This window comes from Enterococcus sp. DIV0901a (assembly GCF_051711525.1).
Classification (GTDB): domain Bacteria; phylum Bacillota; class Bacilli; order Lactobacillales; family Enterococcaceae; genus Enterococcus_B; species Enterococcus_B faecium.
Window position 1 is genome coordinate 2,181,200 of record NZ_JBIOMW010000001.1, and the last position, 57,671, is coordinate 2,238,870.

Sequence of the window (57,671 nt, forward strand, 5' to 3'; positions counted from 1 at the left end):
ACTTCATTAATACGGTCAGCTGAAGCTTGTGCACGAGGCACCATGATAAAAATAGCGGAAAGCATCATAAAGCTGATCAAGATCTGCATCGCATAAGTCATAAATGCAATCAGATTACCGACTTCCAAAGTCATATCTGCTATGTAGTGTCCACCAAACCAAGTGATTGCTACGTTTGTACCGCTCATGATCAATGTCATCATTGGCATCATCAATGCGACGATCGTATTAACTTTGATTGCCGTATTTGTATAATCTTTATTCGCTAAATCAAAACGATTTTCTTCAAAGCGTGTCTTATCGAATGCTCGAATCACTCTGACCCCTGTCAATCCTTCTCGAAATACCAGGTTTAAACGGTCAGTTTTCTTTTGCATACTTTTGAATAATGGAACAGCAAAGTACATGATTCCGCCGATCAAAATAATCATTACTGGGATGACAACTAAGAAGATTTTTGTCAACTGATGATCTTTTTGATAAGCAAGTATGCTCGCGCCAATCAACGTGATTGGTGCATTGATCATCATACGTAAAAACATTTGTGTAACCATTTGGATTTGAGTCACATCATTGGTCGTTCTTGTGATCAAAGAGGCCGTTCCATATTTATCAAACGCATCTTTTGTCAGACTCTCTGATTTTTTATAGACATCCGTACGCAATTGCTTACCCAGTTTCTGTGATTCACGAGTAGCAAAAAATGTATTTGCGATAGCAGCTAAGATACTGATCAAAGAAAAGCCGATCATCACAAAACCTGTATGCCAAATATAATCGACATCTCCTTGCGCTACCCCTTTATCAATAATATTGGAGGTAAGTGTCGGCAAATATAAATCTGCCAGTACTTGGATCACCATGAAAACTGCAGCTGCAATTGCTGAAGTCAAGGAGATCCGTTTTACGATTTTTAGCATCTAGTTCCCTTCTTTCTATTTATATACTCCGTTTTTCAGCCAAGAAAGTTTCAAATTGAATTCACTGATTGCTTGCTCTACTGAGTAATCTTCAGATGTTGAAAATAAGCGATACGAATGCGCAATTGTTGTAAATACAGTATTCATCACTAATTGGATCAGTAATTCCAATTCATGATCATTTTTTACTTTCAGCTTCGTCCGATCGATCAATTCAAGCAACTCTTTTGCATCTTGTTTGTGTTCTTTATGTGGATCGTGAGGCGTTTTTTGGCGACTCGTATGAGGAGCGACTTTTCTTGAGGCACGGTAATCCATATTCATAAACAAGTTACGATAAAAAGAAGCATTCTCGCCTTCCAAAATCTCATAAATCATTTTAGAAAAATAGGATTCGAATCCTTTGAATAGATCACCATCGGATTCTTTCATTAGTTGTAACATATCTTTAGAGCTGTCACGTCTCATTGTCTCAAAGTAATAAAAATAAAGATCCTCTTTATCTTCAAAATACTGATAGAAACTGCCTCTAGGGATATCCGCTAATTTGACGATATTAGCAATCGAAGCTTCTTTTAAGGGTACTCTAGAAAACTCGATTCTCGCAGCCTCGATTAGTCTTTTTTGTTTTTCTTTAGGCAAATGGAAAAATGTCTGTGTCGGCATATGGATCCTCCTTTCTTTCAAGATGACACATTGTCATATGACGCTATGTCATTATAACACCTCCTACCTGTTTTGCAAGACATTTGCATAGTTTTTTTTCATTATCATCCGATACATTAAAAAAGTGATAAGAGGAATCCTTCCATTTGAATTAATGAGAGTTGCCCATTAAAATAGCCACATACTAAACAAAGGATGAGATAAATGGCCCAATCAATTAGTGTCCAAGACTTCAATAAATTGCCTCTCGATGCTGACAGCATCGTTTTAGATACAAGAAATACCTTAGATTACACAAAAAACCACTTAAGCCACTCGCTTTCTATCCCCGCTGCTATCTTGCCAAGACAATTAAAAAATCTAGATCCAAAGAAACTTTATTATATTCTAAGCTATACAGGCAGGCGATCAGAAGCATTAGCCGATCAACTTACTGCTAATGGTTTTCGTGCTGTTTATATCATTGGTGGGATGGAAGCTCTTCAGTCGAGTGTTGCTTGAATATTGCTTGTTAGATTCAAAAGAGGCTGTGACAAAAAATCGTGTCACAGCCTCTTTTATACCCTGTCTTTTTTTAGTTATTTATTCTTCAACCTTATCAATATGACTTGATAGCCTTTTCTTTTTCGAGTAAACTGATTTTGTTAGTCATAGTTATAACAATCATAGCAATAAAAGGAGAAGGTAAGCATATGGCATCTGTTTTAGTAGTCAAAGGTCATCCCCTAACTGCAGAAGAATCGCGCACAGTTAAGGCATTGACGTCTTTTTTAACAAGTTATAAAGAAAATCATCCAGATGATGAAGTGACTGTTTTGGAACTTTATCGCGATGATATTCCGGAAATCGATGAAGAATTATTATCAGGTTGGGAAGCATTACGTGCTGGTGCAGAATTCACTTCCTTATCAGAAAGTCAACAACAAAAAATTGCTCGTTTCAATGAATTGACTGATCAGTTCCTTGCTGCTGATAAAATCGTTATCGCAAACGCCTTATGGAATCTAAATATCCCAACAAAATTAAAAGCTTGGTTCGATACCGTCAATGTAGCTGGAAAAACGTTCCGCTATACAGAAAACGGGCCAGAAGGATTAGTGACAGGTAAAAAAGCACTGCACATCCAATCTAATGGCGGTGTATACAACGGACAAGACTTTGCCTCTCAATATGTAAAAGGTATTTTAAACTTTGTAGGCATCGATCAAGTAGATCAGCTATTCATCGAAGGAATCGATTATGACCCTGACCGTGCAGATGAGTTGATGCAAAATGCATTAGATAAAGCTGCTGCTTTAGGTAAATCATTTTAAAAATTGAGATAAATGCATACAAAAGAGACAGAGGAAAAAATCTTCAAAGCAGCATTTGTGCCTTGGATATTTTCCCATCTGTCTCTTTTTGTTATTCTTTCTGCTTTTTCAACGGATTTTCTTCATAAAGAGAGGAGATTGTTGTGTACCATTCAAAAACATGAGTAATCACTACTTTAGCTGCTGCATAAACAGGAATCCCCAAGATCACACCGATGATTCCGAACAATTTCCCAGAAGTCAGCAGAACTAATAAAATCGTTACTGGATGGATTGCTAACTGATTCCCTAGTACTAATGGAGAGATCAAGCGTCCTTCTATTGTCTGCTCTACTGCAAAAACGATCAGTACTTTGATGATCATGAATGGACCTGCTACAATGGCTAAAAAGATAGCCGGAATCATCGCTAAAAATGATCCTAAGTAAGGGATCAGGTTCAAAAAACCCGCAATAATCCCCAACGTGACAGCATACTCTAAACCAATGACCGCAAAACCAATCATAAACATGATTGCCACAGCAAAAGCCACAGTTAGTTGTCCTCTTATATAAGAAGAAACTTGACTATTCATTTCACTCAGCACATTCAACGTCGGTTTTTGCATGCGTGTCGGTAAAAATTTGACAAAATAAGGTGCTAATTGTTTACCGTCTTTCAATAGATAAAATAAGATAAACGGCATCGTCAGCAGAGCCACTAAAATAGTCGCTACCGCGCCGACAAAACTTCCAAGACTCTGAACTGTACTCTTAGATATATCTTGGATCATATCGCCTGCCGAATTCATGAACTTATCACCTGCTGTTTCCAACTGTTCGCGAAATTGGTTGAACAGCGGGTCCCGCAAAATCTCGGTTAATTTATTATCAATCGTATCTACATATTGAGGGAAGTTACTGATGAAGCTCACTGTTTGTTCCTGAATCTTAGGGATGATCACTACGCTCCCCCATGCGATTAGTGCAACAACCAAAACAAACAGCCCAATGATACTGTAAAGCCTTGGTACTTTTCGCTTTTCAAAGTAATCAACTACCGGATTCATCAAGTAATACAAGATTCCTGCTAAAATGATAGGCAGACCTACGATTGCTAAAAATTGCCAGATTGGTGCAAACAAATATGAAACTTTTGTAAATAAAAAGACGATCAGCAATATTAACAATACAACAAGTAAGGCTGTGACTACTTGATTATTTAAAAACCAGCGCCAAAACCACGATACCGGTCTGTTCTTCTTATTTTTTCCTTCCATAATTCCTCCTGTTAGTTATAAAAAATTTGGCTTCCCAAACCAATAGCAGGCAGTCTATGCGGATGAAGATAGATTCCATTTGCAATTTGTCCTTCTTCTGGACAAGCATCAAAAATCAATGATACGTGAGCTACTGTCTCTAAATTCCCATTGGCCATAGGACCGACATAATCGATCGTATATACCTGATCATCAAAAGCAATTGTTCCGCCTGCTTTCAAAGAAAAAGGTTCGTCTTTTGATACTTCTTGAATCACCGAATATTTTCGTAAGGCAGCTGTTGCTGTTTTATCGAACAAAATCAGCATGGGTTCTTCCTTGTTTATTGCTTCTGTCCCAATTTCTGTAATCTTTGCCTGAATCATTGCACTCTCTCCTTTAATTGCTTTCAAAAACAGTATAACACATTCTCATTCTTTAGCCGTGTGGAATAATTATGTGATAGAATAAAAACGAAAACTATTTCATTACAATTAGGAGGAATCAGCTCATATGATCGAAAAGATAATTTTAGGAACCTATACGCGTCGCGAAAGTAAAGGAATCTATACGATCGACCTTGATACAGAAAAAGAAGAATTAGCCAACCTTTCATTAGCTGTTGAAGAAAATAGCCCTACCTATGTAGCAAAAAGTAAAGCTGGCAATCTTTACACAGTTACTAGTGTGGATGGATTAGGTGGTGCCGGTGCGTACGATAAGGATTTTCATTTTTTGAATGCGGTAACAGAGTCTGGCGCTCCTTTGTGTTATGTAGCGGTTGATGAAGCACGTCAATTACTATACGGGGCGAACTATCATAAAGGTGAAGTAAATGTCTACCATATATTAGGAGATGGCGAACTGAAAGCAGCAGATTCAATATTCCATCAAGAAGCGACAGGTCCTCATAAAAACCAAGATCATGCGCATGTCCACTATACGGATCTGACTCCTGACCAACGATTAGTCGTATGTGATCTTGGTACAGATCGTGTGTATACTTATGATGTGTCCGAAAACGGCAAATTGAATCTTGTAACTACCTTCACTGCAGAGCCAGGAACAGGCCCTCGCCATCTTGTCTTTCATCCAAATGGACAATTCGCTTATTTATTTGGTGAATTAGACAGCACAGTCCGCGTGCTTTCTTATAATAAAGAAACAGGTGCTTTTGAAGAATTACAGAAAATATCGACCTTGCCAGAAGAATTCGACGGTGAAAATGGAGGGGCAGCTATCCGCATTTCAAATGATGGCAAGTTCCTTTATGCTTCTAACCGAGGACATAACTCGATTGCTGTATTCGCAGTTTTTGAAGATGGTTCCCACATTCAAAACAAGCAAATCATCTCAACAGAAGGGGATTTTCCCCGCGATTTCGCACTAGATCCAAGCAATAATTTTGTCGTGTGTGCCAATCAGAACACCGATAATCTGACATTATATCGCCGTCATCCTGAAACAGGATTACTGGAATTACTGAAAAAAGATGTCTATGCACCAGAATGTGTCTGTGTTTATTTTGATCGTTAGTAAGAAAAGGAGAATGAAATGAATCAGCAAGACGTATTAGACAGACTACGGGAAGAACTAAATATTCCTTTCTTTGATGGGAAAATCGAAGATAAAGAGTATAGCGAAGAGGAATATCAGAAACTCAAAGCCGATTTACAGAACTACTTTGAACAATATGTACAGAATGTAGAAAACTAATCAGCTTTCCATACTATCTGAAAAGAACATCAGGACAAGACTTTTCCGTCTATCCTGATGTTCTTTTCTACAAATAAAAAACCGCCGAGATGGTTAGACTCGACGGAAAAGGAGTATTTACTCGATTTTGAGTAAGTACAAGGTTGTTGTTGGTTATAGGTATGTCATTATCATAAAGGATTTTGATCACTCTATCATAAAGGTAATATTACATTTATATTAGATAACTCTAGTTTTTATTGTTATCAAAGATTTCTTTTATTTTTTCAACAACAAATTAGTCATTTTTTGGATGGCAGCTGTCAATTGGTCTGTCGCTTGGTCTTGTTTTGCTTCAGATGTATTGAATAGATCTTCATCTACCCCTGATTCAAGATCGATACTTTGGATCATTTCTTCACAGCCTGCTACATATGAAAGATAAGCTTTTTCAAAATTTTTATGAATGCCCATTGCTTTTGCTGGTGGACGCAAAGTACTGACTTTCTTAAGCATTGCCCGATATTTTTTTGTTCCTTCTTCAAATAACAGGATGATCTCTTCAAGAGTCGATTTGTCCAGTTCACTTGTTTTTCCTTCATCAATTGCGTTTCTGATCACTTCATATTTCGGATGCATTCCTTCTCCGATTGCTTCTGTTTCCTTGACGATTTGATCGATGGACTGCACATAATAGCCAATATTCGGTAACATGTTCGTTTTCCTACTTTCTCCATTGTTGTTATTATTTATTCTACTTGTTTTTATCCTCAAATGACAAGTACTTGAAAAAATTTAATGGTTTCTATACAGCTCGCCATTCTTATTCGTGCTCAAAGAAACCATCTGCTAAACTATATTGTTTCCCTGCGACAATGTCATATTGGATCAATTGATATTCGTCGTAAATCTCTTGTTGCGAGCGATTGAATTGCGCTTCTTTATACCACTGTCCGTTTTGATAGTACAGTTCTCGTTCAAACGCCGGAAGTTCCTGTTCTAATGATAAAAGCAGCTGATAAAAGCCATTTGTTGTCTGATTCGTCTGTTCCATTAGATTCGCTGCAAAATAAAACGGACTGGTGATTGCATCGTGAGTCGTTTGCTTTTCTAATTCTCCTTTACTGTCGAACATAAGAAATTGTGTTTCATGCAATGTTTGTTTGTCATTTTTTGCTTGGATCGTATCTGAATAGATCCCTGGAAGATGATCCCCCCAAAAAACAACTAAAGTCCTTCTAGAAAGATTCTTCAATTCTTCCGTGAACTGCTTCAGTGCCGTGCTGCTATAGGAAATATCTTGCAGATAATTCTCTAAGTCAAGTGTCCCACTTCCATCTGAAGTTTTTGCAGGATAGTCTAGATTATCATACTTTCCATCGTAGGGCATATGTGTCTGCATCGTGACTAAATGAATGAACTGAGGTGTTTTTTCTTCCTTGAGAAGTGTCATTATTTCTTTGTAAGCTGACTCATCAGAAATATATGGATTATTCTCTATCGTATCCGTATAGGTCATCGTACGCTCGCTGATGAACTGGTCAAATCCTAATGTCTGATAAACATCCTCTCTTTTATACATCGAAGTATTGTATGGATGGATCGCTGTCGTCTGGTATGATTGTGCGTTTAACGCTGAAACGATAGAAGGAAGCTGATCCATTTTTGGTACAAGCATCGTGTAAGGGGTGGTGAGTTGCGCATTAAATAACGCCATAGAAAAACCAGTCAATGCTTCAAATTCGATATTTGCTGTTCCACCGCCATAGTTTTGAGAAAGCATATTGCCACTATATGTTTGATCAGCTACTTCATAATAATCTGCCAATGGCTCACCAGATACTTCTACGCCGTTTAATCGACTAGGATCTGAGAAACTTTCACTCATCACGAACACGATGTTCGGCGACTCTTCCTCTACAGTTTTATTTTTTTCATCGGCTAGCTTCTGGTATTTTTCAGTGATTTCTTTGATCTTTTCTTTCGAATATCCTTCAGGTTCATCCATTGGTTCTACCTTCAGATTGTACAAAAACCCACCGATAAAACCAGTGTTATAGTAGTTCATTTTCTGGCTGTAAGGTATCCATAGTGCCGTTTTATTATATGCTTTTCGCAACAAATTATCGGGATTGTTGAAATTACTGATATACCCTAGCAGTCCAATTGCCACAAGCAGTGTCGTTAATCGGATCAATTGGAATCGCCTTCCTTTTTTCAGGCTTCGAAACATGTACCAGCAAAACAATCCTATCACGGTTCCTGCGGCAGCTAAGATCACTGTAAACAGCATAGTGCCGGTCATATCTTTCAGCAATCCGATTTCAGTGATCATCTTCAAATCGTCTGGATAAATCGGTTCTTGCCGATAACTCATTTTCATATAATTTGCAAAACCTAATACACCGATGGCTACGACATACGTAAGGGAACCTAAAGGGACAGATCCTGCTAGTGCAATCAGAAAAATAAGAATAATCAGCAAGACGAGACAGGCTAAGAAGAATTTTTCCGTATGCCAAGAAAAAGCAAATTTCAACGCAAGGTCTACGGATAGATCATTTTGACACCACTGCAAAAATAAATTACTAAAAACAACAAGAAAAAAGATACTGATGATTGCTGCTGTTCCTTTTAAAATCTTTTTCTGTTTGGTCGAAAGTCTGCTTATATATCTTTTCAAATGCTTGCTCCTTCATTTCTATCAATAAAAGAATGTTGCTTCTCTTATTTTAGTTGTACGAAATTCGAAAGTAAAGAACGGAAAGAAGAATTAATGAAATCCAAATATTCTCTTTCTTTATGGCCTTTCTGGTTTCTTTAATAAGCGGACCTTTCGTACTCCAGAAATTTTTTCTAGCTGTTGTTTCACTTGATTGAGCTGTTCAAAATCAGTACTGTCTATGTCAATCAATATGTAGACATGCTCATTCTTATGGTTACGCGATATATCTGCGATCGCTAGCTCGTTCTCATTCAGCAGAGAAAATATCTCTGCTAATATATTGGTTTTCTTTTGATAAAATATAGTGAATCGAAACGGCGCTTGGAAAAACATTCGTGCGGATGGATAATTGACCGCTTCTCTAACCGTACCGAACAAAAGATAATCTTTTAAGGCTTCAACTGCCAAACGTCCGCTGTCTGCCAAAGCTTCCTGAGTCGATCCCCCTAGATGAGGCAACATAAGTATACGGTCATTTTCTAAGAACTCTTCTTCTGGAAAATCAGTCAAGTATTTAGCCAGATGTTGTTTTTCCAATGCTTGCATAACAGCATATTTATCAACAATTTCACTTCTTCCTACATTGATAAGTACAGCATCTTTTTTCATTTTTTCTATATTCGCCTGATCGATCAATCCTTTTGTATCTTCTGTCAACGGCAGCATGACTACGATGTAATCCGAGGTAGAAAGAACTGTTTCTAAATCTGCTTGCCGAACATAATCCAACTGGGCATCGCGGATAGAATAACCCAAGACATCCATCCCTAAGCTATAGCAACTTAGCGCTACTTTTGTGCCTATCGCTCCAAGACCAAGAAGACCGATGGTTTTGCCTTGCAATTCTCGTCCCACATAAGCACTTCTTTTGTTTTCTGCCTGTTCTAAAATATTAGGACCTGTTAGTGTTTGTACCATACGACTTGCTTCGATTATCGGACGGGAAGATAAGAGCAAACAGCACAAAACAAGCTCTTTTACTGCATTAGCATTTACACCTGGTGTATTCATGACGATCGTCCCGTTTTCAGAAGCTTTTTCAACGTTGATCGTGTTCACCCCAACACCAGCTCTTGAAATTGCTAGCAAATCTGGTGTAAGCCATTCATCTTTCACTTTCGTACTACGAATAACTATTCCTTCGGCTGGCAAATCATCTATTATTTTGAAATATTCCCCTTGTAACTTTTCTATCTCTTGTTCTGGAATAGCATCAATCAAATGAACGTGATACATAAAACCCCCTCCTTACTAACAAGTATCTCGAAATTTCTGCAATTAGACAACTGTTTACCATTTGACTTCCTAGAATCAAAAAGAGCAGTTAGAGCAGAGTAGGCTTAGTGATAAAAATAAGGCTATGACAAGTTACTGCCATAAGCCTTATTTTCGAGAGCAAAATATTGAGGGTGAGATATCTTGATAAATGGTGTTCCGTTAGCTGACATTGATAATAAGACTAAATTTCAAAAAAGTTGAAAAGCAAATTTCGTCAATCTCTTCTTATTTCTTAAAACTAAGCGGCTTTTTCACAACCTCTTTTTATCTAATAACCACTGTTTCCAACTCAACTAATTTTGCCCACGTTTCAATTTGATCTGTTTTTAGATTTAGCGAGACAACGGTATGATGACCGCCACCTGCCTGAATCCATGAATGGACACCTTCATGGAAATTCGGTTTAGTTTTCCATAACACACGTGCAACAGGTAAATTAGGTGCTTCAGTCGTTGGTTCAAAGGCTTCTACTTCATTGATCAGCAGTTTATAATGCGTACCGAAATCTGCCATCGATACGACTACCCCTTCTCCTGCTTTCCCATCAAATACAAGACGCGCCGGATCTTCTCTATCTCCCATTGATAAAGGAGAAACAACGATTCTTGGTTTCGTCGCAGCAAGCGTCGGATCTACTTCCATCATATGGGATTCCAAGATTGCTTCTTGGCCACTAGCTAGCTCGTAAGTATAATCTTCCATGAATCCTGTATCTTTCCCTCGAGCCATGATTTTCAGCAACCGATCAATCGCTGCAGTTTTCCAGTCGCCTTCCCCGGCAAAACCGTATCCTTCTGCCATCAAACGTTGTACAGCTAGTCCAGGTAGTTGTTTCATTCCATACAGGTCTTCAAAATTAGTCGTAAAAGCGTTATAGCCTCCTTCTTCTAAGAAACGGCGAATACCGATTTCCTGCTGAGCTTGTACTTTTACATGTTCCTCCCATGTCTTTTCTTCATAATCACCATAGTCGAAGGTATACAATTCCTTGTATTCTTCAAATAATTGATCGACTTCTTCGTCTGATACGCGATCGATTACTTGTACAAGATCTCCGATACCAAAATAATCAACAGTCCAACCAAATTGAATCTGTGCTTCCACTTTGTCTCCTTCTGTGACACCCACGTTTCTCATGTTGTCACCAAAACGAGCCACTTTTATTCCAAAACTTTCATTATAGGCTACTGCAACATCCATCCAATCAGCAATCTCTTTTTGGATCTCAGGTCGTTTCCAGTAGCCAACGACGATTTTATTTTGTTTATTTAATCGAGCATTGATGAACCCATATTCGCGGTCACCATGAGCGGATTGATTTAAATTCATGAAATCCATATCGATCGTTTTCCAAGGAATGCTTTCGTTATATTGCGTAGCTAAATGAAGCAATGGTTTTTGTAGAAGCTTTGTCCCGCGGATCCACATTTTTGCTGGTGAGAAAGTATGCATCCAAGTGATCACACCTGCTACTTCTTCTCGATAATTGACCTCTTTCATGATTTTTGTGATCGTATCAGCAGTAACTGCTAATTCTTGAAGGCGGATTGGATAAGGCAATTGGCCATTTTCATTCAGTTCATCGACCATTTCTTGTGCATGTTTCTTTACTTCTCGCAGTGCTTCTTCCCCATATAAATGCTGTGATCCTACAACAAACCAAAATTCTTTTTCTCCAATATTCAACATAATTAGCCACTCCTTTTATTTGTTTTGTCCGTAATACGCATTTTTTCCGTGTTTTCGTAAATAATGTTTATCTAAAATCCGTTGAGGCAGCTCTTCTGAAAATGAATTGAGCTGTCTGGTAAATAAATTCATCTTGCATACTTCATCTAGTACGACTGCGTTCATTACCGCACTTTGCGCATCTTTCCCCCAAGTAAATGGACCGTGTCCGTGTAAAAGTACCCCTGGAATTGCTAAGGGATCAATTTTGCGTTCTTTGAATGTTTCTATGATAACTTTTCCTGTTTCATATTCGTACCCGCTGTCGATTTCCTGTTGTGTCAAAAATCGAGCACAAGGTACCGATCCATAAAAAGTATCTGCATGCGTCGTCCCCATCGCAGGAACATCCAATCCTGCTTGTGCCCAGATCGTCGCCCATGTCGAGTGAGTATGGACGATTCCTCCGATTTGAGGAAATGAACGATATAAAACAGCATGAGTAGGCGTATCCGAAGAGGGATTGAGTTTACCTTCAATGATATGATTGTCCAAGTCCACAACGACCATGTCGTCTGCTGTCATCTCTTCATAACTGACTCCGCTAGGTTTGATAACGAAATATCGTGTTTCAGGATCAAAAGCGCTCACATTTCCCCATGTATATTTGACGAGTCCGTGTTTAGGCAAGTCAAGATTTGCTTGGTATACTTCTTCTTTCAGTTGTTCCAGCATTTTCTATCACTCCTTTTTCTTGCAATTGATGAATCGCTGTTTTTTCAATGTCGATCCCCTCACGGTAACGTCTCATAAATATCTGATAGCCTGCTATTTCTTCTGCTGAAGGTGTGATGGTGATTCCTTGGTCTTGTCCAAACACGTCTTCTGCCAAGAAGTTTTCTAAAGACTTCCCATGTCGATCCATCATATAGGCTGCTAATAACGCGATTCCCCACGCTCCACCTTCTCCGGCTGTGTCCATCACTGTAACTGGTGCCTCCATAGCAGATGCTAGAATCCGCTGTCCAACTTCTGGTGTTTTAAAAATCCCCCCATGCCCCACTAAACGATCAATTTGGACATTCTCAGATTTCAATATATCCATTCCGATTCTCATTGCACCAAAAGCACTGGCTAAATGGATCCGCATGAAATTCGCTAAATCAAAACGGCTACCTGGTGTACGTACAAATAATGGCCTTCCTTCATTTACTCCTGTAATGTTTTCACCGGAAAAATAACCATAAGAAAGTAATCCCCCGCAATCCGTATCGCCTTCTAGCGCTTTGTTGAATAATACCGTGAATAATTTATCTCTGCTTATCTCCATACCCAAAGAATTGGTAAATTCTTCAAAAATACTGACCCAAGCATTGATATCCGAAGAGCAGTTATTCGTATGAACCATGCCTACTAGTTCTCCTGAAGGTGTAGTGACCATGTCGATTTCCGGATGGACATTTTCTAGTTCTTTTTCTAATACGATCATAGCGAAGGCGGAAGTACCAGCCGAAATGTTCCCTGTCCGTTTGGCTACACTGTTCGTAGCGACCATACCGGTTCCTGCATCCCCTTCTGGCGGACAAACCGGGATTCCTGGTCTCAAATTTCCCGTAGGGTCGATCAGATAAGCCCCTGATTCGCTTAACTTGCCAGCTTCTTCTCCTGCTACTAGAACTTTAGGCAAAATGTGATCCAAGTCAATCGCTACGTGCGCTTTTTCGATTAACTGACCAAAAATATTTTTCATTTCTTGATGGTAGGTTTTCGTTGAAGGATCGATAGGAAACATGCCTGATGCATCTCCTACGCCTAGTACTTTCTCACCAGTAAGCTGCCAATGGACATAACCTGCAAGCGTTGTCAAAAAATTAATTTCTTTCACATGTTCTTCTTTATTCAAAATAGATTGATACAAATGAGCGATACTCCATCTCTGCGGAATATTGTATTGAAATTTTTCCGTTAATATTCGTTCTGCTTCTTCAGTGATTGTATTTCGCCAAGTACGAAATGGTACTAGTAACTGTTCCTTGCTATCAAATGCTAGATAACCGTGCATCATTGCACTGAACCCAATCGACCCGATTGTCGTAAGATTCTCGCCATAGATTTCGAATACTTCTGCTGCCATTTTTCGGTAACTGACGCGCAGTCCTTTCCAAATATCTTCTAATGAATAGGTCCAGATACCATTTTCTAGTTTGTTTTCCCACTCATAACTACCAGCGGCAATAGGAGTAAAAGATGAATCAATCAATACAGCTTTGATCCTAGTTGATCCAAACTCAATCCCTAAAGATGTACGACCATCTATGACATCTAACATACTTTGCGCATTTACTTCCTTCATAATGATTTAACTCCCTCCTTCTCGTCAAACCTGATCAAACCGTCTTTTTAGTAGCGCTTACAATGATTATTGTATACTTTTGTACGTACATGTCAAGCGGTTATTTACAAGAATACAATAAAAAACACTTGTTTTGTACGTACATAAGTTATAAAATGAAATTGCTTACAAAATCTGATCAACCGCCTTCTCGAAATTCTAGAAGGAGAGAATACTTATGAAAAAAGAAAAAAAAGTTTCCTCATCGTTTATTTATTTTTTTGGCGCATTTGGCGGCATTCTATTTGGATATGATATTGGTGTTATGACCGGCGCCTTACCTTTTTTACAGCATGATTGGGGTTTGGCAGGTAAAGCTTCTTTGATAGGATGGATCACGTCTTCGGTCATGTTAGGTGCGATCCTTGGCGGCTCTTTATCTGGTCTTCTTTCTGATAAGCTTGGACGACGAAAAATGATTCTTCTTTCTGCACTTATTTTTATGGCTGGTTCTGTCCTTTCTGCATCTGCCCCTCACAATGGTTCTTATTTTCTGATTGCAGCAAGGATTCTTCTAGGTTTAGCTGTTGGCGCTGCATCTGCCCTAGTTCCTGCTTATATGTCTGAAATGGCTCCTGCTAGACTAAGGGGAAGATTGTCAGGGATCAATCAAGTGATGATTGCTTCTGGCATGCTCCTTTCCTATGTTGCAGATTATTTGCTAAAAGGGTTGCCTGAAACGATGGCTTGGCGCGTGATGTTAGGGCTCGCTGCTGTCCCCGCGCTGATTTTATTTTTCGGTGTTTTAGCTCTACCAGAGTCACCGCGTTTTCTTATGCAATCTGGCCGCTTGGAAGAGGCAAAAAGAGTATTGAACTATATTCGGACACCAAAAGAAGCTGAACAGGAATTCGAACAAATCCAGCTGAATGTCAAACAAGAAAAGACAACCGGAACTTCTTGGCATACTTTGTTTTTAGAAAAATATCGTTCCTTAGTCATTGCCGGTATTGGTGTAGCAGTATTCCAGCAATTTCAAGGAGCTAATGCTATTTTTTACTATATTCCGCTGATCGTAGAAAAAGCGACTGGGCATGCAGCGAGCGATGCATTGATGTGGCCGATCATCCAAGGAATCATTTTAGTTGCTGGTTCTTTGCTCTTTTTGGTTATTGCAGACAAGTTCAATCGGCGAACTTTATTGAAAATAGGCGGTAGCGTGATGGGACTTTCTTTCATCCTACCAGCTGTTTTAGGAACTGTACTGGATGCTCATACAAATTCGTTGTTGATTCTCTTGTTTTTATGTATTTATGTCGCATTTTATTCTTGCACATGGGCTCCACTGACATGGGTAATCGTAGGCGAAATATTCCCACTAGCTGTCCGCGGGCGAGCATCTGGCCTAGCCTCTTCTTTTAATTGGATTGGTTCTTTCCTAGTTGGCTTGCTTTTTCCTGTGATGACTGCTTCTATGTCTCAAGAAATCGTTTTCGGCATTTTTGGGATCATCTGCTTTTTAGGGGTTTTATTTATTCAAGAGATCGTACCAGAAACTCGTGGGAAATCTTTAGAGGAAATCGAACAAAGTGCATCTAAAAAAACTTATCCTAAACGTATTTCTATCCATCATTCTTAAAGAGGTTGTGACAGAAGTGGTCAGCTTCAAGAAATAAGAAGGAACCGCTTAGTTTCGAGTCACAAGGAACAATTTCAAAAAACAGCTTCTCATGTTTGATGAATATTGTGACTTGTGACCAGTTGGTAGGAGAACACCGTTTAGTGGAGAGGTGGTGAAAGAAACGTTCAGCCTTGAGCGATCAAAAGCTCTCACAAACATTGCGACGAGTAACCGTAGGAGCAATAAGAGGCGGTAAAAACCCGTCTCTTATTTTTCGTTTTCTTTCACTGTTTCCCGTTCAACTAGTACAGGTTCATAAAGAATATTCGGCTGTGCCTGTCCTTTTTCAATCGTTGTGACGATCCACCGTGCGGCATCTTGTCCCAACTTTTCTTTTGGATGTGTCAATGTTGTCAATTTTTTATTTCCTAAATGGCTTAAAGAAGAATCGTCTGTTCCTACGATGGATAGATCATCTGGAATTTGATAGCCATTTTCTGTCAGCTTATCTAGCAATAAACTAGCTATTTGGTCGTTATAGCAAATGATGCCATCTAAAGCTTGTTCTTCTTTCAACCGTTGTACTGTTTTTTCAGCGATTGTTTCTCGTGTTTCCGTGGTGAAAGTAATGATATCTTCCGTCAAAAAACGCACATTATACTGTTCACACGCGCTGATAAAACCTTTCATCCTGTATTTTCCTTGAAGATCGTCGATTTTTGTGATGAACAACAGACGCTGATGTCCTTTTTTTATCAAATATTCTGCTGCCATAAAACCGACTTTCACATCATCTAAACAAATATAAGAGGCATTTAACTCTTCATAAGCAGCATTGATCATCACCATCGGAATGCCTTGTTCTCTCAAAGCAACATAAAGTGCTAAGTTTGGGTTATACTGATTACTTTTCGTAGGCTCAACGATCAAACCATCTACCCCATAAGCAATCATTTTCTTCAAACACTCTTTTTCCAATTCGTGATCGTTATTCGTACTGGCTAAAAGCAATGAATACCCAGACTCTCGTAATTCATTTTCGATTCCTCGGATAATCGACGGAAAAATATAATCAGAGAGATATGTGGTGATGACACCGATCGTTTTTGTTCTGTTCAATGGTGTTTTTTCTATCTTATAGCTGTCATCTACATATGTGCCCGATCCTTTTTCTTTACGCAGATAGCCCTCATTTACCAACACAGCGATTGCTTGCCGAATCGTATGTCTGCTGACGTCATATATTTCTTGCAGCTTGAATTCTGAGGGAATGGTTGTATTTACTTCGTATTCCTCACGAAGGATCTTTTGTTTTATCTCTTCTGCAATGTCTTGATATTTTGCCATTTGCCTTGCCCCTTTTTATTTGTACGTACATATATCATAACGAGTCTGCAAGGTTTATTCAAGCAAAAATCAAGGTTTCTTGTGCTCATAAGGCATACGGAACAGGTTCACCAAATTCTGGAAATCCTTGCTCATTCCACGTAAAGCATTGCGCGTTCGCGTGCCGATTGGGATTGTCTAACGGATCCCCTTTTTGGTTCTTCTCTGGTCGAGCATGATAGATCAAAATATCAAAGCACCCATCTTCTGAAACCGTAAACGAGTTGTGACCAGGACCAAATTGCTTATTTTTTTCAGAAGAAACGAATACTGGCTCCGATAATTTATGCCATGATTCTTTTAATAAAAGATTCTTGTGCTCATCAGCCCACAGCAGGCCCATGGCATAGTTTTCATCTGTTGCACTACCAGAATACGTAATGAATATTTTCCCATTGCGAGTAAGGACTGCTGGACCTTCATTTACTGAAAAACCCCGTTTTTCCCATTCATACTCAGGTATAGAAAGGAGGATCTGCTTCCCCTTTAACGTCCAAGGATTATCCATTTCGGATAGATAAAGATTAGAATTCCCAGTAATTTCAGGATCTTGTTGGGCCCACACATAATATAGCTTTCCTTGAGAAGAGAAAGTTGTTCCGTCTAAACTGAAAGTTTCCCTTTTCGTTTTTATTTGTCCCTTTTCTATCCAATCTGTATTCATTGGATCTATATGCTGATTTTCAAGTACGAACATGCGGTGATGATGAGATTCATCACGTATAGTTTTATGATTGCTTGCAGCAAAGTAAATATACCATTTTCCATTGATATAATGGACTTCAGGTGCCCAGATCAATTCACTCATCGGTCCTTCTTCATGAGCCTGCCATACAATCAGGCTTTCAGCATGTTCTAATTCATTCAGTGACTTTGCCCTTCTTAATTCAATCACTTGGTAGCCTGGAACCGATCCTGTAAAATAATAATAACCATCTGTATGTTTATATACCCAAGGATCTGCCCGTTGCCGAACGATAGGATTATTATAAAGTGTCTTCATCATAACAAATTTCCTCACATTTTCTTTATTCTAATTACATTCCAAGAATATTTTTCTATCCCTACATTTAATTCGTCATGTTTTTCTATTGAAAAATAGTTTATTTCAGGTTTTATTTTTTCTGGTTCTTCACGTGTATTTTTGTCCAACAGATCGCTACTGGTTAATGTGTAGTGCTCTCCTTGATCTAGCAAATTGAAATCATGTTCAATCGTTATCTTTTGTTGTTCATTTGTGCGATTGATCAAGAAAATAGTCAGCTGATTGCCGTTATCTACGATCACACTGTCCACATAAGGAACATTTTTTATCTTTTCACAATCATAAACAGGGCAAATGATTTGTTGTTCCAATACTTGACCTTTAGCATATTTCGATAAGTGTTGCATCACATAATAAGTTGGATTCCTCCATGCTTGTCCTTTAGCATCTGTCAGTATTAAAGGTATTGTGTTTACTAACAATGATTGACAACTAATCTTTACGCGATCTGCGTGTCGTAAAATAGCCAGCCCTAATGAACCAAATAATAATGTATCTTCCATAGTAAAGTAACACCAATCGATGGGACTACCGACTTCAAAATCCCTATGTCTTTTTTCCGGTTGGGCATGTACATTCCATTCATCAAACGCTAGATACATTGTTTTCTCACTTCTCAAATATCCTTTCACATAATCACAAGTAGCAACGATTTCTTCAATTTGACGATCGAATCGATAAGCTTTTGCAAGGTATGTCGCTGTATCATCACGCTCATTTTTAGGAGGTTTAGTCAAGTCTTCTTCATCATACTTATCAATATAGTTATGCAAAGCTAAATAATCTACATTCTCATAAGCTTCTTCTAATGCGATACGATCCCATTCAGGGTACGATGGTAAACGTGGCGTAGAGCTTCCAACTAAGATTGTTTCAATTGAATCATCCACTAACTTCATGACTTTTGAGGCTTCATTTGCTAACCTACCATATTCATAAGCACTCTTAGCCCCCACTTGCCATGGACCGTCTAGCTCATTCCCTAAACACCATAATTTAACGCCAAAAGGCTTTTTTTGCCCATTTTTTATTCTTAAATCACTCCAGAAGGTTCCTTTTGGAAAATTACAATATTCTACTAAATTTTTTGCTTCATCAATTCCTTTTGTTCCTAAATTCACCGTGAATATCGGTTTCGCTTGTACATGACTGATCCATTTAAAAAATTCGTGGAGTCCAAAAGAATTTGGTTCTATACCTCGCCATGCTAAATCAATTTTTTTTGGTCGTTGTTCTTTCCTACCTACAGTATCCACCCAATCATAACCAGATGTAAAGTTTCCTCCAGGATAGCGAATGACACCTAATTCTAATTCCTTTACATAAGAGAGGACATCTTGTCTAAACCCGTCACCATCAGCTGTTTCATGGCCCGGTTCATAAATCCCTGTATAGACGACACTTCCCATATGCTCAACAAATGAGCCAAACAGCCGAGAACTGATCTCTCCTACCGTAAAATCCTCTCTGATTTTTACTTTCACTTCTTCGTCCAACAGCTTTCCCTACCTTTCATTTCCTATAGTCAAGATAATAGATACAAGTTTCCATACGCCACCAGCAAAGATAAAAATAAAAGGAGGGAAAAGAAATATGAGCAGTACAAATCCTAATAACAATACGCAACAAAGAATATTTCTCAAAAAATCAAAAAATACTTTCCATGCACTTTGTTCAAAAATTTGTAAAAATGTGATATCTTTGTTTTCAGAAATCACATATATCCAGGATAAAAGAAACATGGAATAAATAAGTGAAACTACATATCCACTAATTGAAAGTACGATTGTCTGTTCTTCTAATAATTGATTAACAAGAAAATAAATAATGATCGTTAACAGACTAAGGAACAAGTTCTTACCAAAATGTTGCTTTATTCCTTGAAAGAAAAAATAAATGATATTTCCTGATCCCTCACCTTTCCATTGCGCCATTACATAAAAAACAGCACATGTAGCAGGCACGATAGTAATAACAGGCAAACACACGATTACCCAGAGAATACCTAATAAGATGTAATCAGAAACCACAATCAACTGTCCATAAAATTTAGTCTCAACTATTTTCATCTTCCTCACTCTTTCATTCCAGACATAGCTGTTCCTTGAACAAAATATTTCTGTGCAAAAATATAAACCACTAGTAATGGCAGCATTGAAATAACCGTTCCAGCCATTACAGGTCCATAAAAAGAAATGTTCTGCCCCGTAAATAAAGCTAACCCTGCTGGTAAAGTTCTCATTTTTGAACTACTTGTCAATATCAATGGATAAAGCAAGTCATTCCAACTATTCATCAGCGTGAAAATCCCTAATGATAAAAGAGTAGGTTTGCTCAATGGCAACATGATTTTCAAAAAAATATTAAACTCACTTAATCCATCAATGCGTGCTGCCTCTTCCAAAGAATCTGGTAAAGTAATAAAAAAGGAACGCATCATGAAGATACCAAATGCAGTTGTCATACGAGGAATGATCAAACCTGCATAAGTATCAAGCATGCCAAGCAAATTGACTTCAATAAATAGAGGAATCATGAAGACTTGGAATGGGATCATCATTGTCAGCAAAACGAAATAGAACAAAACTGATTTTCCTTTGAAACGCATACGAGCAAATGCATACCCCGCAAGAGAATCAAAGAATACAGAAGTGATCACTGTCCCTCCAGCAAAAATCACTGTATTTTTGATGTAATCTAATAAAGGGATCGTTGTCCAAACCTTAATATAGTTATCTAGGGTATAGCTATCTGCAAATATTCTAGGCGGAAATGAGATAATGTCTTTTTCGTGTTTAAAAGAAGAAATAATCAGCCACAAAAAAGGAAACGCAATAACCAACAATATAACTAGCATACTAATCGTTCGAATGATTTTTTTACCACTAACTGCTTTTCGACTATTCACAGTAACTGTAATCGAGCTTTCTGGTGCCATACAGGTTTCCCTCCTATTTCATTTGTTTTTCTTTCCGTGACATGTACACATTAGTGGAGATAGCTATAGTTGCAACAATGATAAACAAAACCGAAGACAGTGCTGATGCATAGCCCAATTCATAAGGTGCTGTAAATCCTCGACTGTAAATATATTGAACAGCTGTTTCTGTCTTAAATTGTGGGCCACCAGCGGTTGCAACATATACTTGGTCAAACACTTGCATCGAACCAATCAGATTCGTTAAAATACAAAAACCTAAGGAGGGAACGATCTGAGGTAGTGTAATGTTAAAAAACTGCTGTCGATTTGTTGCACCATCCATTTGAGCAGATTCATACAAAGAGGGAGAGATTCCCTGAATAGCAGTCAAGAGAATCGTCATAGTAACACCAAAATTCTTCCAAACAGTCATGATGGCTACCGTCGGCATAGCAAGGGTTGGATCGCGAAAAAATTGAGGGATCGGCAAGCCGACTTGTGAAAACAAGTAAGGAATCGCCCCTACATTCGGATCAAGCAACATAGAAAAAATAATCGCAATTGACGTCAATGAACAAATAACTGGAATGTAAAATGTCGAACGACAAAAACGATTGAATCTGGTATTTTTAGATAATGCTACTGCTGCTAATAAACCAACGATAATTTGTGTTGGCGTTTCGAGTACGGTGAAATATAAAGAATGAATCAACGAATTAACTGCTCGTTCATCACTAAATATACGTGTGAAATTTTCAAAACTTACAAAATTTCTTGATGTCGCCGATTGTAAAATTAAGCTAGACAACTAAAAAAAGTCATTTGTGCTACACTCAAAATAGTTCCGACGAAAGAATTATAAGGAGTGAGTACAAATGACCTATAACCATCTTACACCAACTGAACTCGTAATGATAGAAGCTTATTTCAATCAATCACAACCTGTTTCAAAAGTAGCCAATCTGTTACAACGTTCTCGACAAACTATTTATAAGGTCTATCGTTTTCTTAAATCTGGTGGAAGCGCAATGAGCTACTATAAACAATATAAGAAAAACAAACGTAACTGCGGAAGACATCCGATTGTTTTACCTGATGAGCAACAGGAATACATTCAAAAAAAGGTTGTTCAAGGGTGGGCTCCTGATGTCCTTATTGGTCGAGCAGAGTTTCCTATTGCTTGTTCGGTACGCACACTGTATCGAATGTTTAAAGATAAAACCTTTGACACTCACGATTTACCAATGAAGGGAAAAAGAAAACCAAACGGTCATAAAGAAAAAAGAGGAAAACAAGGGTTTCGCCGGTCAATCCGAGACAGAAAGACAGACTATACCCAGTTTGATCATGAATTTGGTCACCTGGAAGGTGACACTATCGTGGGTGGAAAACATAAAAGCGCGGTCATCACATTAGTTGAACGGCTATCTAAAGTCATCATTACCTTGAAACCCGAAGGCAGACAGGCTAAAGACATTGAAAATAGGCTGAATCAATGGTTTCGTTGTGTCCCAAAAAACTTATTTAAATCCATCACATTTGATTGTGGAAAAGAATTCTCAAATTGGAAAAAGATTAGTAATACCAACGATATTTCAATTTATTTTGCGGATCCAGGAACACCTTCTCAACGAGGATTGAATGAACATTCAAATGGCTTATTACGTAAAGATGGTTTGTATAAAGCTATGGATTTTAATGGTGTATCTGAAACCTTTATCCAATCGGTGGCATCGAAACGAAATCATATTCCTAGAAAATCATTACACTATCGGACACCAATGGAAGTATTTTTGAGTTACGTCACAAAAGATGATTTGTCTAACTTAATTTGACAAACGAAATGTAAAGAAAATATTCAAATCTGTAAAACTAATAGCAAATGTTCCTAAAAGCGGTATGACAGTAAATAATAATAAAACTAAAAAAGATGGAGTTAAAAACAAATACGCAGCACGATCAGGACGATTCCAATATTTGGTGAATCCGTTCATATAGTCCACCTCATCTTTCATTTTGATAAAATATACAATCTTGGTTTAAACGAATCTGAATAAGATATCCGAACAATCGCTGTGATTTTTGCAATAACACCTATCTGCAAATACTAGGTCGATCATTCAGATATCTGTATCTTGCCAACAGTCTATCCTGTATAAAGTTCTGTACTATTTTTGCAGTAATTGATTGATGGCATCATCTGCATCGTTCATGAGTGTCTCAGGATCTTCTCCTGCTAATAATTTTTCAATCAGTGGATTGATGATATCGTTATTGATCGCAGAGATTTGGGTAAAACCTGGTAAATATGGCTCTGCATAGTCCATTTGTTTCGATAATTCAGATACAATAGGATCATTTTTTACTTCTTCATCTTTTGCTACTGAATCCAAGTAGGCAGGAAAACCATTTTCGATACTCCATTTTTTACCAATTTCAGTTGTATTCCAATATTTCAAAAACTCATAGACAGCTTCTTTTTTATTATTATCTGTACTTGCCGGAATGGCATATCCTACGCCATCTAAAATAGCTGTTTTTTTGTCTGAATCACTCCCTTGTGGTAAGGTAGTCACATTATAATCAATCTCGTTTGCTTTCAATCCGTTATTTAACCATGGCCCATTGATTTCAATGGCTAGTTGACCAGCATTCATTAAATTGTCCATTTCGGCGCCAGAAATCGATTCTGGACCAGTCTTGTCTACATGGATCATTTTTTGGATCGCTTTTAACGTTTTAAGGTTCTCAGGAGACGCAAATTCAGACTTAGTATAATCATCGTTCACTAATTTACCGCCATTTGCTAACATCCAGTTATATAACGGTGCAGTTCCATCCTTATTGAAGACAAAACCTGATACATTTTTACTACTATCAGTTAATTTTGGTGCCATTTCTGTCAATTCTTCCCAAGTAGTAGGTGGTTGTTCAGTATCTAATCCAGCTTGTTTAAACAAATCATTATTCCAATACATATACATTCCTTGTACCTGCATGGGGACAAAATACTGTTTACCTTCTACTTCACCTAATTCAATAGCCGTTTCTTTAAAATCAGATTTATCTACTCCATCATATTCCCAGAAATCGTCTAATGGTTGTACCGCTCCGTTTTCTACATACTGTGCAAAATCTGGATAATTTAATGCAATAAAGTCAGGTGCTTTTTTAGAAGAAATCGCTGTAGGAAGTTTTTCATTCAAATTGGCCCAAGTCATGATATCCATTTCAATTTTGATGTTTTTATCATTTGTTTTATTAAATTCATTAACGATTTCTTGCAATATTTCACCATCAGATGCAGTAAACCCATTCCAAAAAGTCAAAGTCACTTCTTTATCAGAATCAGATTCTGCTGAACTTCCGCCACCGCAAGCTCCTAAAATACCTGTTGCAGCTACCAACAAAGAGCCAATTAACCATTTTTTACCTTTCATTTTTTGTTCCTCCTTCATCTGATAAACGACATCTGACCACATTCCAAGATAGCGGTTTCAACAAACAATTGATTTTCCCATCTTCAGCTTTTACATTTGTTGAATGACTTGGTTTTACTTGTTCACTTTTAGGAAGATTAGTTGCTTTTGTATCAAATCCACTCATTTCAGAAAAATCAATCACTCCCTCTACTGATAATTCAGACAAGTGAACAGTTAGATTCATTTCTTCTTCTCCACGGTTAACTGCAAATATGACAAGTTCTTTGTCATTTATTACGGCTATACTTTCTAAATACGGCACTTCTTCAAAATCTTCCGTCGCATAGTTTGCTGAACGAATTTGTGGGCTTAACACCTCTCCTTGTCCATACACAGCAGCTTGCATAAATGGATAATAGATCGTCTGTCTCCAAGCTTCTCCGTTTGTTTCTGTCCTGATTGGTGCAATAACGTTTACCAATTGAGCAAGACAAGCAATCTTTACTCTATCTGCATGTTTCAATAAAGTGATTAATAGACAGCCTAATAGTAATGCATCTTCAAAATTATAGTTATCTTCTAGTAAAGGAGGAGCAATCTGCCAAGGCGCTGCTTGCTCATCTTGTTCCGCTGAATGATACCAAATATTCCATTCATCAAAGGACAGGTTGATCTGCTTCTTACTATGTTTCTTCGCCTTGACTGTATCGCACATCGCTGTCACTTCAGAAATGAACCGATCCATGTCTAAGGAACGTGCAAGATAATGAGAAAGATCATTTTTTTGGTTGCCATAATATTGATGAAGAGACAAATAATCTATTTGATCGTACGCTTGATCAAGAACTGTTAACTCCCAATCACCAAATGTAGGCATTTGCCGATTCGAACTTCCGCATAAAACCACCTCAATTGAATCATCTACGAGTTTCATCGCCTTAGCCGTTTCCTCTGCTAACCGTCCATATTCTTCCGCTGTTTTATGTCCAATCTGCCAAGGACCGTCCATTTCATTCCCTAAACACCATGTCTTAATTCCAAAAGGGCTCTCTTGACCATTCGAACGCCTTAAATCACTCCAATAAGTTCCTTTAGGAAAATTACAATATTCGACTAAATTACGAGCTGCATCTACTCCACGAGTACCCAGATTGACAGCCATATTGATTTCGGCCCCCACATGCTGACACCAGTTATAAAATTCATGAATCCCAACTTCATTCGTTTCAATTGTCCGCCAAGCTAAATCCAACCTTCTAGGTCTATTTGCTATGGGCCCAATACTGTCTTCCCAACGAAATCCTGACACAAAATTTCCACCAGGATATCTAATCATGGGAATGTTCAATTCTTTTACCAAGTGAATGACGTCTTGGCGAAATCCACTTTTATTAGCTGATGGATGATCTGGCTGATAAATCCCTTCATATACTGCTCGTCCCATATGTTCAATAAATGAACTGTACAACCGCGGATCAACTTTGCCTACACGCTTGACACTACTAATCAACATTGTGGCTTCCATAACTGACCTCCTTTAATTTATACATGAATAATACACCTTGTTGAAAGCGTTGTCAATAATATAAATGTTAAACTTACTTATTTTTTATCGATTTTAATTAACCGAAATATTAATAATGATTAAAACAAATAATTTAATATAACTTTTATTAACAAATATGTTAATATATAAGAAAAACCTTTTAAGAGGTGATATATATGCAACTACAAATAAACGAAGAATCCTTACCGGTATATGAAGCATTAGCTAGTAAAACAAGGATCAGGATCATCCAGCTACTTTCCAAAAAGAAGATGAATGTCAAAGATTTGGCAAAAGAACTTGGGGTAAGCAGTGCTATCACAACAATGCACGTGAAAAAGCTAGAGGAAGCAAACATCATCAAAACAGAAAAAGTAGGACAACAAAAAATTTCGAGCCTTCGTGTCGATAAAATCGATATCAGTTTTCCAGAAAAAATATTCAATGCTTTTGATACGAAAGAAACATCGATACCTATTGGTCACTATACAAATTATGCAATTGAACCAACATGCGGTTTAGCTACGATCCATGATTTTATCGGGAAAGTGGATGAACCACGCTATTTTATGGATCCTCGAAGGATGGATGCCCGCATTCTCTGGTTTACCAGCGGATTTGTCGAGTATCAGGCACCTAATTTTTTAAATACAGAGGATACATTGGAGATGTTGGAAGTTTCTGTGGAAATTTCTTCTGAATTTCCTTTTTCAAATGACAATTGGCCTTCAGATATCACTTTCAGCCTAAATGGTGTGGAGCTAGGAACATGGACGAGCCCTGGAGATTTTGCTGATATCCGCGGTAAATATACGCCTGATTGGTATCCAGATAATCTTAATCAATACGGCTTGCTGAAGACGATCCGAATTACCAAACACTTGACGAATATGAATGGAGAACCCTTGTCAAACATCACGATCAACGACATCCCTAAAGAGCAAGACACTTGGCATTTGCGAATCGAAGTGAAAGACGATGCCAAACATGTGGGGGGCTGTACTTTATTTGGTAAAGGATTCGGTAATTACGATCAGGATATCAAATTAAAAGTTTACTACAGCTGATATTTTTCTTTTCTATTTTATAAAACAAAAACAGCCAATCCCTATGAAGGGACGGCTGTTTTTGCTTTATTGTTATTTCCAGAAATCATCCAAAACGGAAATTGGCAAATGTCGTTTATGTTGTGTCTTGTTCCACCATGCTTCGATTTTTTCTTGTGCTTGAGCGGGAACTTCTTTTCCTTCTAGATAATCATCAATTTCATTATATGTGACACCTAGTGCGACTTCATCTGCAATCATTGGTTTCCCATCTTCAAGATCTGCAGTCGGAATTTTTGTGTATAATTTTTCCGGTGCATTCAATGCTTGAAGCAATTGTTTCCCTTGTCGTTTGTCCAAACGGAATAATGGCAAAATGTCGGCTCCGCCATCACCAAATTTCGTGAAGAATCCAGTAATGTTTTCTGCAGCATGATCTGTCCCTAATACGGCTCCTGCTCTTTCTCCAGCTACGGCATATTGCGTAATCATACGTTGACGTGCTTTGATATTTCCTTTGTTAAAATCGCTGATTTCCACACCTGCTTCGCTTAATACTTGTACTTGTGCATCAACAGCTGGTTTGATATTTACTCGCAGACTAACATCGGGCTGGATAAAGTCAAGAGCAGCTTTTGCATCTTCTTCATCTGCTTGTTCACCATAAGGAAGACGAACAGCGATAAATTGATAGTTTTCATCTTTTGTTTCTTCACGCATTTCTTCCATCGTTAGTTGCGCCAAACGGCCTGCTAAAGTAGAATCTTGGCCGCCGCTGATACCTAGTACAAAAGTTTTAAGAAACGGATATTTTTTCAAATATGCTTTCATAAAGTCAATACTTTTGCGTATTTCTTCTTTTGGATCAATTGTTGGTTTGACACCTAATTCATTGATAATTTCTGTCTGCAGGCTCATTTATTCTCCTCCTATGCTTCTGTATGAAGTTCTGCTACGCTTTTTTTCATTCGTTCCATGATAGCCATTTTATGGTTCCAGCATTCAGTAGACAGATCGACTGGGTATTTTTGCGGATTCAAGTCTCGTTTATACTCTTCCCATAGTGAATCTAGATTTTCTTTTGTATATTCTTTGATTTCGTTTAGTGCAGGTAATTCGTAAACTCTTTTTCCTTCGATAAAGATATCTTGTAAAACTGGGCGAGCTGTAAAGTCTCGAACAGTTTTATTGATAAACGTATGCACTGGATGGAACATGAAGATAGCTTCTTCTTCTCGAGGGTCTTCATCCCATAATGTAACGTAGTCTCCTTCAGATTTCCCATCAAAATTTCGAGTGATGCGCCACACTTGTTTTTTCCCTGGAGTAGTTACTTTTTCTGCATTGCTTGATAACTTGATCGTATCCATCATGTTTCCTTCATCATCTTCGATCGATACTAGCTTGAATACTGCACCAAGGGCTGGCTGATCATAGGCTGTGATCAATTTTGTCCCAACACCCCATACATCAATTTTAGCTTTTTGCATCTTTAAATTCAAAATCGTTGCTTCATCCAAGTCATTCGAAGCATAGATTTTTGCTTCCGTAAATCCGGCTGCATCTAATTGTTCCCGAACACGCTTAGATATATAGGCCATATCTCCACTGTCGATGCGTACGCCTTGGAAGTTGATTTTGTCACCTAATTCTTTCGCCACGCGAATCGCACTTGGCACACCTGATTTCAACGTATCATAAGTGTCGACTAAGAACACGCAGTCTTTATGGGTTTTAGCGTAGGCCATAAATGCTTCATAATCATTTCCATAAGATTGGACTAACGAATGAGCATGGGTCCCGCTAGCTGGTATCCCAAATATCTTCCCAGCACGTACATTGCTTGTTGCATCTGCTCCGCCGATATATGCCGCTCTAGTTCCCCAGACTGCTGCATCCAGTTCTTGTGCCCGTCTAGTTCCAAATTCCAATAGTGGATCTTCTCCGATGACAGATTTGATACGAGCTGCTTTTGTCGCGATCAACGTTTGGAAATTGACCATATTCAACAGTGCTGTTTCTACTAATTGGCAGTGCGCTAAAGGCCCTTCCACTTGGATCAATGGTTCATTTGCAAAAACTAGTTCTCCTTCACGAGCAGAACGAACTGTTGCTTTAAATTCAAAATTTTGTAAATACTCCAAAAAACCTTCAGGATAGACTTCTAAACCACGCAAGTAAGCAATATCGGAATCATTGAACGTCAGATTCTCTAAATAATTGACTAACCGTTCCAATCCTGCAAAAACCGCGTATCCGTGGTTAAAAGGCATTTCTCGAAAGTAACATTCAAAAACAGCATGTAAATCAGCTCGACCTAATTCCCAGTATGTCTGCATCATATTGATTTGATATAGATCCGTATGCAGCGTCAAACTGTCGTCTGGGTAAGTATTATTCATCTTGTATTACTCCTCTTGGCAAGTTTTCATTTCCTACCCATTATAACAAAAAAAATTAATAGGAAAAGAAATCTTCCATTTTTTCTGAAAAAGCACATGTTTTACGGATATTTCTTGCTAAAAATGAACTCCATCTGCTAAAACTATCCTTTCTTATTGGTATTTAACCTAAACGAGAAAGAATACTTATTTTATTCAATGTATCCGAGACACGAAGAAATTAGCGTTTTCTATTTTTCTTACTTGATAAAATAAGTAGCTTTTCCTACTACAATCGTAGCCGTTAAGATACCGATGATTGAACGAATATAACCAAATGTCTCTACAACATAATCAATGGCAAAAGTTTTTGAAGCAAATAATACATCTTTCCTTTTTTGCTTCTTATCCCCAAAGAAACGGATATAACTTATTATGTATTGAATTTTTTTGGAAAGGCGAATTATGACAAGATATACCTTGCGTTGAAAAAACTCGCGGAAAAAATATCACACGTTTTTTTAAAAAAACAAAAGTAAGAAAGCAGCTGTCAATAGAATGGAAACAAAAATGGCGAGACATCAATCAGTCTCGCCTTGTTTTTTATTGTATACGTTAGATATGGAGCAGGTTACCATAAAGATGATTATTAGTCGTTATTAAATAGAAATCTTCGTATTTTTTTGTTCTATCACTACAATATCTTTATTTGGACGTTTGAATTGTATTCCGGCACGTTCTAGCTCCTGTTTCACTCCTACATGGACTTTGACATCTTCTCGTGTCATTTTTAAAACGTGATGAATCGCATAGTCGATTTCTTGCCTTGTGATTTTTTTCTTCGTATTGATCATCACGACTTGCTTTTTATCATATGTGTCTACCAATAGCAGTTGTGTTCGATCTAACGAAAATAATTTGTAATAATTAATAGCCGTATTCCCAAAAAAGAATTCCACTACTTTAGGATAAAATGTCTTAATATTTAAATTACTATTCACAGGTGTTTCGATTAGCTTCATCTCATTCCTCTTTTCTATATAGTCGATTTAGATCCAATCTAAGTTATGTTACCATCTTTCCTAGCATTAAGGAATCGGTTACAATTGAACCTTTAAAGACAAAAGGATTTACCTTTTATCACTTAATAGTATAACATAATTTCATGAGAAAAAAATACAATTTTTTCTTGACCTTCTCGTTACGTAAAGGATTATGCTTACATTTGTCAGGAGGAAAAATAATGGAGTACACAATAAAGAAAATGTCAGAGATATCAGGAGTCAGTCCGAGAACCTTGCGCTTTTATGATGAGATTGGACTGCTAAAACGGTTCAGTATAAATTCTTGTGTAAATAGAAATTAGATAACAAAAAAAGAAGGGTTGTCCCTTACAATGTTAATAACGACAAAAACATGGGGAGCCCTTCTTACTATGAATTATACAGAACTGTCAGTTACTACTCAAGATGTTATGCCTAACAAAGGTGTCTTATCCTTTAATTCTGGTCTTACCGACTTTATTCAAGTTGGCGAGCCAATTCAAAATGAAGGTGGATTAACCTTTGTAGGAAAGCTAGATGAGCGTGGTGATACCTTCTGTCCTAATTGCTCAAGAAAACTAGTTAAAAATGGGTCTTTAGAATCTACCCTTAAGCACGTCGCTATTGGTGGAGTACACACCAATATCAGAGTGTCCTATGCACGTTTTCGTTGTCTTAACATTGATTGCCAATTCAACACTAGAAGCCAGTCTATCCCTTTTAAAGCTGATGGTTATCGCATCACCAAACCTTTAAAAGAATACACTGAGAAACTGTTAAGCTATGGCCTTACTCTAAAGGCAGTGGCTTGGCTTACTGGCTTGGACAAGATGACTGTAAAGTCAATTCACAAGTCTCTTCTACTGTCTAAATTTACAACTGATGGCAAGACACTCATAAAACCTGAAAGGCAGGCAAAATACTTAGCCATTGATGAGTTTAAGCTCCACGATGGCCATAAGTACGCCACCGCAATCATAGACTGGGAAACAGGGTATATTCTCTACTTAGCCCATGGCAAGAAGAAAGCCGTTGTTTTCGAGTTTATGGATCATGTTGGCGATGAGTGGATGTCAAAAGTTGAGGCGGTGGCTTGCGACATGAATTCAGACTTCGAAGAAGCTTTTAAAGGGCGCTATCCCAAGCTAGACATCGTCTATGATCGCTTCCACATTATCAAGAATTTCAACGATAAAGTGGTTTCAGAGATCAGAAAGGATGAACAAAGACGGCTGGCTGAAGAAGGCTCTCCAGAGGCTGCTAAGTTGCTTAAGAACTCACGTTACATCTTGATGTCTAAGAGGTCCACATTAGTTCAGAAGGACGAGGATGCCCGTCAAGGCAAGCTAGTGTCTACTGCTGGTGAAATATTCAATACACCAGAAATAAAGGCTTATGGCGGTAATGAAGCATGGTATGACGAGCTGTTGGAAGAAAACAAGCTCTTCTTCACAATAGACCTCGTCAAAGACTTGCTAGACCAGGCATACAACTCACATGACGAGGTGGAAATGTGCGTTAGACTTGAAGGGATCATAGACATCTGCAAGGCAACTGAGAATAGCCACTTTATTTGGTTTGCGCGTCTCTTAAATAACCATTTGAGAGGGATCTACACGTTCGCCAAATACGGGATATCAACTGGCAAACTTGAGGGTATCAACAATAAGATCAAGACTGAGAGACGTAAGGGTTATGGGTATCCAGATGATGAATACTTCTTTCTGCGATTAATGGAAATATCCCGAAAGGCATCCTAAATCTCACAGCCGTTTACACAAGAATTTATACTGAACCAAAAAAATTCAAGATCTTTCAGAGAAGCTGTTAAAGGAATTTTTAAGTTCACAGATATTAACTTAGCGCGTGAGGCTAAAAATCGATTGATTCATGATTATATCGATCAACCAAAATATTCAAAAGCTTGCGCATCATTGGATGATGGATTCGAAGACGCCTTTCAATATACCGTACAAGGAAATTCCCACAATCGACTAAAGAGTACCAATCTAATTGAACGACTGAATCAAGAAGTACGCAGAAGAGAAAAGATTATTCGCATCTTCCCCAATCAAACATCAGCCAATCGCTTAATTGGAGCCGTTCTTATGGACCTGCATGATGAATGGATTTATTCTTCAAGAAAATACATCAATTTTGATAAGTAGAAATGGTAAAAACATTGTATAGCATTTTACACAGGAGTCTGGACTTGACTAGTATTATCAAAATCATTCGTTTGTTAATTTATTAAAAAGTAAATTCCTCGCTTCTTCTAGATTATATCTTGAAACAGATATAATCTCCGCTGTAAAATTATCTAAAATAGATTTTATGATTAATGATTCTTCACATAAAATAATTTGCTTCCAATCTCTTTTATATATTTTCACGTCAGCTAAAGAGTAATAGAGGCATTCATCTATTTTAACTTTATCACTTGGCATATAATCTAATATGTACTTCTTGAAGATCATATGAGAAATAGCATTTCTACCAACCACTGTGATAAAAATAGGTTTTCTTGCTTCTTCTTGTAACACAAAATATAAATCAAAACTCATTCGTTTTAATAATTCATTTGTTACTCGGTATTTATTGGTTTCTAAAGGGAAATTTTTTTTCCATCCTAACGTAATCTGTTTTAAACTATTACACAAGACTTTTTGTTTGTTATTGAGAATAACATGCGGTTCAACTAAATAACTTTGCACATTGTAGTAAGAAAATAATATAAAGTATAAGATTGTTTGTAAAAAAACATTATTATCTGCTAATCTGATGCCAAAATAACTCTCACAAGAATAAATGTAATACTCAATTTCTGGAAATTGAAGAAAAATTCTTTTTTGTATTTCTAAATCCATGTTCATAACGGAATAGCTTGTATAGTTTGTTGGAATAAGATAAAACAGTACTGAAATATATCTAAATTCATCTTCATCTATCGCTATTTTATTAGAAATAAGATCAAACACTTCTTTTAACAGTGAACCAAAAGAAGTTTCTTTCAATTTCTTTTTGGACAATTCATCTAATTTAGAACCAAATAATATTAAAGCAATTCCTTTAGTTAACATATCTTTTTCTCTAGAATTAGCTTTTTTATCAGAGTAATCTAAAATATCTGTCGCTACACTTTCCGCTAAAATACAATATTCCTTATTTATATATTTTCCCATTAGCGAATTTCTCATCCATACAGACAACATAACCAATCTTTTTTTTAATTCATTTTCTACCTTATTTCCGTTAGAATCAATTAAATTCATATCTTTTAAAAATGACTCGACATCATTTCGAACGTTAAAAGCTTTACTAACTGAAATAAACTCCTCTTCAACATACACCGAATAATCTTTTTCACCCATCAAATATCGACAACAGATTTTAAGAAATAACGAACTATCATATATTTCTCTAGCGAGTTGAATACTATTTTTTTCTTCTAATAAATAGAAGTAGTATTTTCCTTTACTTCTATTTTCAAAAGAAATCGTATCACCAAGAACCTGCTCAATTTTAGAAAAATCTTTTAAAATAGTTTTTTCACTTACGTTTAAATCATGTGAGAGCTCACGTGTTGTTAATTCCCTGCTTTCATAGAAATACTCTAAAATTTTAACTTGCCTTAGAATATCCTTTTCTATATATTTTTCTATCATATACTCGTCCCCTAATACGTTTTTTTAGAATCAACAAAAATCGGTGACACTAGAACTAATCGATATGTAAATTCGGCTATGGAAGCCTATTAAAATTTATATAATTGAAAAATATAAAGAATGCGGAATTATATTATCCTCAACATCAAATGATTCTCTGAGGAATTTTCTATAATCTTTTCTTGAAAATTCTACTACCTCTTCTTCTGTAAGAGATGACAAAATATCATCATTGTCAGATGGTAATAATGCAATTATAATTTGTAATCGAGAATCTAGGCCCATCAATTCTGAATGAATGATAAAGAAATTTTGTGAATTTACTAGTTCAATTTTTTTCTTCATTTGATCACAAATTGATTTTATCTCTGCTACAATTAATGGATACTTGTTATAAAAAAGTTTATCATTACATTTTTGTTCAAAATATAAGAAATAATCTTCTTCGTTTAAAAAATAAGTTGTATATGCCATTATTATATCACCTCTCTAAATAATAATTCTACTATTTATATCTTCAGCCTAATCGATTAAAAAATAACCTTTTTTTTTAATTCTTCTTTTTTTACTACTTCTCTAGTATAAAAAGTTCTAATAATAACCACATTACACAAAATTTTCTCTATTTCTCCAGTTACTTCTTCTCCTAAAACATTATTTGCAGTTATTAAAGAATTAATATTAACATCCAACCTCTTGTACCTCACTAATACTATTTTTCCCACTACTCAAAACAGCTAAAAGATTACTTCTACTTTCTTTCATGTTATACCTTGAAATAGAAATGATCTCACTACCTATATTTTGGATACCTTTTTCCGATATTAACGATTCTTCACATACTATTACATGCCTCCACTTTCTTGGATAACACTTAACATCTGATAATGAATAATACAAAACATCATCAATAGTAATTTTTGTACAATTCATACATTCAATAATATATTCACGAAATAAAATATGTGAGATATCATTTTTTGCCACGATCGTGAGCAATATAGGTTTCTTTTGATGTTCTGTCAAAAAGAAATCCATATCTAAAGTCATTCTTTTTAATAAACTTTCTGTTATGTTGTATTTGCTTGTCTCAATAGGATAGATCTTTTTCCATTCTAATGTTAAATCTTTTATCTTATTAAATGTTTTTGTCTGTTCGTGAGTAATTATTATATGTGGTTCTAGTAAATAACTCTGCATATCATAATAAGAACATAATACAAAGTATAGCATAACCTTTATGAAAACACTTTTATCAGATAATCTGACTCTGAAATATTTCTCAAATAACTGAATATACTCAAATATTTCTTTGTGTTTTAATAGATAGTTTTCTTGCATTTTTAGATCCATTGTTATTACTGAGTAATTACTAAAATTACTAGGTAATAAATAGAATAAAATCATTAAATATTTTATTTCTACTTTTTCTATGAAAACGATATCTTCAAGTAACAAACTTAAATCTTCTAGTATAGGATCATCTTCATCAATCTCGAGTACTTGCCTCGAGATTGTATCTAGACCCGAACTATTAAGCATCAAATAAATACCTTTTATGAATAAATCTTTCTCTCTTAAATTAGTGATCTTATTAAAATATTTCAAAATTTTAGTGGCTATTTCTGTAGCTATTAAATATTTTTCATTTAAAATATATTTATCTAATAAATTAGAACGCATCCATATCGAAAGAAGAAAAAATCTTTTTTTTAATTCATTTTTCGTTTCTCTTTCTTCCTCATTTAAATAGCCACTCACCTTTAAAAATTTTTGTACTTCTTTTCGCAGTTTAAAAGCTTTACTAACCGAAATATACTCTTCTTCTACGTAAGTAATGTACTTTGTTTCTCCCATTAAGTAAAAATTTATTCTGCCTTTATCAGTTACTTTAAAACAAGCCACATTTTCAATACTTTGTTCAATTTTACTGAAATCTTTAATAATAGTTTTTTTATTTACATTAAGATCATCAATTAATTCCTGCATAGTTAATTGGCGTCTTTCATAAAAATACTCTAGTATCTTCACTTGCCTTAAAATATCTTTTTCAATATATTTTTCTAACACTTGTGAATTCGCTCCTAGTTACCAATAAGTATCTTTTTATAACTGATTTTGGATATTTACATACAGCATCGCAGCTAATATAAGAATTGCAAAAGAAAATAATATGGCCATTATTGAAATTAGAAGACTTTTCTTTGTAATTTTTTGTTGTACATAAAATTTTGTACGATTAAAAAATAAATAGCCATTGATTGTCAAAGCCAATATTCCCACTATAAGCGTACAAATTGGATAGATATACATATTAAATTTCCTTTCTTTTAATTAGCAAAACAGTCGAGTAAACCAATACTATTAAGGATAATCCAATCATAGCAATTGTTTGATTTAATATATCTCCAGTTTTAGGAAGAAACTTAAACTTATTACTACTGATATTTGCTTTACCTGCATTTAAGCTTACATTTGAATTTGGATTCAAAGAATTAATATTGCCTACATTTCCTGGTAATTCGTTAGGTTCTCTAGTTCTATACAAATCGATGCTAACAGTAGTTGTTTGTTCATTTGTATTGTCAGTTGCATAAGAATCTGTAGAAAATGATCCTACTCCGATTAAACAAACAACTAAAAACAATATTTTCTTCATAATTTTGATTCCTCTCTATATTTATAGATAATAAAGATTGTTAATATTAAAGTAACTGCTATTACACAAAAGCTTAATGTCGTTAAGTATGAAGGTATTTCTATTTTGAAAACTGATTTTTCATTAATACTTTTTGCTTCATCAGCTTTAATTACAAAATCTTTTTCAAATTTCCATTCTTTTCCATCTGTATCAATCAAAGTCCCTTGAAAAAGGTAATTTCCTGATTTCAGATCAACTTTCCCCCAATCAAATTGTAAAGGGAGTGAAGAATGGGGCGCTATACTGATATCTTTTAAAGAAATTTCATTTACCAAAGTTTTATTTTCTTGACTATAGATTTTTGCTTCTATACTCTTTCCGGTGAAAATATATGAATTATCATTTAAAATATCTGCTTCAACCGTCTTTTTACCATCAAATAACTTTGGGGAAACTTCTTCTAGCATTAACGATATATTTTTTTTAATTACATTATCATCCTGATTAGTTAACACTACACCCATAGTATATTTATATTCATTATTTAATGACAGGCTCTGCTTGTCTGTTTTTGATTCATTCTTTTCTGCTACAACAATACCTCCAATGATCACTCCATCAAATTTTTCAGAAGGCATGCTAATGTCGAATTGTTGATCAACAGAACTCTTAGCAGGTACTTTTACTATTTTTTCTTTACACGTAAGTATAGAAGTTAACGGCATTTTTAAAGAGTCGTGATCTGCTCTAGCACCTGTATAATCCGTAAGCCCATTTGAATTGGTATTTGCATTTGTTATAGAAGTTTCAAGTGAAATCTCTCTATCAGAATTATTTATCAACTTAATAGTTATCTGATCTTTCTCTCCTGGTTCCTCTTTTAAATGATAGTAAGGAACATTTTCATCTACTTGCTTATCATTAGGCAATCCTTCTATTGTAAAACTTATATCTGAATCATTTTCTTCTGCTCTAACATCTAGATTTATAAAACATAAATAGCTAATGATAATTGAAAAACACAAAATTATTTTTCTCATTGATATCATCGTCCTCCGCTAAAATGAAACTAAAAGGAGAGTGCTAAACGCATCCCTCCCATATATAAAACTAAACTTTTATGGAGTAGCTGTTAAATTCCAAACAACTTTTCCGCTATAAGATTTCCCTTCTACTTTACCTGCATCAGCAATGTGTAATGAAACATCACCTAAATCATAATCATATACACTATTGTGACGTACACCTTTTGATCCTGTCATAATAAGTGCTTCTGATCCAGAAGTAATTTCCACATTAGATTGTCCAGTAACTTCATCAGTAACTGGTTCTAACACATCACCACCCTTATTGATATTTACAGTACCATCACCAGTAGTAGTAATTTTTGCTCCTTCAATTGCATCACCTTGCCATTGTAAAGAAGCTTTCAAAGTCCAGCCTTTAGTGCCTCTTGTTTTATCTTTTACACCTACGTTAAAACTTGAATTTTTAGTAGCTGGGATAATTTGTTCTCCACTTTCTTTTAATTTAGTAGTTCCAAAATCAAAAGTTGTTGGTTGATAAGCAATTCCCCATTCAGTTGGAAGTTCATTATCGGTGTTATCTCCATCTCCACCTCCTGGAGGCGTAGGGTTAGTACCGCCACCATCAGGTAAGTTAAAAGTTGCTGTTACTGGTGTTTCTGATTGTGTTGCAGCATTTGAATCTGTTGCTGCAAATGCGCTAGCTCCTCCTAATAGTGCTGCAGAAGATACAGCAACCGCACTTAATAATGCTAGTTTTTTCATAATGTATTAGTCCTCTCTTTCAAAAAATAGTTATATTTCGAAATGTTAATTGGATTAACACTTCACGAATAAAAATTAACATATCTACTCCTTTTTATCTTCCACACTAATTACCAAAAATTTATTTCATCGAGATTTTTTTAATAATTTTAGGCATATAATAATCAACAAAATAATTAGTAAAATCGGGCCTAAAATGAAAAGTACAAAGAATTTATTATCTTTCTCTTCATTTTTAAGATTTACTTGCTTAGATTGATCATTTTTGTCTACGTCTACATTTTCTTCGAAATTCCATTTATTATTCTTTGCATCTGAAACTTCAATTTTAACTTGATAAATACCATTTGGAATTTCTACCTCTTCCAAATTAAGTTCCATTTCATACAATGATTCAGGTGAAATTTGTAAGTCCTTAAATTCTTTATTGTATACAGTTTTATTATCTTTTGTATTTATTAGAGTGATTTTATACTTTAAACTCCCGTAAGATTCCATTTCCGGATTATGAAATGTAATTAATAATTTATCTTGTTGGGAAATTTCTTTTGCTTCTATTTTTTCCAAAGTTAATTTTCGTTTCACTTGTTGATCATTTTGCGTTAACCTTAAGCCGATGATATATCCATAAGAATTATTAATACCGTTTTGATCGTTATCTTCTTTTTTTATTTGAAAAGCTGATAAAATTTCTCCTACAAATGGTTTGTCAGGAATTTTTAAACTAATAGAAACTTTTTTTGATTGATTTGCTAGGACAGTTACTTTATCTGGTACATCTACAATATCCTCTATAGGAAATTTATATTGATTTTTTTCTGATTCAGATTTTAATGCATAGTCAATAAAACCTTGTTTATTTGTATAAGCTTGATTAATAGCAATTTCATAAACTTCTTCTTTACTCGATGTATTTGTAATAAGAAGCTCTATTTCTTGCTTTTGATTAGGTGCTACTCTTAAATCAAAAAAACTATTTTCTTTATTCAACTGATTTTCAGGTAGAATTGCTTTTACGTTAAATCCAACAGAATCATTTGATTTCATTTCTTCTGAATACACAGAGTTACTATTTCCCATTAGCAATAAAAGAAATATTGAAATTAAATATAAAAATACATTTTTTTTCACTTTAATCCTCCTATACACAGTAAACTCGAAGTCATATTTTAAGACTTCGAGTTACATAATTATTTAACTAATAATGTATCATACAAGAAATATTGAATTGAACCTTTAACAGTATCATCATCATTTAGAATATTCTTCTCATCAACAAATCTCATCGAAACATTTTTGATTGGTTTACTTAACAATCCAGTGTTTTCTTTTCCATTCGAACTAGATTGAAATATGATTCCTGAATTTCCTATTTCTTTAAGATCAATCCCATCGATATTAAATGATGTTACAGGAAACTTTATTTCTTTATTCCTTTCTAGCACCAAAGAATCAGAAACGCTAGCTTTAACTACCCAATTTCTACTACCACGATCATTCACTACTTTAACAAATTGATTTGAAAGTTGGGCTTCTAGCTCATAATTTCTATTCTCAAGTAATGAACGAAACGCGTATTCCATTGGTACTTCCTCTAAAATTAAATTATCTTGAGAAGAATCTCCTACATCACTAGCATCCGATATAATAATATTAGAGTCTGTTTCTTTTCTTACATCAGCTGCAACAGATGTTTCAGTTACAGCTAATGCGAATAAACTAGCTAAACAAACAACTATACTATATGGTCTCCATGACATTTATTTACATTCCCTTCCTCCAGAATTTATCACTTTATTTTGGTATAGCTGTATCACACAAATTCCACACAAATTTTGTGTTATGACTATAATCCCCTATTGAAATATATTCTTTGCTTTTAAGAAGGATACCTTCTTGAGAATTCCATTCATTATAATAATTGTAATTATCTTTTAATGCAGAATTTGTATCCATAACTTTCAAACTAGTAGTTCCTAAATCAACAAGATCACTATTTGTCGAAGGTTTCCATACATATTCAAAAGAATCTTCTTTTTCTTTACATAAAGAAAGGATTAAAAACCAATTCTTATCTTGATCTGGAATATTTCTACTATCTCGTACTGACAATTGGATGCTATTGTCTTTATCCCTGGACAGAATTCCTTTTGTCTGACTAGGAACTCTGTTAGTCCAGCTAACATCTGCAGGTGCTGTTTCAAAGTATAAACTTCCTGCAACTTCTACATTTAGAATCAATTTATCTAAAATCTCATTACTTCCATTAGGATTAAGTTTTTTTACTTGTATTGTAAAATTATTTCCCCCATAGCTTAATTTGTTTTTTGGAATTATTAGTTTTTCTATATTGAATTTATTTTCTCCACTTGTTGTAACTTCTTTTCTGATTAATTGCTCATTATCTTTGAATAAAGTAAATTCTAAAAGGTCATTTGTATCAATATCTTTCCAAAAGAATTCTGTGTCCATTCCTTCATCTGAGATATCTGCTATGTCGACTTGTTGATTTTTTGTTTTTTCTATACTACTTTCATTCCACGATAACTCTGTCATAGAATCTTTTTTAGTAATCCAAAAATACACAGGATTACTTGAGAATGATTTTTCCTCTGCTGGAACAGAATTCTCTGTTCCATTTACAACACCGTAAAACTGTACATGTGTATCTTGTTGAATATCTTGTTTGGTTTGTATAGTAAGAGAAAAATCAAGAGTTTCTTCTGGATTAATAGTCACATCCTGATCAAACGTAATATTTAATTTACCATCTTCTACTTTTGGTGTTCCTTTAGCAAGGATATCACCTGAAGGAGCTTTAATAACTACATCTTTTACAGTTGATAAATCATATACTTCTACTTCCTCTTCTGAAAAGACGTTCCATGAGTCAACAGTAAAGCTATTTTCTCCCTTATCAATATATAGCTTACTCGTTAAAGTGACTTCACTTCCTGGAGAAACACTTTTTTCTTTTGTTGTATCTTCTTCAGACACTGTGATTGACTCATTTTTCTCATTAAGAACATCGTTTTTTAGAGTAGCGTCTAAGTTAACAGGAACTTCAGTAAATACAATCTTTGTTTGACCAGATTCCCCTCCATTAGCTGCGGTGAATCCCCAATAAGCTTTGTTATCATTGTTAGCTAAATCCAACTCTTCATTAAGATCTGACCATGGAATTGTAATTACTTCTGTTTGTTGATCAGTTACTGGATTTTTCAAATAGTAACTAAAAACTTTTGTATCTGCATTAAAGCCAAATCTGAATTCATACCATGTTCCATCTTGAACATTTTGAGAAACTGTCTCATTTAATTTCTGTTTTCCTCTATGAATAATTCTAGCTTCTCTTGCCTGCAAAGAACCCAAAGTTCCAAACCATTGATTTGCATCTGATTCATTTTCATGTAGTGGAACATAAGTCTTATTCAAATTTCCAGGGAAAGAATAAGCCATATGAGGAGCCTTAAATACCTTATCAGGTTCAGAAGGGTCTAAGTCATAAAGCGTTTCTCCTAAAGATCTTTTATTAGTGTATAAGTCAAACTCTATTGCTACTGATTTTTGAACAGCATCTTTTTCTGGAGTCACTTTAGTTGAAATTCCTTTTGTATAAGCTTCTTTTGCACCATAAACTCCTAGGTTTTGTCCATCACTCGAAGATTGTGCATTAGTTATGGCTGTTTCTTTTCTAGGATCATTTTGCATAACAAAAGCAAAACCATCTGCTTCTTTTGTACCAAAGTTTACATAAGTTCTACCCCTGAATGAATGTGAAAAATCCAATCGATTAGATCTTTTAGACCATAGCGCTGTCCAATTTCTCGTTCCAGATAGAGAAACTTCAGAATATGGTCTACCTTCATTATCGTATGGATTTTGCATGTACTCTACTTTTGCAGGACCAATAGGAACAGAAAATAAGTCCCAAATAGTTATTGCACCAGAAGGTACATTAACTGATCCATACTTGCCCGATCCTCTGATCTCAGGATGTTCGTCTGCTACAACTTTTTCAGACATGCTGTCTTGACTCTTCTCTTCGCTTTTATCTTCACTTTCGTTCGTTGAATTTGAACTATTTGTGGACTCTTTAGTCATACTTGTATCAGACTCACTTGTGTCTGTTGATGATGTCTCAGTGTTAGACTCTGAAGAGACTGTTTCTTCTGAAACATCAGTGTCAGCTACTTCAGTAGATTCTTGTACTCCTGTTGATTCTTCTGTCACTGAAGAATTTCCTTCATATATGATTTTTTCTTCATCTATCATTGGCAAATAATTACCATCTTTGCTATAACTAGCGCTAACTGACACTTTTTTATCTAGATCGGTGAAGAAAACATAAGTATTCTTGCTATCTACCGGAATAGTCAGATCTCCACTTTCATCCGCAGAAATAATTTCTTTGGTAACTTCACTTTCTAATTCCGTTACAATCTTTGATTCACCATCTTTTGTTTGTGATATATGAATCTTCACATTAGAACATTCCTGTTTACCACTGATATTTAGATACCAAGCTATTTTATTTTCTTTTATTTGTTTTTTAAATGACAAGATAGCATAATCATTTTCAATTTTTTGTATTTCTTCATTAGTATCAATAATTTGTACACTATCTTGCGTATTAGCTAAAACTTGATCTCTACTTTGAAAATCAAGAGCACATGGTGCCAGCAATATACCTGCCGACATACACAGCAAAAATTTTTTAGTCTTTTTCACTAGTGAAAATCCTCCCTCTAAATCAAGTTAAATAATTATTTCCTTATCCACTATATAACTATATATTAGAAAAAAGATAAAAGGCTGTTTATTTTTTCATCAAATTTTATGTTAGGCGGAATAATAATAGAATGCGATTGTATGTAATTGTTCTAAAATTCATATCTATAAATCTAGTCAAGTCCATAATCCTGTGTAAAATACTATACAATGTTTTACCGGTCTCTCATTGATCAAACTTAATATATTTTCTTGTAGAACTGAGCCATTCGTCATGAAGGTCCATAAGGACAGCTCCAATTAATCGATTGGCAGACGTTCGGTTGGGAAAAATCCGAATAATCTTTTCTCTTCTGCGGACTTCCTGGTTCAGTCGTTCAAGAAGGTTGGTGCTTTTTAGCCGATTATGACTATTTCCGATAACCGTGTATTGAAAGGCATCTTCGAAGCCATTATCCAATATTTCGCAGGCTTTTGTATATTTAGGCTGGTCGATATATTCACCGACTAAGGCATTCTTAGCTGTTCGAGCGAGTTCAATATCCGTAAACTTAAAGATCGCTTTTACTGCTTCTCTAAACGGTTTTGAATTCTTTTTTGGAATGGAACTGAAGATGTTTCTTAAAAAATGGACCTGGCATCTCTGCCAACTTGCGTTGGTAAATGACTTACGAATCGCAGACACTAGGCCTTTATGGGCATCAGAAATGATGAGTTCTGTCCCCTTTAGGCCGCGTTCTTTTAAGTATTCAAAGAAGATGGACCATGTGTCATCACTTTCTTCATTTTGAATCATGAAGCCAATGATTTCACGGTCGCCACCTTCTGTTATCCCGATCGCAATATGGCAGCTTTTAGAAAGCACTCGATGGTCCTCACGGACTTTTATGTAGAGAACATCAGTCATCAGATAAGGATAATTCGTACCTGAGAGTGAACGGTTCTGCCATTCGTTGACCATCGGGTCTAACTGCTCAGTCAGGCTAGAAACAAAAGATTTCGATACAGATTTTCCACATAGCTCTTCAACAATCTTTGAAACTTTACGTGTCGAAACGCCCGAAACATACATCTCAAGCATTGAAGCGAGCAGTGCCTTTTCATTTCGCTGATAACGCTCAAACACCGTCGGTGAAAATTCACCATCACGTGTTCTAGGCACTTTTAATTCGAGTGTACCCACACGAGTCGTAAAGTCTCGCTCATAATAGCCATTTCTTTGACTCTGACGACTTTCTGAACGTTCATAGTCATCGGCTTGAATATATTCTGTTCGTTGATTTTCCATCAATTGGTTGAAAACAGTGGTTAAAATATTTTTAGAAATATCATCTTTTACCGAATGTTCAATAATACTTTGAACCTCTTCGTTGTTCAGTGTAAAATGTACTTGGGTCATGTAACGTCCTCCTGGGTATGTTTTTGTGGTTAAAAACATTGTACCGTAAAAGGGCTGTTACATGGCCTTTTATCTTTTACACAATTATATGGACTTTATCAAATTTTCCTCAAGTATTTTTAAGAGATAGTCATCAAAAAAATTTGCAGGATCACTGCCTGATAAAACTCCATTACAAATAACTTTAATAGAATAGAAATTATCAGAACTTTTATATGCCATATCAATCATTTCAACATCAATAGAGTTTCTTTCTGAAGCCCATGCTAATTTAGCAATTAAATTACCTAATTCTGATCTATCACTGGTAATAGATTTACATATCTCATTAATTTCTTCTTGATAATCTTTATCTACAGTACTATTAAATTTGATTTCCCTTACAACGAAATCTTCTTTTGTTAAAACTTTAGATAATATTTTTATCATTATTTCAGAGTTAATAATTACTTGACGAAATCCTTTTTGCTTTTCTTGAAGAACTAATTCAGAATAAACTTGATTTGGGCTATATTCAACAATCTTAAAATAATATATTCCATTGTCTATTTTTCTAAATATCTTAGATTGTTTCATCAATTATTCCCCCCTTTTAATTTATTTTATATTATTTAAATTAAATCTACCACAGAAACCTATATATAATAAAAATAAAGTTCAAAGACTAACCTCTATTTCTTCACTTTTTTCTTCATCTAAGTTATAATGTATATAAATAAGGAGCTATGCTCTAACATAACTCCTTATCCGTAGCCCGTTTAAGACGGTAGCTTGGATTTTATATAAGTTTTATAAACTCGTCATCTCTAGCCAAAGATTATGACGGGTTTATTTTTTGTTGTTTTTGCTAATTGTCAGCATAATGCCGACTAAAGCAAGGACGAATGATCCAAATTGAATCATTAAACCAATTGCTTCAGCAACAGACAAAAAATGCTACTCCCTTTTACGAAGTAGGAAAATGCACATAGGCATCACCCCCTGAGTAGCCACCGTCATAAACTTACTACAGTACCATTATATCATAGAATGAAGAACTTTATCTCGACAAAAAGGCTGATTAAATTTTTAAATATGTTGATTATTTTATGAAGAAATATTTTCACTTTTCGGAATAGATAGTGTTTTTAGTTATTTATATTTCATGTTCCTTCCTCTTCTCTTTTGCTTTTTTTTGTTGATTTTCTTCTACTTCTTTTTCATATTTCTCGATCTTGTCCGTTAACTTTTCTTCTCTATCAATCAAATGATACCCACTAAGATCAAATAATCCATTCCTATCTAGTTCTTGCAATATTTCCTGAACATCGATCAATCTATTTAATTTATTTTCATAATGCTTATAGCCCTCTATAAGTCGTTTCCTCTGTTTCTCTTGATTTTTCGCCACAGATATTATCTTTTCTTTCGTTAAATCAGGACGTAGATTATCTGAAGCTAGTAATTTCTTTTCAGCAAATTTAAATTGGCGTACTTCTTCTTTGTACTTTTGTTCTAATTTAATTTTTTGAAGCATCGTAGCACGCTCAATCTCATTCATGATCGGTAAATATTTTTCGTAAGTGACTAAAAGTTTTGCAACATTGTTATAATTTTTTATTTTTCCATCAATCTCAGCTATTTTCTCTTTTGCTTGATTTTTTTGATCAACAATTTCATTTAATCTCTGTTCTAATTGTGAAGCTGAAACTATTTTTTCTTCACGAATCGTATTTAAAGCTTCGACTAATTGATTAGTATATCGTTTTCTTGATTGATAATGTAGCTGATCAAATTTAGGTTTTAGAAACACATCAAGTAATTCAGGAGTTTCTTTTAAACTACTGATTAAAGAACGTCCAGTAAATTTTTGATATGGTAATTTTTTATTTAAATTTTTATCGTTCTCAGGAAGTGGTTCTGCATAGTAATTCCACTTTTCCCCAATTAAGATAGAACAAGATTTACTAATTTCATCGATTACAACATACTCACTAGGAATAAAGAGCCGCTTGATATTCAGTTCTGGTATCGAAATAGATACACCACGATTACTCATAGATAAAATATTTTTGCTAGAAAGTTTTATCTCTTGTGGTTGAATCCCTTGCATTTTTTCCAGTCCACGAATGATCCCTTCCCCTTTTACAGTAAAACTAGTTTGTTCGTTTGTCTGCTTATCAGTAAGTGTATAATCAAATTTGTCATTGATCCAAATTGTATATTCTCCAGTTTCTTCATTGACATCAACATAATTATTTGGGACAAACACTAACCCATTTAAGTCTTCATGTTCGATAGACACTAGTAATCCTTCTTTGGTCGCTTTCTCTATCTGAAATTCTTGTAATTGAATAGGCGTATCTTCTTGAACAATAACACTTTTTTCTTTTTCACGATATCTTTCTTCAATTGAATTTAAGGAAGAGTCATTCGTAAACTCATAGGATTCTCTAAAATAATCTTTTAGATTTTTAATTTGATAACTATCTGGCAGCAAGCTTTCATTCCACTTAAAATCATTTACATCATTGAACTGGAAAATAAATTGATCTTGTTTATTTAACTTAAAGGTAATTCCATGCTCTTGTTCCAAAAGAAAACTAAAATCTTCCAAGTTGTCACTGGAAAAGAATATCTCTTCAATCGCTTCTTTCAACTGATTAATGTAGGATTGATTAGCAGAAAGTTTTTGAGAAATATTACTTTCTGTAAATGTTTCTAAGTCATCTAACTTGTCCCCTCTAGTCCGTCTTTGTTGTCCTTCGGATAATAAAGCATACGAAATATGTTTCCCTTTTCGATCAATATTTACCCCTAAATGATCCGCTTTTTCTTCAAATTCCTCCCATGAAGTTGATTCATTTAAGCACATGGTCAATCGTTTACGAATTTCAGAACGAAAGCTCGTGTTATTTCTTCTGTTAGAATAAGATTTGTAGGAATCTTTTAATTTTTCTTTTTTCGGTGATAAAGATAAATCATGTTCAGCACAAATACGATTACTGATTTCTTTAATTTTATTTGCTGTTCGATAAGGTTGACTTCTGAATTTTTTCAGATCATAAAAAGAAACACTGTTAAAAATAATGTGATTATGAATATGTTCTTGATCTATGTGAGTGGCAATTACATATTCAAACTTTCCTTCAGTCAATTCATCAATCAATTGTCTTCCTAATTCATGAGCAAGCTCTGGTGTCACTTTGTCTTCAGGCGAAAAACTTTGGATTAAGTGGTGCGCTAAAACCTCACTCCCACCGACTTTTCGATAATCGCCTTTTACTTCACGTGCATATTCCCTAGTCATTTGCATTTCAACTTCTGCAAATTGACTTTGACAATTATAGCTACTAACCAGCATTCCATTATTCGTTTTTTCTGGATTTGTAATATAGCCAATTGCTTTATTTAAAGTAGTTTTTATTTGGTGTATTTTTGTCACTGCCATTAAATAAACCTCTGATTATCTCTAGCACGTCGCATTCTAAAAAGTAATTCTTCGTTAATTAATTTAGTCAATTGATCATAATTAGTTTTTAATTCTAGAAAGTCTTCTTTTGAAACACTATTTGAAATATTAGCTCTGTGAGCTAATTGATTGATATTATTTCCAATTCGTCCTAATTCTGTAGTTAAATTTTTTAAATCAGAAAAATCTGTTGTAATCATTAAACCACTTAAACACATAATACGAGCGTATTGGGAAAAATTTCTTGTATTTGCTTGACTCATTTTATAATTTAGTAGAAATATTTCTCTTTCTGAAAAACGTGTTTCTTTCCGAAACATTCTTTCAGAGTCATCATAAGTATTGGCTATTTTTAGAATATTTTCAGGAGTTTTAGCTAGCTTTTGCTCCATGTTTTCCCCTCCTTACCAATATTTTTTCTCTTTTTTCACTAGTTTAGTGTTTTAGCTTTATTTAAAAATGAAAAATTCCACTGTGTGACCGCCCTCCGATTAGAAATCGAAGATTTCAGGGGGGCGGTCTTACAGCAAGATTTGCAAGTTACCGGTAACTTGCGGAAAAAAAAGAAAAAGCCGCTCACGCGACTTCTTCTTTTTGCATTTTGGGGCGCTGCCCCAATCCCCGTTTCTATTCCAATTCTTCAATACCGCTTAAATCAATTTGTTTAAATTCATCTTCACTCATTTTTTCGAGTTTATCATAAACAGACTGATAATTCTTTAATGTGTAATGTCGTTGTTCATCATCTTCAATATATTTTTTTCCTAGATCACTTTTTAACATTGAAAGCATTTCTCCAACTTCGCTTTTTATGACGCTTAATTTATTTGCATTTGAACCTGTAATCTGTTTGTGTCCGCTAATAATTTCTAATTCGTGTTGAGTAAATGTTTGCATGATTTATATGTCCCTCTCTTTTACATTTCTATTAATTTCATGGATTCTTTGATACTCGTACAAGGAAAATTATTAATTCCCTCTTCATTCATATCACAAGTAGTATAGTATGGAACTAATTTATTTTTTTCTTCTTGAATAATAAAATATTGACCGTTGTTAATATGATTACAGCAGTATATTCCAGTAGCTGGATATTCAACAACAATAAAATCATTGGGTTCAAAATTCTCTTCTTTTAACATTTTTCTAATTAAAAATAAATGATCTTTTTCTAGACAATCAGGTATTTCATTAATTCTTTCTACAGTTAATGCTCCTTCAATTATATTCCATTGATCTAAATATTGTTTCATTTTTATATCCCTCATTTATTATAAAAGTTACTTATTCTGATAAATTAAAAAAGCAAAATAGATCGTTTCAGCGATAAAGTCCATATAATTGTGTAAAAGATAAAAGGCCATGTAACAGCCCTTTTACGGTACAATGTTTTTAACCACAAAAACATACCCAGGAGGACGTTACATGACCCAAGTACATTTTACACTGAACAACGAAGAGGTTCAAAGTATTATTGAACATTCGGTAAAAGATGATATTTCTAAAAATATTTTAACCACTGTTTTCAACCAATTGATGGAAAATCAACGAACAGAATATATTCAAGCCGATGACTATGAACGTTCAGAAAGTCGTCAGAGTCAAAGAAATGGCTATTATGAGCGAGACTTTACGACTCGTGTGGGTACACTCGAATTAAAAGTGCCTAGAACACGTGATGGTGAATTTTCACCGACGGTGTTTGAGCGTTATCAGCGAAATGAAAAGGCACTGCTCGCTTCAATGCTTGAGATGTATGTTTCGGGCGTTTCGACACGTAAAGTTTCAAAGATTGTTGAAGAGCTATGTGGAAAATCTGTATCGAAATCTTTTGTTTCTAGCCTGACTGAGCAGTTAGACCCGATGGTCAACGAATGGCAGAACCGTTCACTCTCAGGTACGAATTATCCTTATCTGATGACTGATGTTCTCTACATAAAAGTCCGTGAGGACCATCGAGTGCTTTCTAAAAGCTGCCATATTGCGATCGGGATAACAGAAGGTGGCGACCGTGAAATCATTGGCTTCATGATTCAAAATGAAGAAAGTGATGACACATGGTCCATCTTCTTTGAATACTTAAAAGAACGCGGCCTAAAGGGGACAGAACTCATCATTTCTGATGCCCATAAAGGCCTAGTGTCTGCGATTCGTAAGTCATTTACCAACGCAAGTTGGCAGAGATGCCAGGTCCATTTTTTAAGAAACATCTTCAGTTCCATTCCAAAAAAGAATTCAAAACCGTTTAGAGAAGCAGTAAAAGCGATCTTTAAGTTTACGGATATTGAACTCGCTCGAACAGCTAAGAATGCCTTAGTCGGTGAATATATCGACCAGCCTAAATATACAAAAGCCTGCGAAATATTGGATAATGGCTTCGAAGATGCCTTTCAATACACGGTTATCGGAAATAGTCATAATCGGCTAAAAAGCACCAACCTTCTTGAACGACTGAACCAGGAAGTCCGCAGAAGAGAAAAGATTATTCGGATTTTTCCCAACCGAACGTCTGCCAATCGATTAATTGGAGCTGTCCTTATGGACCTTCATGACGAATGGCTCAGTTCTACAAGAAAATATATTAAGTTTGATCAATGAGAGACCGGTAAAACATTGTATAGTATTTTACACAGGATTATGGACTTGACTGTTTCAGCTACTTTAAACTATAGTGTAGAAACGTCTTTTTGCTCTTTTGATTGGCGAATTTTATTAATTAATTTTTCTTTTTCACGTTGTTCATTTAAAGATTTTGCTTTATCGTCAAATTCTTCTAATTGATCAGATAATGACAAAGTACTCTGTTTTTCTTCTTTTTCTTTTGTCACTTCTTTTTGTAATTCTGCTAAATTCTTGTCTATTTTTTGAATTAAATTATCTGCTTGCTTTAAAATGACTTCAAAGCTATTTTTCAATTCCTTTAACTCTTTATCACTAGACCAAGCTGCTAAATATGGAAAGCTATAGTCTTTTGTATCTATTCCATAATGTTCACAAACAACAAAAGCCGTACTTTCAGCTTCAACTTCTTTTGTAGATTTTGTAGTTTTTATTGACGAATTTTTATCAAATTCTGGTGCATGTAAATCAGCATGAGTGATCTCATGAATCAGAGTTTTTATTGTTTGCGCTTGACTCATACCATTATTTAACACAATTTTCTTTTCTAATGGAGAACAATATCCTTTTGTGCCACCTTGTATATCTGCAAATTCTATAGAAAAATTGGTGCTTTGCTTCAAGGCAACATAAAGCTCTGGATAATTTTTTACTTCTCCACTTAATTCATTCATTAGTTGCGGTAAAGGTTCTCCTGAAGTTTGAGAAACATCAAAAACTGAAACAGGGAAAAATGAAATACCTTCAACTTCTTTTTCTTCTTTTTGCCCATTCTTTATTTCTTCTACTTTCCTCTTATAGGGACGACCGCCAATTATTTTAATGGATTTTTCTCCTTTATTTACTTGTCTATTAAAAGAGTTTTTCCATGTTTTGTAACCAGCAACATGAGTAGCATTAGGATTTTGCATAAGAATTAAAAGGGTATTATTTAAGCTGTAATTATGAAACTTAGACATAACACGAAGAAAATTTTTGTATTTGTCTGAAGATAATACTTCTTTAATACCTTCTTCTGCCTGTGAAAGTAATTCAGCGGTTTTATTATTTTTTTTTGCTTCACTATCTTTATAAGACATTTATTTCATTCCTCACTTTTATTTTTGAATATCTTCAATTTCGGATTGGTTACTATTTTGATTAGTAACTGGTAATGTTTTTTCGCTAACCTGTTCATTTTCTATTTTGTTTTGAGAAACACTAGCATTATCTATGCTTTGTGGTTGGCTTGTTGAATCTTGATTTTGATCTGTATTTTCTGGAACGCTAGGTTCTTCACTATCACTCGGTTTTGGCAAATTGTTAAAATCATCCATCATATCGTCAACATTATTATTTTGTTCTTCAGCTTGATTATTGATATCAACAGTTTGCTCCTTAGCGCTAGCAATATCAGTTTGGCTTTCAATTGGATCAACTTGATTCAACTGTTCTCCAACAGTCTTATTAGTTTCATTTAGTTGCTCATTAGATTGTGCAGCTTGATTTATCTCATCTTGAACAGCTGAAGCAACTTGTTCGTTGGATTGTGCATGGTTAATAGCCGAATTGACGTTAGAATCCACCTCAGAAACATCTTTCTGTTTATTTTGATATTCTTTTTTAGTTTCTTCTAAATTATTTAGCGTATCAATTGCTTGTTCTACATTTTTATTTATTTCGTTTGTCGTATTATTTGCTTCTTTTTGTGCAGTTTTTACTTCAGTGACTTTTTGGTTTAGTTTTTCATACGTTTCTTTATAAAGGTCATAATTGATTGGCAATACTGTTCCGTCTTCTTCAATTAATTTCTTGATCTCATTTGTAAGTTGATTATATTCATTGACTAAGTCAGCAACTTTTTGCCATTGTAATGCTGCTTTATCCACGTTCTTTTCAGTACTTGCTCCAATACTTTGTAAGTTATCCAAGCTATCTTTTACTTGAGTTAGTTGTTTATTTAATTCATCAGCCTGTTTCCTAGAATCATTGAGTTCTTCCTTAGATTGATTAATTTGTTCATCAATTGAAGGTTCTGGATCTGGTGTTGGATCAGGCTCTGGATCAGGGTCTGGATCTGGTGTTGGTATTGGATTTGGGTCTGGACTAGGTGTTGGATCAGGCAATGGATTTGGCTCTGGTACAGGCAATGGATCAGGTAATGAATTATCAGGTTTAGTATCATTTCCTTTATCTGATTCGCTATTTTCATCTTTATTATTTTCTGTTTTACCGTTCTCTTTATTTGAAGGTTTAGTATCCTCAAATTGAGGTTTATAACTCAAATCAACTAGTACTGGCTCATCTACAGATTTTTTATCTTTAATAATTAATTTTTCTTGTCTGTCTGCCTCTTTTTTAGTCTGATCATCTAAAGCTACTGCTAATCTATCAATTAGATTATTTTTGTTTTGATTAGGTTGTTGTTTAACCAACGGTGTATCAGCAATAACAGCCAATATATCATCAGCTTTCTTTGTAGAATGTTTGTTTTTGTCCTTTTTGTCTTCTTTGCCTTTCACACTTTCTTCCCATGCTGATTTCTTACTTTTGTGTTTGCTGGACTCTGATTTAGTTGTTTGTTCTGTCTTTTCAGTCTCATTGTGTGGTTGTTGAGAATACATGCCATAAGTAACTGCACCCCCTAATAAAACAGCTGAAAATAGTCCCACTACTAAAAATTTCTTTTTGTTATGCATTATCGTTTCCTCCTAGTTGTTTTAAGTTTTCTGACCACATTTTGTAATTGTTCTCAGCTTCTTTTCTTTCATCTTCTGATAATTTTGAATCCGATCTGTCCTTTTCATATTTTTGAAGTAGATTAACCATACTTTTAGCTACTTTAATATCTTCGGATAGTTCAGAATCATTTATTTCTTTATTTATTTTCTCTGCCTTCTCGATATCTTTTTCATGCAGAGCTTTATATGCTTCTTGCTTTTTAAATTGATAAATTTGATCTTTTAATGTTTGATTATCAATTTCTTTGTTAATTAGTTCTGCTTCGTCTAGTTTTCCTTGTTTTAAGTATGCATAACCACGCATAGCTTGTATTGTTTCGTTTGGCGTAACATTTTTCATCGTAGTTACTGCTTGCCAATGCTCATTCAAGAAATCCCAATAAAAAAGAGCTATCTGTGAATCAGATTTCTCTGCCAATTCTTTTAATTCCTTAGAATTTTTTTCGCTATACAGTTTTTCTACTAATTCGTTTTCTTTTTCAGGATATTGTTTTATTATTTTTTCATAATCTTTCTTCTTTAACAGCTCATGATAGCTTTGAGAATCAGTAGAAGTTGATGAATGATTATTTAATACAAAAAAACTTGTGAAAAATAGGAACAGAACTATTATCAAAGCCATGTAGATTTTTTTTGCTAAATTAGTAGTAAATAAAAAGAAGACCGTCTGATAATTTACGGTCTTCTTTTTATTCTTTATTTTTGGTTCTTCTATATCATTCAATATCATTTGTGACTTAGAAGAACTTTTCTTTTTATTTGAGGTAGGTTCAATTAAAAGGTTAGTCAAAATAGTCTCTATACCTTGTTCTATTGGTAATTGGATTAGTCGTCTATTTAGTTCATTTCCCTTTTTATCGGTTAATAATATTAATGTAGAACCTTTAGTATGCTTGTCTGTTAGCCGATCGTTTTCCTGTTCAAGTAAATAAATACCCCTGTAAATTTCTACAGGGGTTTCTGGCAATTCAATATCTCTTTGTTCTATAAACCGAACATATTTTTTCTTTGAAAACATATTTTTCCCCCTTGAATGTTTTATTCTTCAGCTTCTTCAGTTTCTTCAGCCCCCCATAGAAATTTTGGGATAGAAAGGAAAAATGAACTAACAATTCCAAGAAAATCAGGAATTTTATCTGAGATAAAAGTAAAAATAGATAGTATTAATGTAAGGATTAATATACCTATAGTAGGCACTGTAAACATACTAAGCGTTTCAGAGAAGCCTAAAGAACTTAATCCATAAATAAACAGACCTATAAAACCAATCCATACTAATGTAATAAAAAGGATCACAACTTTTTTAAGAATCTGTATAACAAGCAAAATAGGTATGGAAATTATGTTAACGGCAATAACAATTATGGAAAGTAGAAAGCAAGGAATTGCTACTATACTTGCTAATATTCTTTTAGCTATTAACATACTTTCACCCTCTTATTACTTGTTTATCTTATTATATCGCTTATTATATCAATTAAAAAGATATATATTTAATTAATTATGGTTGATAAAATTATTGTTATCAGGCTGTTTACTTAGTATTTTATTCAAATCTTTCACACTAAGCTTATGGTTATCAAGAATCGCTAAAACCTGTTCTGCTTCTAAATCTCTAATTTGCTTTGTTAGTTTTTCTAGCTTATATTGATCTTCTTGAATCCTCTTTTCAAGCTTTGTTGCTTCTTCTTTCTTCTGCTGAATACGTTCTGTTAAGCTCTTTCTTGCCATCAGAAATCATCTCCTTTTGACATAACTAATGTTTTTATTTTACTTATATCTGTACCTACATAACGCTGCTTAAGGGAAATGATTGTAGGAACGGAAGTCAAACCATACTCCTTAATATAACGTTTATTTTCTTTGTTATTCATGTTAACAAAAGTTAAGTCATGGTATAAAAAATTGTGACGTATCAGGTAAGGCATGATCTTTTCACAGTCTCTACAATCGTTTCTGTAGAAAACTATTTTCTCTTGATTTGATTCATCTAAATAGACTGGATCATTTTGTGCTTCTATATATTTGATATAAGAATGATCTGCTAAAAATATGATAGACACAGTAAAAATTAAGACACAAATAGAAAAAATTTTTTTATTCAATCATATCTCCCCTTAAAACTGACCCCAAGCTTTGTATTTTAGTCAATTTCTTCGCATGAATATCATACTGAACAGTATAGATTTCTGAATTTTTAAACCAGTCAGTTTCTCCTAATTTGCTTTCATAGTCAACAATCAAAAGACCAGTAATAGTTTTTTGGTTAATTAATGAACCACTATATATCTCTAAATTATCTAATCGAGAACTCACATTATTAGAATCTCCATAAGTTAGCTGATTCTCCGAAAATTTCTTATACAACTCTTCAGAAATCAAATCTCTTACGTTTTCCTTACTTTCTTTGTATGTTTTGGGATCATAATTAAATCTTGACTTAAAGTATTTAGTAGCAATGTTTGTAAATTCTTTGTAGACATCACCATCTTTATTGACTATTTGTGTTTCAATCATTTTATTATTTTCATCTTCAAGTTTACTAATTCGGCTCTTTTGGTCTTTCGTTTCTCTTTTTAAAATATCGTTTTTCTTTTCTAAAGCAGCTATTTTAGAATTTGCAGTTTTTACAGTTAACTCTTGCTTAATATTTAATCCAATGGATAAAGAAAATACTGATACGATCAATACAAATATAGTTATAGTAGCTGATTTTCTGTTGAGCAAAGTACTTCCTCCCCTCTAATTATTTTTTTATAGGACGTGCTAATACAACATCGCCACCATCTAATAAGCTCATAAAGGACGTACCAAAAGCTTCAATATTTACACTATCGCCATTTCCACCTTCTTGAATGATTTTGGTATCTTTACCTCTCCACTTTTCAGTCAAAATTCCTGTGTGTCCATTACTACCTGCTCCAGCGCCTTGATTAACAATAACAATATCGCCTGCTTTTGCTTCTGTCTCTGAAATTTGCTTCAAATATTGGTGTGATCCTCTAGCGTCACTTGCCATTGATCCAGTAAACCATTGCATATTTGCAGGTACTTTATACCCAGCTTTATTTAAAACTAGCCAAACAAAACCAGAGCAATCAGTTCTTCCATTTTTATTAGGATTTTTTAAATCTGTTCCTAAATCAGGAGCAGGGTGTATCTGATCATAGTGAAACCAACCTAGCCAACTCTTAGCAATTTCCATAATATCGCCACCATCAGATTCTAAATCACAAGTAAGCGTATTTAATTCGCTATCCGCACCATTACTAATGGTACCTTCAGCAATTGGATCACTCGTCCCTAAAGTTGCGTACCAATGATCAGCATAAGAGTTTCTTTGATCCAAATACCATTGGCTAGAGTCTTGAGATAATCCTTCAAACTTCATGACCCACTCCTTGCATGCTTCATGAACATCTGTCATTGCTAATATTTTTTTGCTAGATTGATAATATGAACTATTTAATTCAGATAACAGAAATTCTACTTGAACACCTAAATCTGTTTCCTTCTTTCCTTTTTTGTGTGCAAATTCTTTTAAAGAGGTTAAACGAGAACCTAACCACTGGGCAATTCCTGTCGCACCTGAGCTTGGATTAACTGCACTTGGATTCAATTGAGATTCAAATTGCATAGCTCCTAATGCTCCAGAAATCCCTTGAGGGGTGGATTCAGGTATTTCTTTACGAATAATTGAGTAAATACTTTTAGCATTTGACTCTATATCTTTGGTAGTTATATTGTCATAGTTAGCACTAGTATCACAGTCGCCTGCTCCGAAATTAAAAATGTTAACAGTTGAAATTACAGCCGTAACAATTGATAATATAAGCACTGCTAAAGTTAGTGGAATCGCTAATTTAGCAATGAGTGCTTTTGCTACTTCTTTTGATAGAACTTGTTGAACTCTACGTATGCCTATTTCAGCAATTCTTTGTGTATATTTGTAACTTGATTTACCAAATTTTGTTAGTGCTTTACTACTTTTTTTAGCAGTATTTGCTGCTTTTTTTGTTTTTTTAGCACCACTGATACCTGTATCAATGAAATCTTTTAATTGAATCGCTTCATTAATCCCTTGAGATTCTGAATCACCTCTAAACTCTTGGATTTCATTTATTACTGTATCTTTTGCAGCTTTGCTTGTGTTTACGAGACCTTTTTTACTTCCTTTTTTAACAACAGTTAAAACTTCTTTTTTTGAAGCCTTTGTTTGAATCAATTCTTTACTTTTTTTAGTAACTTTAGTTGTAGTTTTAGCCACTGTTTTTGTTGCCTTAGTGCTATTTTTTATCCCACGTCCTATTGTTTTACTCGTTTCTAATTCAGCAGTTGCATTCCCCTGTTCAACACCATTTTTTTGTGCTTTAGAGTTAACATCTTTGACTACATTTTTTGCTGAATCTTT

General features: G+C 34.9%; 54 protein-coding genes and 5 pseudogenes (1 of these 59 cut by a window edge). 12 read left to right on the forward strand and 47 right to left on the reverse strand.

What is annotated here, in order from left to right; translation table 11 throughout:
• On the reverse strand, positions 1 to 920 hold the 5' portion of the coding sequence (locus IGL70_RS10525; RefSeq protein WP_002287267.1) for an ABC transporter ATP-binding protein. It extends 808 nt beyond the left edge of the window; the window shows 920 of its 1,728 coding nt (coding positions 1-920); the start codon lies at positions 918 to 920; its stop codon lies off the left edge, out of view.
• 15 nt (positions 921 to 935) lie between these two features.
• A complete protein-coding gene (locus tag IGL70_RS10530) occupies positions 936 to 1,586 on the reverse strand; it encodes a TetR/AcrR family transcriptional regulator (RefSeq protein WP_002287269.1) in 651 nt (216 codons plus the stop codon).
• 204 nt (positions 1,587 to 1,790) lie between these two features.
• On the opposite strand from IGL70_RS10530, the gene IGL70_RS10535 reads away from it, so the two are divergent.
• A complete protein-coding gene (locus IGL70_RS10535; protein ID WP_002287271.1) occupies positions 1,791 to 2,087 on the forward strand; it encodes a rhodanese-like domain-containing protein in 297 nt (98 codons plus the stop codon).
• 191 nt (positions 2,088 to 2,278) lie between these two features.
• A complete protein-coding gene (locus IGL70_RS10540) occupies positions 2,279 to 2,899 on the forward strand; it encodes an NAD(P)H-dependent oxidoreductase (RefSeq protein ID WP_002287272.1) in 621 nt (206 codons plus the stop codon).
• Positions 2,900 to 2,990: 91 nt separating this feature from the next.
• Here IGL70_RS10540 and IGL70_RS10545 read toward each other — a convergent pair whose 3' ends face one another.
• Together IGL70_RS10545 and IGL70_RS10550 are read right to left on the reverse strand one after the other, a co-directional pair.
• The gene (locus tag IGL70_RS10545; RefSeq protein ID WP_002287273.1) at positions 2,991 to 4,157 is read right to left on the reverse strand and encodes an AI-2E family transporter; all 1,167 of its coding nucleotides are present in this window, start codon (positions 4,155 to 4,157) and stop codon (positions 2,991 to 2,993) included.
• Between the two features lie 11 nt (positions 4,158 to 4,168).
• Positions 4,169 to 4,522, reverse strand: coding sequence for a PTS glucitol/sorbitol transporter subunit IIA (locus IGL70_RS10550; RefSeq protein WP_002294113.1), 354 nt, complete (start codon positions 4,520 to 4,522; stop codon positions 4,169 to 4,171).
• A 127-nt stretch (positions 4,523 to 4,649) separates the two neighbouring features.
• Here IGL70_RS10550 and IGL70_RS10555 point away from each other — a divergent pair, with 127 nt between their 5' ends.
• Together IGL70_RS10555 and IGL70_RS10560 are read left to right on the forward strand one after the other, a co-directional pair.
• On the forward strand, positions 4,650 to 5,672 hold the full coding sequence (locus IGL70_RS10555) for a lactonase family protein (protein WP_002307191.1): 1,023 nt from the start codon (positions 4,650 to 4,652) through the stop codon (positions 5,670 to 5,672).
• Positions 5,673 to 5,690: 18 nt separating this feature from the next.
• Complete coding sequence (locus tag IGL70_RS10560; protein ID WP_002287277.1) at positions 5,691 to 5,852, forward strand: hypothetical protein; 162 nt, start codon at positions 5,691 to 5,693, stop codon at positions 5,850 to 5,852.
• Positions 5,853 to 6,110: 258 nt separating this feature from the next.
• On the opposite strand, the gene IGL70_RS10565 is transcribed toward IGL70_RS10560, so the two are convergent.
• Both IGL70_RS10565 and IGL70_RS10570 read right to left on the reverse strand, forming a co-directional pair.
• Positions 6,111 to 6,545 (reverse strand): hypothetical protein, encoded by a 435-nt coding sequence (locus tag IGL70_RS10565; protein ID WP_002294114.1) that lies wholly within the window; start codon positions 6,543 to 6,545, stop codon positions 6,111 to 6,113.
• Positions 6,546 to 6,654: 109 nt separating this feature from the next.
• The gene (locus IGL70_RS10570; RefSeq protein WP_104873709.1) at positions 6,655 to 8,514 is read right to left on the reverse strand and encodes an LTA synthase family protein; all 1,860 of its coding nucleotides are present in this window, start codon (positions 8,512 to 8,514) and stop codon (positions 6,655 to 6,657) included.
• On the opposite strand from IGL70_RS10570, the gene IGL70_RS10575 reads away from it, so the two are divergent.
• Positions 8,515 to 8,655: a hypothetical protein gene (locus IGL70_RS10575; RefSeq protein WP_002321042.1), complete on the forward strand. Its 141-nt coding sequence runs from the start codon at positions 8,515 to 8,517 to the stop codon at positions 8,653 to 8,655. It begins immediately after the preceding gene.
• On the opposite strand, the gene IGL70_RS10580 is transcribed toward IGL70_RS10575, so the two are convergent.
• The 4 genes from IGL70_RS10580 to IGL70_RS10595 all read right to left on the reverse strand — a co-directional run bounded on the left by IGL70_RS10580 (position 8,632) and on the right by IGL70_RS10595 (position 13,855).
• Complete coding sequence (locus IGL70_RS10580; protein WP_002287280.1) at positions 8,632 to 9,792, reverse strand: NAD(P)-dependent oxidoreductase; 1,161 nt, start codon at positions 9,790 to 9,792, stop codon at positions 8,632 to 8,634. The two genes, IGL70_RS10575 and IGL70_RS10580, sit on opposite strands and share 24 nt — an antisense overlap.
• Positions 9,793 to 10,098: 306 nt before the next feature.
• A complete protein-coding gene (gene araA, locus IGL70_RS10585) occupies positions 10,099 to 11,523 on the reverse strand; it encodes an L-arabinose isomerase (protein ID WP_081156709.1) in 1,425 nt (474 codons plus the stop codon).
• A 15-nt stretch (positions 11,524 to 11,538) separates the two neighbouring features.
• Positions 11,539 to 12,237 carry an L-ribulose-5-phosphate 4-epimerase gene (locus IGL70_RS10590; RefSeq protein ID WP_002287284.1) on the reverse strand — a complete coding sequence of 233 codons (699 nt, stop codon included), beginning with the start codon at positions 12,235 to 12,237 and terminating at the stop codon, positions 11,539 to 11,541.
• A complete protein-coding gene (locus IGL70_RS10595; protein WP_002294116.1) occupies positions 12,194 to 13,855 on the reverse strand; it encodes a xylulokinase in 1,662 nt (553 codons plus the stop codon). Before IGL70_RS10595 ends, IGL70_RS10590 begins: the two co-directional genes overlap by 44 nt.
• Before the next feature lie 217 nt (positions 13,856 to 14,072).
• Between IGL70_RS10595 and IGL70_RS10600 the strand changes: the two genes are divergently transcribed.
• Positions 14,073 to 15,473: a sugar porter family MFS transporter gene (locus IGL70_RS10600; protein WP_002287287.1), complete on the forward strand. Its 1,401-nt coding sequence runs from the start codon at positions 14,073 to 14,075 to the stop codon at positions 15,471 to 15,473.
• Between the two features lie 249 nt (positions 15,474 to 15,722).
• On the opposite strand, the gene IGL70_RS10605 is transcribed toward IGL70_RS10600, so the two are convergent.
• The 6 genes and pseudogenes from IGL70_RS10605 to IGL70_RS10630 form a co-directional block, all read right to left on the reverse strand.
• A complete protein-coding gene (locus IGL70_RS10605) occupies positions 15,723 to 16,802 on the reverse strand; it encodes a GntR family transcriptional regulator (RefSeq protein WP_002297695.1) in 1,080 nt (359 codons plus the stop codon).
• A gap of 85 nt (positions 16,803 to 16,887) precedes the next feature.
• Positions 16,888 to 17,847, reverse strand: a complete 960-nt coding sequence (locus IGL70_RS10610) for a glycoside hydrolase family 43 protein (protein ID WP_002297693.1) — start codon at positions 17,845 to 17,847, stop codon at positions 16,888 to 16,890.
• Between the two features lie 11 nt (positions 17,848 to 17,858).
• Positions 17,859 to 19,370 carry an alpha-N-arabinofuranosidase gene (locus tag IGL70_RS10615; RefSeq protein ID WP_002338659.1) on the reverse strand — a complete coding sequence of 504 codons (1,512 nt, stop codon included), beginning with the start codon at positions 19,368 to 19,370 and terminating at the stop codon, positions 17,859 to 17,861.
• A 21-nt stretch (positions 19,371 to 19,391) separates the two neighbouring features.
• Positions 19,392 to 19,955, reverse strand: a complete 564-nt coding sequence (locus IGL70_RS10620; protein ID WP_002297690.1) for a YesL family protein — start codon at positions 19,953 to 19,955, stop codon at positions 19,392 to 19,394.
• 5 nt (positions 19,956 to 19,960) lie between these two features.
• Positions 19,961 to 20,824: a carbohydrate ABC transporter permease gene (locus tag IGL70_RS10625; protein ID WP_002287292.1), complete on the reverse strand. Its 864-nt coding sequence runs from the start codon at positions 20,822 to 20,824 to the stop codon at positions 19,961 to 19,963.
• Between the two features lie 13 nt (positions 20,825 to 20,837).
• Positions 20,838 to 21,587, reverse strand: a pseudogene (locus IGL70_RS10630) (carbohydrate ABC transporter permease); the annotation flags it as partial.
• Between the two features lie 94 nt (positions 21,588 to 21,681).
• Between IGL70_RS10630 and IGL70_RS10635 the strand changes: the two are divergent.
• Positions 21,682 to 22,641: an IS30 family transposase gene (locus IGL70_RS10635; RefSeq protein ID WP_002303350.1), complete on the forward strand. Its 960-nt coding sequence runs from the start codon at positions 21,682 to 21,684 to the stop codon at positions 22,639 to 22,641.
• 3 nt (positions 22,642 to 22,644) lie between these two features.
• Here IGL70_RS10635 and IGL70_RS10640 read toward each other — a convergent pair.
• The 3 genes and pseudogenes from IGL70_RS10640 to arfA form a co-directional block, all read right to left on the reverse strand.
• Positions 22,645 to 22,800: pseudogene (locus IGL70_RS10640) on the reverse strand (sugar ABC transporter permease); the annotation flags it as partial.
• A gap of 174 nt (positions 22,801 to 22,974) precedes the next feature.
• Complete coding sequence (locus IGL70_RS10645) at positions 22,975 to 24,264, reverse strand: ABC transporter substrate-binding protein (RefSeq protein WP_002321046.1); 1,290 nt, start codon at positions 24,262 to 24,264, stop codon at positions 22,975 to 22,977.
• On the reverse strand, positions 24,236 to 25,753 hold the full coding sequence (arfA, locus tag IGL70_RS10650; protein WP_002307178.1) for an arabinosylfuranosidase ArfA: 1,518 nt from the start codon (positions 25,751 to 25,753) through the stop codon (positions 24,236 to 24,238). The genes IGL70_RS10645 and arfA overlap by 29 nt, the downstream gene beginning before the upstream one ends.
• Before the next feature lie 197 nt (positions 25,754 to 25,950).
• On the opposite strand from arfA, the gene IGL70_RS10655 reads away from it, so the two are divergent.
• The gene (locus IGL70_RS10655) at positions 25,951 to 26,841 is read left to right on the forward strand and encodes an ArsR/SmtB family transcription factor (protein WP_002307176.1); all 891 of its coding nucleotides are present in this window, start codon (positions 25,951 to 25,953) and stop codon (positions 26,839 to 26,841) included.
• Positions 26,842 to 26,913: 72 nt separating this feature from the next.
• On the opposite strand, the gene nadE is transcribed toward IGL70_RS10655, so the two are convergent.
• The 3 genes from nadE to IGL70_RS10670 all read right to left on the reverse strand — a co-directional run bounded on the left by nadE (position 26,914) and on the right by IGL70_RS10670 (position 30,223).
• Positions 26,914 to 27,738 (reverse strand): ammonia-dependent NAD(+) synthetase, encoded by an 825-nt coding sequence (gene nadE / locus IGL70_RS10660; protein WP_002307174.1) that lies wholly within the window; start codon positions 27,736 to 27,738, stop codon positions 26,914 to 26,916.
• Between the two features lie 11 nt (positions 27,739 to 27,749).
• On the reverse strand, positions 27,750 to 29,222 hold the full coding sequence (locus IGL70_RS10665; protein ID WP_002297685.1) for a nicotinate phosphoribosyltransferase: 1,473 nt from the start codon (positions 29,220 to 29,222) through the stop codon (positions 27,750 to 27,752).
• A gap of 638 nt (positions 29,223 to 29,860) precedes the next feature.
• Complete coding sequence (locus tag IGL70_RS10670) at positions 29,861 to 30,223, reverse strand: DUF1827 family protein (protein ID WP_002297684.1); 363 nt, start codon at positions 30,221 to 30,223, stop codon at positions 29,861 to 29,863.
• 221 nt (positions 30,224 to 30,444) lie between these two features.
• Between IGL70_RS10670 and IGL70_RS10675 the strand changes: the two are divergent.
• The 3 genes and pseudogenes from IGL70_RS10675 to IGL70_RS10685 form a co-directional block, all read left to right on the forward strand.
• Positions 30,445 to 30,561, forward strand: a pseudogene (locus tag IGL70_RS10675) (MerR family DNA-binding transcriptional regulator); the annotation flags it as partial.
• A gap of 75 nt (positions 30,562 to 30,636) precedes the next feature.
• Positions 30,637 to 32,004: an ISL3 family transposase gene (locus IGL70_RS10680; RefSeq protein ID WP_043921381.1), complete on the forward strand. Its 1,368-nt coding sequence runs from the start codon at positions 30,637 to 30,639 to the stop codon at positions 32,002 to 32,004.
• Positions 32,005 to 32,040: 36 nt separating this feature from the next.
• Positions 32,041 to 32,412: pseudogene (locus tag IGL70_RS10685) on the forward strand (transposase); the annotation flags it as partial.
• 63 nt (positions 32,413 to 32,475) lie between these two features.
• Here the strand turns inward: IGL70_RS10685 and IGL70_RS10690 are convergent.
• The 17 genes and pseudogenes from IGL70_RS10690 to IGL70_RS10770 form a co-directional block, all read right to left on the reverse strand.
• The gene (locus IGL70_RS10690) at positions 32,476 to 33,909 is read right to left on the reverse strand and encodes a helix-turn-helix domain-containing protein (protein ID WP_010722001.1); all 1,434 of its coding nucleotides are present in this window, start codon (positions 33,907 to 33,909) and stop codon (positions 32,476 to 32,478) included.
• A 96-nt stretch (positions 33,910 to 34,005) separates the two neighbouring features.
• On the reverse strand, positions 34,006 to 34,383 hold the full coding sequence (locus IGL70_RS10695) for a DUF7006 family protein (RefSeq protein WP_010722000.1): 378 nt from the start codon (positions 34,381 to 34,383) through the stop codon (positions 34,006 to 34,008).
• Between the two features lie 56 nt (positions 34,384 to 34,439).
• Positions 34,440 to 34,601: a hypothetical protein gene (locus IGL70_RS10700; protein WP_010721999.1), complete on the reverse strand. Its 162-nt coding sequence runs from the start codon at positions 34,599 to 34,601 to the stop codon at positions 34,440 to 34,442.
• Positions 34,591 to 35,979, reverse strand: a complete 1,389-nt coding sequence (locus tag IGL70_RS10705) for an HTH domain-containing protein (RefSeq protein ID WP_096573168.1) — start codon at positions 35,977 to 35,979, stop codon at positions 34,591 to 34,593. Before IGL70_RS10705 ends, IGL70_RS10700 begins: the two co-directional genes overlap by 11 nt.
• Positions 35,980 to 36,223: 244 nt before the next feature.
• A complete protein-coding gene (locus IGL70_RS10710; protein ID WP_010721996.1) occupies positions 36,224 to 36,568 on the reverse strand; it encodes an LPXTG cell wall anchor domain-containing protein in 345 nt (114 codons plus the stop codon).
• Positions 36,565 to 37,590 carry a DUF916 and DUF3324 domain-containing protein gene (locus IGL70_RS10715; protein WP_010721995.1) on the reverse strand — a complete coding sequence of 342 codons (1,026 nt, stop codon included), beginning with the start codon at positions 37,588 to 37,590 and terminating at the stop codon, positions 36,565 to 36,567. The genes IGL70_RS10710 and IGL70_RS10715 overlap by 4 nt, the downstream gene beginning before the upstream one ends.
• A gap of 78 nt (positions 37,591 to 37,668) precedes the next feature.
• A complete protein-coding gene (locus tag IGL70_RS10720) occupies positions 37,669 to 38,340 on the reverse strand; it encodes a WxL domain-containing protein (RefSeq protein WP_096573167.1) in 672 nt (223 codons plus the stop codon).
• Between the two features lie 126 nt (positions 38,341 to 38,466).
• Positions 38,467 to 39,471: a DUF916 domain-containing protein gene (locus tag IGL70_RS10725; RefSeq protein WP_010721993.1), complete on the reverse strand. Its 1,005-nt coding sequence runs from the start codon at positions 39,469 to 39,471 to the stop codon at positions 38,467 to 38,469.
• A gap of 59 nt (positions 39,472 to 39,530) precedes the next feature.
• A complete protein-coding gene (locus IGL70_RS10730) occupies positions 39,531 to 40,100 on the reverse strand; it encodes a hypothetical protein (protein ID WP_010721992.1) in 570 nt (189 codons plus the stop codon).
• 34 nt (positions 40,101 to 40,134) lie between these two features.
• Complete coding sequence (locus tag IGL70_RS10735; RefSeq protein ID WP_096573166.1) at positions 40,135 to 43,071, reverse strand: lectin-like domain-containing protein; 2,937 nt, start codon at positions 43,069 to 43,071, stop codon at positions 40,135 to 40,137.
• A gap of 226 nt (positions 43,072 to 43,297) precedes the next feature.
• Positions 43,298 to 44,470 carry an IS256-like element IS1542 family transposase gene (locus tag IGL70_RS10740; RefSeq protein ID WP_104807992.1) on the reverse strand — a complete coding sequence of 391 codons (1,173 nt, stop codon included), beginning with the start codon at positions 44,468 to 44,470 and terminating at the stop codon, positions 43,298 to 43,300.
• Positions 44,471 to 44,554: 84 nt separating this feature from the next.
• On the reverse strand, positions 44,555 to 45,046 hold the full coding sequence (locus tag IGL70_RS10745; protein WP_104775126.1) for a hypothetical protein: 492 nt from the start codon (positions 45,044 to 45,046) through the stop codon (positions 44,555 to 44,557).
• Positions 45,047 to 45,298: 252 nt separating this feature from the next.
• A pseudogene (locus IGL70_RS10750) lies at positions 45,299 to 45,437 on the reverse strand (putative holin-like toxin).
• Positions 45,438 to 45,605: 168 nt separating this feature from the next.
• The gene (locus IGL70_RS10755; RefSeq protein ID WP_096638058.1) at positions 45,606 to 47,900 is read right to left on the reverse strand and encodes a relaxase/mobilization nuclease domain-containing protein; all 2,295 of its coding nucleotides are present in this window, start codon (positions 47,898 to 47,900) and stop codon (positions 45,606 to 45,608) included.
• A complete protein-coding gene (mobC, locus tag IGL70_RS10760; RefSeq protein WP_096573263.1) occupies positions 47,900 to 48,313 on the reverse strand; it encodes a plasmid mobilization relaxosome protein MobC in 414 nt (137 codons plus the stop codon). The genes IGL70_RS10755 and mobC overlap by 1 nt, the downstream gene beginning before the upstream one ends.
• A 235-nt stretch (positions 48,314 to 48,548) precedes the next feature.
• Positions 48,549 to 48,818 carry a hypothetical protein gene (locus tag IGL70_RS10765; RefSeq protein ID WP_096573262.1) on the reverse strand — a complete coding sequence of 90 codons (270 nt, stop codon included), beginning with the start codon at positions 48,816 to 48,818 and terminating at the stop codon, positions 48,549 to 48,551.
• 20 nt (positions 48,819 to 48,838) lie between these two features.
• Positions 48,839 to 49,174, reverse strand: a complete 336-nt coding sequence (locus tag IGL70_RS10770; protein ID WP_010721131.1) for a hypothetical protein — start codon at positions 49,172 to 49,174, stop codon at positions 48,839 to 48,841.
• Between the two features lie 172 nt (positions 49,175 to 49,346).
• On the opposite strand from IGL70_RS10770, the gene IGL70_RS10775 reads away from it, so the two are divergent.
• Positions 49,347 to 50,519, forward strand: coding sequence for an IS256-like element IS1542 family transposase (locus IGL70_RS10775; RefSeq protein ID WP_104807992.1), 1,173 nt, complete (start codon positions 49,347 to 49,349; stop codon positions 50,517 to 50,519).
• Positions 50,520 to 50,587: 68 nt separating this feature from the next.
• Here IGL70_RS10775 and IGL70_RS10780 read toward each other — a convergent pair whose 3' ends face one another.
• The 8 genes from IGL70_RS10780 to IGL70_RS10815 form a co-directional block, all read right to left on the reverse strand.
• Entirely contained in the window at positions 50,588 to 51,619 is a 1,032-nt protein-coding gene (locus tag IGL70_RS10780; RefSeq protein WP_096638056.1) for an ArdC-like ssDNA-binding domain-containing protein, read from the reverse strand.
• An 18-nt stretch (positions 51,620 to 51,637) separates the two neighbouring features.
• On the reverse strand, positions 51,638 to 53,218 hold the full coding sequence (locus tag IGL70_RS10785; RefSeq protein WP_096573264.1) for a hypothetical protein: 1,581 nt from the start codon (positions 53,216 to 53,218) through the stop codon (positions 51,638 to 51,640).
• Complete coding sequence (locus tag IGL70_RS10790; RefSeq protein ID WP_002332880.1) at positions 53,211 to 54,278, reverse strand: hypothetical protein; 1,068 nt, start codon at positions 54,276 to 54,278, stop codon at positions 53,211 to 53,213. The genes IGL70_RS10785 and IGL70_RS10790 overlap by 8 nt, the downstream gene beginning before the upstream one ends.
• 20 nt (positions 54,279 to 54,298) lie before the next feature.
• Positions 54,299 to 54,685 carry a hypothetical protein gene (locus IGL70_RS10795; protein ID WP_002332881.1) on the reverse strand — a complete coding sequence of 129 codons (387 nt, stop codon included), beginning with the start codon at positions 54,683 to 54,685 and terminating at the stop codon, positions 54,299 to 54,301.
• 72 nt (positions 54,686 to 54,757) lie between these two features.
• Complete coding sequence (locus IGL70_RS10800; RefSeq protein ID WP_002332882.1) at positions 54,758 to 54,991, reverse strand: hypothetical protein; 234 nt, start codon at positions 54,989 to 54,991, stop codon at positions 54,758 to 54,760.
• Positions 54,991 to 55,365, reverse strand: a complete 375-nt coding sequence (locus IGL70_RS10805) for a thioredoxin domain-containing protein (protein ID WP_010722089.1) — start codon at positions 55,363 to 55,365, stop codon at positions 54,991 to 54,993. Before IGL70_RS10805 ends, IGL70_RS10800 begins: the two co-directional genes overlap by 1 nt.
• A complete protein-coding gene (locus IGL70_RS10810; protein WP_002332883.1) occupies positions 55,358 to 55,987 on the reverse strand; it encodes a hypothetical protein in 630 nt (209 codons plus the stop codon). The genes IGL70_RS10805 and IGL70_RS10810 overlap by 8 nt, the downstream gene beginning before the upstream one ends.
• A gap of 19 nt (positions 55,988 to 56,006) precedes the next feature.
• Entirely contained in the window at positions 56,007 to 57,179 is a 1,173-nt protein-coding gene (locus tag IGL70_RS10815) for a phage tail tip lysozyme (protein ID WP_033606957.1), read from the reverse strand.
• Between the last annotated feature and the right edge of the window lie 492 nt (positions 57,180 to 57,671).

Excerpts from the sequence above, each read along its gene's own strand:
- IGL70_RS10790 (WP_002332880.1), bottom strand. The coding sequence starts at position 54,278 with ATGTTTTCAAAGAAAAAATATGTTCGGTTTATAGAACAAAGAGATATT.
- IGL70_RS10690 (WP_010722001.1), bottom strand. The coding sequence starts at position 33,909 with ATGATAGAAAAATATATAGAAAAGGATATTCTAAGGCAAGTTAAAATT.
- IGL70_RS10670 (WP_002297684.1), bottom strand. The coding sequence starts at position 30,223 with ATGAAGCTAATCGAAACACCTGTGAATAGTAATTTAAATATTAAGACA.
- IGL70_RS10645 (WP_002321046.1), bottom strand. The coding sequence starts at position 24,264 with ATGAAGGAGGAACAAAAAATGAAAGGTAAAAAATGGTTAATTGGCTCT.
- IGL70_RS10680 (WP_043921381.1), top strand. The coding sequence starts at position 30,637 with ATGAATTATACAGAACTGTCAGTTACTACTCAAGATGTTATGCCTAAC.
- IGL70_RS10625 (WP_002287292.1), bottom strand. The coding sequence starts at position 20,824 with ATGGCACCAGAAAGCTCGATTACAGTTACTGTGAATAGTCGAAAAGCA.
- araA (WP_081156709.1), bottom strand. The coding sequence starts at position 11,523 with ATGTTGAATATTGGAGAAAAAGAATTTTGGTTTGTTGTAGGATCACAG.
- IGL70_RS10555 (WP_002307191.1), top strand. The coding sequence starts at position 4,650 with ATGATCGAAAAGATAATTTTAGGAACCTATACGCGTCGCGAAAGTAAA.
- IGL70_RS10600 (WP_002287287.1), top strand. The coding sequence starts at position 14,073 with ATGAAAAAAGAAAAAAAAGTTTCCTCATCGTTTATTTATTTTTTTGGC.
- IGL70_RS10530 (WP_002287269.1), bottom strand. The coding sequence starts at position 1,586 with ATGCCGACACAGACATTTTTCCATTTGCCTAAAGAAAAACAAAAAAGA.
- IGL70_RS10665 (WP_002297685.1), bottom strand. The coding sequence starts at position 29,222 with ATGAATAATACTTACCCAGACGACAGTTTGACGCTGCATACGGATCTA.
- IGL70_RS10715 (WP_010721995.1), bottom strand. The coding sequence starts at position 37,590 with ATGAGAAAAATAATTTTGTGTTTTTCAATTATCATTAGCTATTTATGT.
- IGL70_RS10720 (WP_096573167.1), bottom strand. The coding sequence starts at position 38,340 with ATGAAAAAACTAGCATTATTAAGTGCGGTTGCTGTATCTTCTGCAGCA.
- IGL70_RS10540 (WP_002287272.1), top strand. The coding sequence starts at position 2,279 with ATGGCATCTGTTTTAGTAGTCAAAGGTCATCCCCTAACTGCAGAAGAA.
- IGL70_RS10710 (WP_010721996.1), bottom strand. The coding sequence starts at position 36,568 with ATGAAGAAAATATTGTTTTTAGTTGTTTGTTTAATCGGAGTAGGATCA.
- IGL70_RS10550 (WP_002294113.1), bottom strand. The coding sequence starts at position 4,522 with ATGATTCAGGCAAAGATTACAGAAATTGGGACAGAAGCAATAAACAAG.
- IGL70_RS10545 (WP_002287273.1), bottom strand. The coding sequence starts at position 4,157 with ATGGAAGGAAAAAATAAGAAGAACAGACCGGTATCGTGGTTTTGGCGC.
- IGL70_RS10575 (WP_002321042.1), top strand. The coding sequence starts at position 8,515 with ATGCTTGCTCCTTCATTTCTATCAATAAAAGAATGTTGCTTCTCTTAT.
- IGL70_RS10560 (WP_002287277.1), top strand. The coding sequence starts at position 5,691 with ATGAATCAGCAAGACGTATTAGACAGACTACGGGAAGAACTAAATATT.
- IGL70_RS10620 (WP_002297690.1), bottom strand. The coding sequence starts at position 19,955 with ATGAAAATAGTTGAGACTAAATTTTATGGACAGTTGATTGTGGTTTCT.
- IGL70_RS10775 (WP_104807992.1), top strand. The coding sequence starts at position 49,347 with ATGACCCAAGTACATTTTACACTGAACAACGAAGAGGTTCAAAGTATT.
- nadE (WP_002307174.1), bottom strand. The coding sequence starts at position 27,738 with ATGAGCCTGCAGACAGAAATTATCAATGAATTAGGTGTCAAACCAACA.
- IGL70_RS10770 (WP_010721131.1), bottom strand. The coding sequence starts at position 49,174 with ATGAAACAATATTTAGATCAATGGAATATAATTGAAGGAGCATTAACT.
- IGL70_RS10655 (WP_002307176.1), top strand. The coding sequence starts at position 25,951 with ATGCAACTACAAATAAACGAAGAATCCTTACCGGTATATGAAGCATTA.
- IGL70_RS10745 (WP_104775126.1), bottom strand. The coding sequence starts at position 45,046 with ATGAAACAATCTAAGATATTTAGAAAAATAGACAATGGAATATATTAT.
- arfA (WP_002307178.1), bottom strand. The coding sequence starts at position 25,753 with ATGGAAGCCACAATGTTGATTAGTAGTGTCAAGCGTGTAGGCAAAGTT.
- IGL70_RS10800 (WP_002332882.1), bottom strand. The coding sequence starts at position 54,991 with ATGGCAAGAAAGAGCTTAACAGAACGTATTCAGCAGAAGAAAGAAGAA.
- IGL70_RS10785 (WP_096573264.1), bottom strand. The coding sequence starts at position 53,218 with ATGCATAACAAAAAGAAATTTTTAGTAGTGGGACTATTTTCAGCTGTT.
- IGL70_RS10610 (WP_002297693.1), bottom strand. The coding sequence starts at position 17,847 with ATGATGAAGACACTTTATAATAATCCTATCGTTCGGCAACGGGCAGAT.
- IGL70_RS10755 (WP_096638058.1), bottom strand. The coding sequence starts at position 47,900 with ATGGCAGTGACAAAAATACACCAAATAAAAACTACTTTAAATAAAGCA.
- IGL70_RS10780 (WP_096638056.1), bottom strand. The coding sequence starts at position 51,619 with ATGTCTTATAAAGATAGTGAAGCAAAAAAAAATAATAAAACCGCTGAA.
- IGL70_RS10605 (WP_002297695.1), bottom strand. The coding sequence starts at position 16,802 with ATGGCAAAATATCAAGACATTGCAGAAGAGATAAAACAAAAGATCCTT.
- IGL70_RS10695 (WP_010722000.1), bottom strand. The coding sequence starts at position 34,383 with ATGGCATATACAACTTATTTTTTAAACGAAGAAGATTATTTCTTATAT.
- IGL70_RS10595 (WP_002294116.1), bottom strand. The coding sequence starts at position 13,855 with ATGAAGGAAGTAAATGCGCAAAGTATGTTAGATGTCATAGATGGTCGT.
- mobC (WP_096573263.1), bottom strand. The coding sequence starts at position 48,313 with ATGGAGCAAAAGCTAGCTAAAACTCCTGAAAATATTCTAAAAATAGCC.
- IGL70_RS10765 (WP_096573262.1), bottom strand. The coding sequence starts at position 48,818 with ATGCAAACATTTACTCAACACGAATTAGAAATTATTAGCGGACACAAA.
- IGL70_RS10580 (WP_002287280.1), bottom strand. The coding sequence starts at position 9,792 with ATGTATCACGTTCATTTGATTGATGCTATTCCAGAACAAGAGATAGAA.
- IGL70_RS10730 (WP_010721992.1), bottom strand. The coding sequence starts at position 40,100 with ATGTCATGGAGACCATATAGTATAGTTGTTTGTTTAGCTAGTTTATTC.
- IGL70_RS10535 (WP_002287271.1), top strand. The coding sequence starts at position 1,791 with ATGGCCCAATCAATTAGTGTCCAAGACTTCAATAAATTGCCTCTCGAT.
- IGL70_RS10740 (WP_104807992.1), bottom strand. The coding sequence starts at position 44,470 with ATGACCCAAGTACATTTTACACTGAACAACGAAGAGGTTCAAAGTATT.
- IGL70_RS10795 (WP_002332881.1), bottom strand. The coding sequence starts at position 54,685 with ATGTTAATAGCTAAAAGAATATTAGCAAGTATAGTAGCAATTCCTTGC.
- IGL70_RS10565 (WP_002294114.1), bottom strand. The coding sequence starts at position 6,545 with ATGTTACCGAATATTGGCTATTATGTGCAGTCCATCGATCAAATCGTC.
- IGL70_RS10635 (WP_002303350.1), top strand. The coding sequence starts at position 21,682 with ATGACCTATAACCATCTTACACCAACTGAACTCGTAATGATAGAAGCT.
- IGL70_RS10590 (WP_002287284.1), bottom strand. The coding sequence starts at position 12,237 with ATGCTGGAACAACTGAAAGAAGAAGTATACCAAGCAAATCTTGACTTG.